The organism is Inquilinus ginsengisoli (assembly GCF_031453975.1).
GTDB lineage: Bacteria > Pseudomonadota > Alphaproteobacteria > DSM-16000 > Inquilinaceae > Inquilinus > Inquilinus ginsengisoli_A.
On the sequence record NZ_JAVDPW010000015.1, the window covers coordinates 57672 to 113405 of the forward strand.

53 protein-coding genes (2 of these 53 running past the window's edge) are annotated in these 55734 nt (G+C 70.7%); 15 read left to right on the plus strand and 38 right to left on the minus strand.

The features are described from left to right. The 6 genes in view from fabF to E9232_RS32455 are tightly spaced (at most 50 nt apart) and all read right to left on the minus strand, a layout consistent with a single transcriptional unit that may run on beyond the window. On the minus strand, positions 1–709 hold the 5' portion of the coding sequence (gene fabF / locus E9232_RS32430) for a beta-ketoacyl-ACP synthase II (protein ID WP_309801399.1). Its footprint begins 560 nt before the window's first position; the window shows 709 of its 1269 coding nt (coding positions 1–709); it begins with the start codon at positions 707–709; the stop codon falls past the left edge of the window. Positions 710–720: 11 nt separating this feature from the next. Beyond that, positions 721–1242, minus strand: coding sequence for a winged helix-turn-helix transcriptional regulator (locus tag E9232_RS32435; protein ID WP_309801400.1), 522 nt, complete (start codon positions 1240–1242; stop codon positions 721–723). Positions 1243–1292: 50 nt separating this feature from the next. Continuing rightward, positions 1293–1853 (minus strand): DUF2889 domain-containing protein, encoded by a 561-nt coding sequence (locus E9232_RS32440; protein WP_309801401.1) that lies wholly within the window; start codon positions 1851–1853, stop codon positions 1293–1295. Position 1854: 1 nt separating this feature from the next. Continuing rightward, positions 1855–3141 (minus strand): HlyC/CorC family transporter, encoded by a 1287-nt coding sequence (locus tag E9232_RS32445; protein WP_309801402.1) that lies wholly within the window; start codon positions 3139–3141, stop codon positions 1855–1857. Positions 3142–3171: 30 nt separating this feature from the next. Next, positions 3172–4278, minus strand: a complete 1107-nt coding sequence (gene aroB, locus E9232_RS32450) for a 3-dehydroquinate synthase (RefSeq protein ID WP_309801403.1) — start codon at positions 4276–4278, stop codon at positions 3172–3174. A 9-nt stretch (positions 4279–4287) separates the two neighbouring features. Continuing rightward, on the minus strand, positions 4288–4929 hold the full coding sequence (locus E9232_RS32455; protein WP_309801404.1) for a shikimate kinase: 642 nt from the start codon (positions 4927–4929) through the stop codon (positions 4288–4290). Between the two features lie 384 nt (positions 4930–5313). Here E9232_RS32455 and E9232_RS32460 point away from each other — a divergent pair, with 384 nt between their 5' ends. Further along, the gene (locus tag E9232_RS32460) at positions 5314–6321 is read left to right on the plus strand and encodes a site-specific tyrosine recombinase XerD (RefSeq protein ID WP_309801405.1); all 1008 of its coding nucleotides are present in this window, start codon (positions 5314–5316) and stop codon (positions 6319–6321) included. 15 nt (positions 6322–6336) lie between these two features. On the opposite strand, the gene E9232_RS32465 is transcribed toward E9232_RS32460, so the two are convergent. The 9 genes from E9232_RS32465 to E9232_RS32505 form a co-directional block, all read right to left on the minus strand. Further along, positions 6337–7389: an S-adenosylmethionine:tRNA ribosyltransferase-isomerase gene (locus E9232_RS32465; protein ID WP_309801406.1), complete on the minus strand. Its 1053-nt coding sequence runs from the start codon at positions 7387–7389 to the stop codon at positions 6337–6339. After that, positions 7386–8123, minus strand: a complete 738-nt coding sequence (locus tag E9232_RS32470; RefSeq protein WP_309801407.1) for an SDR family NAD(P)-dependent oxidoreductase — start codon at positions 8121–8123, stop codon at positions 7386–7388. Before E9232_RS32470 ends, E9232_RS32465 begins: the two co-directional genes overlap by 4 nt. A 220-nt stretch (positions 8124–8343) precedes the next feature. Continuing rightward, positions 8344–9444 carry a 5-methyltetrahydropteroyltriglutamate--homocysteine S-methyltransferase gene (locus E9232_RS32475; protein WP_309801408.1) on the minus strand — a complete coding sequence of 367 codons (1101 nt, stop codon included), beginning with the start codon at positions 9442–9444 and terminating at the stop codon, positions 8344–8346. A gap of 135 nt (positions 9445–9579) precedes the next feature. Then, the gene (locus E9232_RS32480) at positions 9580–10308 is read right to left on the minus strand and encodes an ABC transporter ATP-binding protein (protein ID WP_309801409.1); all 729 of its coding nucleotides are present in this window, start codon (positions 10306–10308) and stop codon (positions 9580–9582) included. Further along, positions 10301–11053 (minus strand): ABC transporter ATP-binding protein, encoded by a 753-nt coding sequence (locus E9232_RS32485; protein ID WP_309801410.1) that lies wholly within the window; start codon positions 11051–11053, stop codon positions 10301–10303. The genes E9232_RS32480 and E9232_RS32485 overlap by 8 nt, the downstream gene beginning before the upstream one ends. Continuing rightward, the gene (locus E9232_RS32490) at positions 11050–12075 is read right to left on the minus strand and encodes a branched-chain amino acid ABC transporter permease (protein WP_309801411.1); all 1026 of its coding nucleotides are present in this window, start codon (positions 12073–12075) and stop codon (positions 11050–11052) included. Before E9232_RS32490 ends, E9232_RS32485 begins: the two co-directional genes overlap by 4 nt. After that, positions 12072–12932 carry a branched-chain amino acid ABC transporter permease gene (locus E9232_RS32495; protein ID WP_309801412.1) on the minus strand — a complete coding sequence of 287 codons (861 nt, stop codon included), beginning with the start codon at positions 12930–12932 and terminating at the stop codon, positions 12072–12074. The genes E9232_RS32490 and E9232_RS32495 overlap by 4 nt, the downstream gene beginning before the upstream one ends. Positions 12933–12939: 7 nt before the next feature. Continuing rightward, positions 12940–14109: an ABC transporter substrate-binding protein gene (locus tag E9232_RS32500; RefSeq protein ID WP_309801413.1), complete on the minus strand. Its 1170-nt coding sequence runs from the start codon at positions 14107–14109 to the stop codon at positions 12940–12942. Between the two features lie 48 nt (positions 14110–14157). After that, the gene (locus tag E9232_RS32505) at positions 14158–15489 is read right to left on the minus strand and encodes an MFS family transporter (protein ID WP_309801414.1); all 1332 of its coding nucleotides are present in this window, start codon (positions 15487–15489) and stop codon (positions 14158–14160) included. Between the two features lie 256 nt (positions 15490–15745). Between E9232_RS32505 and E9232_RS32510 the strand changes: the two genes are divergently transcribed. Further along, on the plus strand, positions 15746–16492 hold the full coding sequence (locus tag E9232_RS32510; RefSeq protein WP_309801415.1) for an IclR family transcriptional regulator domain-containing protein: 747 nt from the start codon (positions 15746–15748) through the stop codon (positions 16490–16492). Here the strand turns inward: E9232_RS32510 and E9232_RS32515 are convergent. The 4 genes from E9232_RS32515 to E9232_RS32530 form a co-directional block, all read right to left on the minus strand. Then, a complete protein-coding gene (locus tag E9232_RS32515) occupies positions 16489–17262 on the minus strand; it encodes a coniferyl-alcohol dehydrogenase (protein ID WP_309801416.1) in 774 nt (257 codons plus the stop codon). The two genes, E9232_RS32510 and E9232_RS32515, sit on opposite strands and share 4 nt — an antisense overlap. 54 nt (positions 17263–17316) lie before the next feature. Next, entirely contained in the window at positions 17317–17709 is a 393-nt protein-coding gene (locus E9232_RS32520) for a Rieske (2Fe-2S) protein (protein WP_309801417.1), read from the minus strand. Continuing rightward, the gene (gene hppD, locus E9232_RS32525) at positions 17706–18827 is read right to left on the minus strand and encodes a 4-hydroxyphenylpyruvate dioxygenase (RefSeq protein ID WP_309801418.1); all 1122 of its coding nucleotides are present in this window, start codon (positions 18825–18827) and stop codon (positions 17706–17708) included. Before hppD ends, E9232_RS32520 begins: the two co-directional genes overlap by 4 nt. 365 nt (positions 18828–19192) lie before the next feature. Beyond that, positions 19193–19966 (minus strand): ferredoxin--NADP reductase, encoded by a 774-nt coding sequence (locus tag E9232_RS32530; protein ID WP_309801419.1) that lies wholly within the window; start codon positions 19964–19966, stop codon positions 19193–19195. A 261-nt stretch (positions 19967–20227) separates the two neighbouring features. Between E9232_RS32530 and E9232_RS32535 the strand changes: the two genes are divergently transcribed. Next, the gene (locus E9232_RS32535) at positions 20228–21427 is read left to right on the plus strand and encodes an amidohydrolase family protein (RefSeq protein ID WP_309801420.1); all 1200 of its coding nucleotides are present in this window, start codon (positions 20228–20230) and stop codon (positions 21425–21427) included. Positions 21428–21436: 9 nt separating this feature from the next. Here E9232_RS32535 and E9232_RS32540 read toward each other — a convergent pair whose 3' ends face one another. Next, positions 21437–23188, minus strand: a complete 1752-nt coding sequence (locus E9232_RS32540) for a calcium-binding protein (RefSeq protein ID WP_309801421.1) — start codon at positions 23186–23188, stop codon at positions 21437–21439. A gap of 132 nt (positions 23189–23320) precedes the next feature. After that, positions 23321–23503, minus strand: coding sequence for a hypothetical protein (locus E9232_RS32545; RefSeq protein ID WP_309801422.1), 183 nt, complete (start codon positions 23501–23503; stop codon positions 23321–23323). Here E9232_RS32545 and E9232_RS32550 point away from each other — a divergent pair. Continuing rightward, the gene (locus E9232_RS32550) at positions 23490–23900 is read left to right on the plus strand and encodes a (R)-mandelonitrile lyase (protein ID WP_309801423.1); all 411 of its coding nucleotides are present in this window, start codon (positions 23490–23492) and stop codon (positions 23898–23900) included. The genes E9232_RS32545 and E9232_RS32550 overlap by 14 nt on opposite strands. Positions 23901–24041: 141 nt before the next feature. Here E9232_RS32550 and E9232_RS32555 read toward each other — a convergent pair whose 3' ends face one another. The 12 genes from E9232_RS32555 to E9232_RS32610 all read right to left on the minus strand — a co-directional run bounded on the left by E9232_RS32555 (position 24042) and on the right by E9232_RS32610 (position 37654). Further along, positions 24042–24512 (minus strand): MarR family winged helix-turn-helix transcriptional regulator, encoded by a 471-nt coding sequence (locus E9232_RS32555; protein WP_309801424.1) that lies wholly within the window; start codon positions 24510–24512, stop codon positions 24042–24044. A 12-nt stretch (positions 24513–24524) separates the two neighbouring features. Next, on the minus strand, positions 24525–25226 hold the full coding sequence (locus tag E9232_RS32560; protein ID WP_309801484.1) for an ABC transporter ATP-binding protein: 702 nt from the start codon (positions 25224–25226) through the stop codon (positions 24525–24527). Then, positions 25226–26020: an ABC transporter ATP-binding protein gene (locus E9232_RS32565; RefSeq protein ID WP_309801425.1), complete on the minus strand. Its 795-nt coding sequence runs from the start codon at positions 26018–26020 to the stop codon at positions 25226–25228. The genes E9232_RS32560 and E9232_RS32565 overlap by 1 nt, the downstream gene beginning before the upstream one ends. Further along, positions 26017–27903, minus strand: coding sequence for an ABC transporter permease (locus E9232_RS32570; RefSeq protein WP_309801426.1), 1887 nt, complete (start codon positions 27901–27903; stop codon positions 26017–26019). Before E9232_RS32570 ends, E9232_RS32565 begins: the two co-directional genes overlap by 4 nt. Before the next feature lie 193 nt (positions 27904–28096). Then, positions 28097–29299: an ABC transporter substrate-binding protein gene (locus tag E9232_RS32575; RefSeq protein WP_309801427.1), complete on the minus strand. Its 1203-nt coding sequence runs from the start codon at positions 29297–29299 to the stop codon at positions 28097–28099. A 52-nt stretch (positions 29300–29351) separates the two neighbouring features. Next, positions 29352–29936, minus strand: a complete 585-nt coding sequence (locus tag E9232_RS32580; protein ID WP_309801428.1) for an amino acid synthesis family protein — start codon at positions 29934–29936, stop codon at positions 29352–29354. Then, a complete protein-coding gene (locus E9232_RS32585; protein WP_309801429.1) occupies positions 29933–30517 on the minus strand; it encodes an amino acid synthesis family protein in 585 nt (194 codons plus the stop codon). The genes E9232_RS32580 and E9232_RS32585 overlap by 4 nt, the downstream gene beginning before the upstream one ends. 3 nt (positions 30518–30520) lie before the next feature. Next, positions 30521–31582 (minus strand): UPF0280 family protein, encoded by a 1062-nt coding sequence (locus E9232_RS32590; protein ID WP_309801430.1) that lies wholly within the window; start codon positions 31580–31582, stop codon positions 30521–30523. Between the two features lie 8 nt (positions 31583–31590). Next, the gene (locus tag E9232_RS32595) at positions 31591–33096 is read right to left on the minus strand and encodes a 6-hydroxynicotinate reductase (RefSeq protein ID WP_309801431.1); all 1506 of its coding nucleotides are present in this window, start codon (positions 33094–33096) and stop codon (positions 31591–31593) included. Positions 33097–33375: 279 nt separating this feature from the next. Then, positions 33376–35718, minus strand: coding sequence for a penicillin acylase family protein (locus E9232_RS32600; protein ID WP_309801432.1), 2343 nt, complete (start codon positions 35716–35718; stop codon positions 33376–33378). Positions 35719–35738: 20 nt separating this feature from the next. Next, a complete protein-coding gene (locus E9232_RS32605; RefSeq protein WP_309801433.1) occupies positions 35739–36857 on the minus strand; it encodes an NADH:flavin oxidoreductase/NADH oxidase in 1119 nt (372 codons plus the stop codon). 119 nt (positions 36858–36976) lie between these two features. Beyond that, positions 36977–37654: a TetR/AcrR family transcriptional regulator C-terminal domain-containing protein gene (locus E9232_RS32610; protein ID WP_309801434.1), complete on the minus strand. Its 678-nt coding sequence runs from the start codon at positions 37652–37654 to the stop codon at positions 36977–36979. A gap of 166 nt (positions 37655–37820) precedes the next feature. Here E9232_RS32610 and E9232_RS32615 point away from each other — a divergent pair, with 166 nt between their 5' ends. Beyond that, positions 37821–39023: a multidrug effflux MFS transporter gene (locus tag E9232_RS32615; protein WP_309801435.1), complete on the plus strand. Its 1203-nt coding sequence runs from the start codon at positions 37821–37823 to the stop codon at positions 39021–39023. Between the two features lie 47 nt (positions 39024–39070). On the opposite strand, the gene E9232_RS32620 is transcribed toward E9232_RS32615, so the two are convergent. Further along, on the minus strand, positions 39071–39811 hold the full coding sequence (locus E9232_RS32620; protein ID WP_309801436.1) for an SDR family NAD(P)-dependent oxidoreductase: 741 nt from the start codon (positions 39809–39811) through the stop codon (positions 39071–39073). 103 nt (positions 39812–39914) lie between these two features. Here E9232_RS32620 and E9232_RS32625 point away from each other — a divergent pair, with 103 nt between their 5' ends. From E9232_RS32625 to E9232_RS32655, 7 genes are all read left to right on the plus strand, one after another. Continuing rightward, positions 39915–40526, plus strand: a complete 612-nt coding sequence (locus E9232_RS32625; RefSeq protein ID WP_309801437.1) for a TetR/AcrR family transcriptional regulator — start codon at positions 39915–39917, stop codon at positions 40524–40526. A gap of 186 nt (positions 40527–40712) precedes the next feature. Beyond that, the gene (locus E9232_RS32630) at positions 40713–41273 is read left to right on the plus strand and encodes a winged helix DNA-binding protein (RefSeq protein WP_309801438.1); all 561 of its coding nucleotides are present in this window, start codon (positions 40713–40715) and stop codon (positions 41271–41273) included. Continuing rightward, positions 41270–43150: an ABC transporter ATP-binding protein gene (locus tag E9232_RS32635; RefSeq protein ID WP_309801439.1), complete on the plus strand. Its 1881-nt coding sequence runs from the start codon at positions 41270–41272 to the stop codon at positions 43148–43150. The genes E9232_RS32630 and E9232_RS32635 overlap by 4 nt, the downstream gene beginning before the upstream one ends. Before the next feature lie 35 nt (positions 43151–43185). Further along, entirely contained in the window at positions 43186–44715 is a 1530-nt protein-coding gene (locus E9232_RS32640) for an ABC transporter substrate-binding protein (RefSeq protein WP_309801440.1), read from the plus strand. A 235-nt stretch (positions 44716–44950) separates the two neighbouring features. After that, positions 44951–45880 (plus strand): ABC transporter permease, encoded by a 930-nt coding sequence (locus E9232_RS32645; RefSeq protein WP_309801441.1) that lies wholly within the window; start codon positions 44951–44953, stop codon positions 45878–45880. Further along, positions 45880–46731: an ABC transporter permease gene (locus tag E9232_RS32650; protein ID WP_309801442.1), complete on the plus strand. Its 852-nt coding sequence runs from the start codon at positions 45880–45882 to the stop codon at positions 46729–46731. Before E9232_RS32645 ends, E9232_RS32650 begins: the two co-directional genes overlap by 1 nt. 2 nt (positions 46732–46733) lie before the next feature. Continuing rightward, on the plus strand, positions 46734–48476 hold the full coding sequence (locus E9232_RS32655; RefSeq protein ID WP_309801443.1) for a M14 family zinc carboxypeptidase: 1743 nt from the start codon (positions 46734–46736) through the stop codon (positions 48474–48476). Positions 48477–48622: 146 nt separating this feature from the next. On the opposite strand, the gene E9232_RS32660 is transcribed toward E9232_RS32655, so the two are convergent. Continuing rightward, complete coding sequence (locus E9232_RS32660) at positions 48623–49387, minus strand: SDR family oxidoreductase (RefSeq protein ID WP_309801444.1); 765 nt, start codon at positions 49385–49387, stop codon at positions 48623–48625. A 244-nt stretch (positions 49388–49631) separates the two neighbouring features. Here E9232_RS32660 and E9232_RS32665 point away from each other — a divergent pair, with 244 nt between their 5' ends. Both E9232_RS32665 and E9232_RS32670 read left to right on the plus strand, forming a co-directional pair. After that, positions 49632–50216, plus strand: coding sequence for a glutathione binding-like protein (locus E9232_RS32665; protein ID WP_309801445.1), 585 nt, complete (start codon positions 49632–49634; stop codon positions 50214–50216). Positions 50217–50298: 82 nt separating this feature from the next. Then, positions 50299–50790: a hypothetical protein gene (locus E9232_RS32670; RefSeq protein ID WP_309801446.1), complete on the plus strand. Its 492-nt coding sequence runs from the start codon at positions 50299–50301 to the stop codon at positions 50788–50790. A 33-nt stretch (positions 50791–50823) separates the two neighbouring features. Here E9232_RS32670 and E9232_RS32675 read toward each other — a convergent pair whose 3' ends face one another. Further along, a complete protein-coding gene (locus E9232_RS32675) occupies positions 50824–51687 on the minus strand; it encodes an SDR family NAD(P)-dependent oxidoreductase (protein WP_309801447.1) in 864 nt (287 codons plus the stop codon). Between the two features lie 104 nt (positions 51688–51791). On the opposite strand from E9232_RS32675, the gene E9232_RS32680 reads away from it, so the two are divergent. Next, on the plus strand, positions 51792–52703 hold the full coding sequence (locus E9232_RS32680) for a LysR family transcriptional regulator (protein ID WP_309801448.1): 912 nt from the start codon (positions 51792–51794) through the stop codon (positions 52701–52703). A 19-nt stretch (positions 52704–52722) separates the two neighbouring features. Here the strand turns inward: E9232_RS32680 and E9232_RS32685 are convergent, their stop codons facing one another. Both E9232_RS32685 and E9232_RS32690 read right to left on the minus strand, forming a co-directional pair. Next, complete coding sequence (locus tag E9232_RS32685) at positions 52723–54264, minus strand: serine hydrolase (RefSeq protein WP_309801449.1); 1542 nt, start codon at positions 54262–54264, stop codon at positions 52723–52725. A gap of 127 nt (positions 54265–54391) precedes the next feature. Further along, on the minus strand, positions 54392–55734 hold the 3' portion of the coding sequence (locus E9232_RS32690; protein WP_309801450.1) for a family 20 glycosylhydrolase. Its footprint extends 1147 nt past the window's final position; only the last 1343 of its 2490 coding nucleotides appear in the window; the start codon falls outside the window, past its right edge; it ends in the stop codon at positions 54392–54394.

The following is a 55734-nucleotide window of genomic DNA, read 5'->3' on the forward strand; positions in this document are numbered from 1 at the left end:
CGTCGCGGGCGGCGTCGAAGGGGCGGGAGGCGCGCTCCGGCGTCTCGGTGAAGCCGGTCGACAGGGCGCGGGCCGCCGCGAAGCCGCCCAGGCTGACCCGGTCGATGCAGGCTTCGGTGCCGCCGCACAGCGCCACGTCGGCCTCGCCGGCGCGGATGATCCGGGCGGCGTCGCCGATCGCCTGGACTCCGGCGGCGCAGGCGGTGACGGGTGCGCCCAGCGGGCCCTTGTAGCCATGGCGGATCGAGACCTGGCCGGCCGCCATGTTGACCAGGAAGGCCGGCACGGTGAAGGGCGACAGCCGCCGCACGCCGCGCTGGTCGGTGATGCGCACCGCCTCGACGATGTTGGGAAAGCCGCCGACGCCGGAGGCGATGATGGTGGCGGTGCGCTCCTGCGCCCGCGCCTCGGTCGGCCGCCAGTTGGCCTGGGCGATCGCCTCTTCCGCCGCCGCCATGGCGAACAGGATGAAGCGGTCCATCTTCTTCTGGTCCTTGACCGGCACCGTGAGGTCCGGGTCGAAGCCGGCCTCCGGATCCTCGGCGATGGACGGCACCACGCCGGCGACCTTGGCGCCGAGATCCGCGACGATCTCCTCCGGCAGGCGGCGCAGTCCCGAGCGGCCGGCCAGCAGGCGGGCCCAGCTCGGCTCGACGCCATTGGCCAAGGGCGAGACGGCACCCATCCCGGTCACCACGATGCGGCGCATGTCAGATCTCCTCAAGCCGAAACAGTCTCGTTGGCCGCCCCGGCCCGGCGGGCCAGGATCCGGGCGGCGCGGGCGCGGCCCTCGGCCCCGGCATCGGGGCCGAGGCGGAATTCCGCGGTCTCGGGCGTGATCGGCGCGCCGCTGCGGCGGTCGATCAGCACCGGGTCAAGCGTGGCGCCATCGGCACGGCCGGTCAGCTGGACCAGCACCTTGCCGCCGGTGGCGTGGCGGCCGCCCCAGGCGCCCAGCATGGCCAGCACCGGGAAGGCGTCGCGCCCGGCCGCGGTCAGCCGGTATTCGTGGCGCAGCGGCCGCTGCGAATAGGGGTGCCGCTCCAGCAGCCCGGCATCGACCAGGCGCTTCAGTCGCCGGGTCAGCATGTTCGGGGCGATGCCCAGGCTGGCCTGGAAGCCGTCGAAACGGGTCACGCCCAGGAAGGCGTCGCGCAGGATCAGCAGGCTCCACCACTCCCCCAGCGCGTCGAGCGCGCGGGCGATCGGGCAGTCCATCGCGGCGAAGCTGGTCCGTTGCATGGGCAGGTGATTTAGGCCCGACGCTTGCATAATGCAAGTGAGGGGGCGCCTCAGCCCTGCTCCGGCCCGGTGTAGAAGGCCGGCCATTTGCGCCGGGCGTGGTCGCCGTCGGCGGCGAAGACGTGGCAGCTGTCCAGCAGGATCGGCCGCTTGGCCGGGTCGGCCTCCCCCTGGCGTTCGCGCGACAGCACCGGGAACACGGTCTGGAACGCCGTCGTCGCCATCGGGCCCAGCAGCTCGACCAGATGGGTGCAGCCCTTGGGCCCGCCCAGCCGCTCCTTGACCGCGCGGGTGAAGCCGGGGCCGATGCGCAGGCCGACCAGAGCCTGGAAATTCGGCGTGATCTCCGGGCACAGGGCGTAGGGGCCGTGCTCGGTCACCGCCTCGACCGCGACGATCGCCAGCCCGTCATCGACGGTCAGCCGCATCCGCATCTGGTGCAGGGGGTCGCCCGGGGTGATGGCGCCGCGGAACTCGTTGCGGAACTCATAGGCCTTCACGTCGGTCAGGTGGCCTTCGACGTCCCACAGCCCGTCCTCGCGGCGGAAGCCTTCGCAGGTGACGCGGCGGGTGTGGATGGGGGCGCGCGGGGCGGGGGCGGACAGGGGCATGTCACCCCTCCTCGGGGTCGTCGACGGGCGGGGTCAGGCGCACCGCGGTGATCTGGTTGCGCTGGCGCCGCAGGATCTCGAAGCGGAAGCCATGGAAGGTGAAGGCCTGGCCGACCTCGGGCAGGCGCTGCGCCTCGTGCAGCACCAGCCCGGCGACGGTCGAGGCCTCGCTGTCCGGCAGCCGCCATTCGAAGCGGCGGTTCAGGTCGCGGATGGTCACGGTGCCGTCGACCAGGTAGCTGCCGTTGGGCTGTGGCCGCACGCCGGCCACCGGCAAATCGTGCTCGTCGACGATGTCGCCGACGATCTCCTCCAGGATGTCCTCCAGCGTCACCACGCCCTTCAGGTCGCCATACTCGTCGACCACGATGGCGAAATGCTCGCGCCGGACGCGGAAGGCGTGCAGCTGGTCCAGCAGGCTGGTGGTGTCGGGGATGAACCAGGGCTTGGTCGCGATCCGGCGGATGTCCAGCCGGTCGGGGTCGCCGCCCGCCGCCTGCAGCGCCCGCAGCACATCCTTGGCATGCAGCACGCCGATGATGTTCTCCAGCCCGCCCTGGCACAGCGGCATGCGGGTGTAGGGGCTGTTCAGCATCGCCCCCACCACCTCCTGCAGCGGCAGCTCGGCGTCGATCGCCTCGACGGTGCGGCGATGGGTCATGATCTCCGAGACATAGACGTCGCCGAGGTCGAGGATCGAGCGCAGCATCTGGCGCTCCTGCGCCACCTCGGCCTCGCTGCCGCGGTGCAGCTCGATGGCGCCGCGCAGCTCGTCGACATAGTCGGCCAGGCCGACCCGGTGCGGGTCGGCGCCGAACAGGCGCAGCACGCCGCGCACCAGCCAGTTCACCAGCCGGACGATCGGGCCCAGCACCCAGACCACGCTGCGGACCAGCGGCGCGATCGACAGCGCCGCCCGGTCGGCATGGGTGATGGCATAGGTCTTGGGCAGCACCTCGGCGAAGATCAGGATCAGCGCGGTCATCACCACCGTCGCGATCGGCACCGCCGAGGCGCCGACCATGGTGCTCAGCAGGCTGGTGGCGACCGCCGAGGCCAGGATGTTGACCAGGGTGTTGCCCAGCAGCAGGGCGCCGATCAGCCGGTCCTTCTGCTCGCGCAGCCGGTTGACGATGCCGGCCCGCTTCAGCCCGTGGCTTTCCAGCTGGTGCATCCGCGCCCGGCTGGCCGCGGTCAGCGCCGTCTCGGAGCCGGCGAAGAACGCCGAGATCACCAGCAGGATGACGATGCCGGCGACGCTGAGCAGCAGGGCGAGGTCGTCGGACATAGGCGTCTTCGGGCGTCCTTGTTGAAGGTGTCAGGCGGCGATGGCGTCCGCCAGCACCGCGGCGACCGGCTCCGCCGGCACCTCGTTGGTGACGAAGGCCTGGCCGATGCCGCGCACCAGGATGAAGGTCAGGCGGCCGTCCCGCACCTTCTTGTCGCGGGTCATGTGGTGCAGCAGGGCATCGACCGACCAGCTGCGGCTGCGGTCGGGGCGGGTCGGCAGCCCGACCGCGTCGAGGTGCCGGACCAGCCGGTCGCGGTCGGCCGCCGGGCACAGGCCCAGCCGGACCGACAGGTCGAAGGCCATGACCATGCCGATCGCCACCGCCTCGCCATGCAGCAGGGCGTCGCCGTAGCCGGTCTCCGCCTCCAGCGCATGGCCGAAGGTGTGGCCGAGATTCAGCAGGGCGCGCTGCGCCGCCTCGCGCTCGTCCTGGCCGACGATCTCGGCCTTCATCTCGCAGCTGCGCTTCACCGCCTGGATGGTGGCGGCGCCGTCGCCGGCCAGCAGCTTCGGCCCGTTGTCCTGCAGCCAGTCGAAGAAGCCGGCATCGCCCAGCGCGCCGTACTTCACCACCTCGGCATAACCGGCGCGCAGCTCCCGCGCCGGCAGGGTGGCCAGCAGGGCGGTGTCGGCCAGCACCAGCAGCGGCTGGTGGAAAGCGCCGATCAGGTTCTTGCCGTGCTGGCTGTTGACCCCGGTCTTGCCGCCGACCGAGCTGTCGACCTGGGCCAGCAGCGTGGTCGGGATCTGCACGAAGTCCAGGCCGCGCAGCGCCACCGCCGCGGCGAAGCCGGCGAGGTCGCCGACCACGCCGCCGCCCAGCGCGACGAGCAGGGTGCCGCGCTCGATGCCCAGGCCCAGGATGCGGTCCAGCAGGCCGGCCAACACCGTCATCGACTTGGTCGCCTCGCCCGGCGGCACGGTCAGGGTCTCGACCGCGATCCCGGCCTTGGCCAGCGCCGCATCCAGGGCGGTGCCGTGCAGCGCGGCGACCCGGGCATCGGCGATCACGATCACCCGCTTGCCGCGGCCCAGGGCCGCGATCCGGTCCCCGGCCTCGGCCAGGGCGCCGGGGCCGATCACGATGTCGTAGCTGCGCGGGCCCAGCCCGACGCGGATGGTTTCGCGTGTCATGTCAGGGATTCAATCCGTTGGGTCCGGGGCCGCCGGGCCCGCGGTCAGAGGGTCGGGGGCCGGGTGGTCCGGAGTTGTCTGGCCGGGATCGGTTTCGCTCGCGGGGGTCTCGGCGGCCAGGCGGGCGTCGATCGCCGCCAGCACCCGCTCCACCGTCTCCTCGACCGGCCCGTCGCGGCTGTCGACGGTCAGGTCGGCCAGGGCGTAGATCGGGTGGCGGCGCTCCATCAGCCCGGCCAGCACCGCCTTGGGGTCGCCCTGGCGCAGCAGCGGGCGGTTGTGGCGCTTGGCGGTGCGCGTTGCCAGCACCTCCAGCTCCGCCTTCAGCCACAGCGACAGGCCGCGTTCGGCGACGGTGGCCCGGGTCTGCGCATCCATGAAGGCGCCGCCGCCGGTCGACAGCACCTGCACCGGCTCGTGCATCAGCCGGGCGATGACGCGGCGCTCCAGGTCGCGGAAGGCCGGCTCGCCATAGCGCTCGAAGATGTCGGGGATGCTGCAGCCCGCCGCCTCCTCGATCGCATGGTCGGCATCGGTGAAGCCCAGCCCCAGCCGGGCGGCCACGCGCTTGCCCACCGCCGTCTTGCCGGCGCCCATCAGGCCGACGAGCACGAGGGTGCGGGGCAAGGGGCGGTGCAGCGCGGTGATCATCGATCCTGTTCCGGGCCCGGCAGGGCTTGGTTGAAAGGGGATGGCGGTTTGCCGCCGCCGTCCCGACCGCCTAAGATAGGGTTGCGCCGCCCCTGCCGCATCTGCTTTCTCCGGCAGGTGCCGGCCGCGGCCGGCGCATTGGTCCTGATCCGCAGCAGTCACGGGGTCCGTCTTGGCTCGTCGTCGTTCGAAAAACCGATTCTCCCCGAGCTCCAGCAGCGGCGGGGGAGGGGGCGGCGGCCTCGGCCGGATCCTGGCGATCGCCGTGGTGCTGGTGATCGTGGGCGGTGGCGTCGCGCTCGCCGTGATCGATTTCCGGCCGCCCAGCCAAACCGTGGAGAAGGTCATCTCGAACGACCACTTCAAATGAGAGCCTGACCGAGGGTGACTGAGGCAGCAGCCCCCGGACCCAAGCGCCGGCGCGGCCGTCCGCCCGCGCCGCGGCTGCTGCCGCCGCCTTCGGTCGACGCGTTCCTCGACATGCTGGTGGCGGAGCGCGGGGCCGCCGCCAACACTCGTGAGGCCTATGGCCGCGACCTGCTCGACCTGAACCGCTTCCTCGAATCCGGCGGGGGGGCCATCGACAGCGCCGTGACCGAGGATCTGCGCGCCTATCTCGGCGACCTCTCCCGCCGGGAAGGGGCCAAGGGCGGGCGCACCGGCGCGCGCACGGCGGCGCGGCGCCTGTCGGCGATGCGCCAGTACTACCGCTTCCTGGTCTCGGAAGGGCGGCGCCAGGACGATCCTTCGGCCGCGCTCGATTCCCCTGCGCTCGGCCGGTCCCTGCCGAAGCTCCTGTCCGAAGCCGAGGTCGAAGGGCTGATCGGCGCCATCGCCGGCCTGTTCGCCGATCCGGAGCGGCTGGCGGAAGGTCTGCGCCTGCTGGCCCTGCTCGAGATCCTCTATGGCGGCGGCCTGCGCGTCTCCGAACTGGTCGGGCTGCCGCTGTCGGCCCTGGGGCGCGACGGGCGGGCCCTGATCGTCCGCGGCAAGGGCGACAAGGAGCGGCTGGTGCCGCTGTCCGAGCCCGCGCGGGACGCCATCGCGGCCTATCTCCCGCATCGCGGCGTGTTCTTCGTCAAAGGCCGCGACCGTGGCTTCCTGTTTCCATCGCGCATCGCACGGGCCGGCAGCCTGACCCGGCAGCGCTTCGGCCAGCTGCTGAAGGACCTGGCGATCGAGGCGGGGATCGAGCCCAGCCGGGTCAGCCCGCATGTGCTGCGCCACGCCTTCGCCACCCATCTGCTGTCGCATGGCGCCGACCTGCGCTCGGTCCAGACCATGCTGGGCCATGCCGACATCGCCACCACCCAGATCTACACCCATGTGCTGGGGGACCGGCTGCAGAGCCTGGTGGCCTCGGCCCATCCCTTGGCCAAGACCCGGTCGTAGGGCGGACCCTCCGGCCTAGGACGCCAGCCGGCCGCTTTCGAAAGCGCGCCGCCGCTCCAGCATCAGGCAGTCGCCGAACTCATGGGCGCGATAGCCCTGCGCCGCCACGGTCTCGAGGGCACGGTCCAGCACCGCGTCATCGGCGAAGGCGCGCAGCAGCTCGAAATGGCTTTCGCCGGGCTGATGCACGCCGGTCAGGATCGCATCCACCACCCGCAGCCGGGTTTCGGCCGTGATCCGCCCGCGGGCCACGCCGGCGCCGGGCCGCACCCGGCCGTCGGCCTGCGCCGCGGCCTCCAGCGCCCGGACCGCGGTGGTGCCGATGGCGATGACCCGCCCGCCCCCGGATTTCGCCCGGCTGATCGCCGCCGCTGTCGGCTGCGGAATGCGGTAGGGCTCGTCGAAAGGCAGCCGCTGGTCCAGCGCGGGGTCGCCGGTCGAAGAGATCCCGGCGGCGTGGGTCAGCGTGGCGAATCCAACGCCGCGCTTCCGCCAGGCGGCCAGCAGGCCCCAATCGAGGGCGAAGCCGGCCGAAGGCGGCTCGAACGCCACGGGGTCGGCGGCGATGCTGGTCCAGACATCCCACAGCGCCAGCGGCTGCGGCACATGGGCGTACTGGATCGGCCGTCCGTGCCGCGCCAGCCCGGCCAGCACGGCGTCACGGCCGCCCAGGAAGTGCAGCCCGACCAGCCGGGGATGGCCGAGGCGCCGCTCGACCATCGCGGCGAGCGGCCCGAGCGCCAGGTGGTCGCCCGGCGCCAGCGGCGGCGGGGGCGGGCGGTCCTCGGTGCGGGTGCGGTGGTCACCGGCGCCGAAGGCGACGGCCACGAAGCGGGTCGGGTCGCCGGCCGTCACCCAGCCGGCCAGCCGCAGCTCGACCAGGCGGCCGCTGGCAGCGTGCAGCCCGTGCAGGCTCGCGGGCAGGGTCGCGGCGTCGTTGGCGACCACCAGGTCGCCGGGGCGCAGCAGCGCCGCCAGCCCGGCGCGGGGCAAGTGCCGCAGCCTGCCCGTCGGGTCGATGGCGCAGAGCCTTGCGGCGCGCCGGTCGGGAGCGTCGGCGGCGATCATGCTGCGGTCCCGACCGGGAGCTCGGCCGCCGGCCGCTCCGCCCGGCCCGGCAAGACGGCGAGGATGGCCTGCACGATCTCCGCGGCCGAGAGTTCGGGCTGCTTCAGGGTCGCGGGGTCGGCGTCGGGCACCGCCAGTGCGTGCAGTGGCGTGTCCATGTCGCCGGGATCGATCGACAGGAACCGCACCCGCTCCTCCTGCGTCTCCTCGGCCCAGATCGCGGTCAGGTGGCGCAGCGCCGCCTTGCTGGCGCCATAGGCGCCCCAGCCGGGATAGGCACTGACCGCGGCGTCGCTGGAGATGTTGACCACCACGGCGCCGCGCCCGTCGCGGGCCGAGGCGGCGAGGGCGCCGAACAGCGCCCGGGTCAGCCGGAACGGCCCGACCAGGTTGATCGCCAGCGCCTCCTCCAGCTGCTCGCATTCGGTGTCGGCCAGCAGCGCCAGCGGCACCGGGCCGAGGCTGGAGGCGTTGTTGACCAGCACGTCGACCCCGCCGAGCCCGGCGGTGACCTGCAGCGCGATCGGGTGGATGTCCTCCTTGCGCCCGACATCGGCGATGATGCCCTGGGCGCCGGTCTCGCGGGCCAGGCGGGCGACGGCGGGGCCGGTGCGGGCGACGAAGGCGACCCGCGCGCCCATCGCGGTCAGCAGGCGGACCAGGGCCAGCCCCAGGCCGGAGGTGCCGCCGGTGACGGCGACGCGAAGCTGGCTCAGATCGATATCGGTCGGCATGGACAGGATGCTCCTCTCGTCAGGAGCCTCCACCGCTACAAGCTCAAGTGCACTTCAGGTCAAGGGGATATTGCAAGTCATATCTTGATTAATGCTCTTCGCCGCCCTCCCTTTCCCTGTCATTGCCGGGCTTGACCCGGCAATCCAGAAGGTGTCGACGCTCTCTGGATGCCCGGGGCAAGCCCGGGCATGACAATGTGACAAAGGGGGAGCGGTGACCCTACCCCCAGACCTCGCGGGCGATCTCGACGATCATCGCCAGCTTGGCCCACTGCTCGTCCTCGGCCAGGGTGTTGCCCTCCTCGGTGCTGGCGAAGCCGCATTGCGGGCTGAGGGCGAGCTGGTCGAGGTCGACGAACTTCGCCGCCTCGTCGATCCGGCGCCGGATGTCGTCCTTCCGCTCCAGCGTGCCGGTCTTCGAGGTGACCAGGCCCAGCACCACGGTCTTGCCCTTGGGCAGGAAGCGCAGCGGTTCGAACCCGCCGGCGCGCTCGGTGTCCCATTCCATGAAATAGGCGTCGGCGCCGATCTGGTTGAACAGCCGCTCCGCCACCGGCTCGTAGCCGCCCGAGGCGATGAAGGTGGAGCGGAAATTGCCGCGGCAGAGATGCATGCTGATCACCATGTCCGCCGGCCGGTTGGCGATGGCGGCGTTCAGCATGCCGGCATAGATCTCGGGCTGCTTCACCGGGTCGTCGCCGCGCTCGGCCAGCATCCGCCGCTGCTCGGGGTCGCAGAGATAGGCGAAGCTGACATCGTCGAGCTGCAGGTAGCGGCAGCCTTCCGCCGCGAAGGCGGCCACCGCCGTGGCATAGGCCCGGCCGAGATCGGCGTAGAACTCCTCCATGTCGGGGTAGACCGCGGGGTCGATCACCTGCCGGCCGCCGCGATAGTGCAGCATGCTGGGCGACGGGATGGTCATCTTCGGCACGCGGGATGTGTTCGCCTTCAGGAAGCGGAAATGGTCCAGCATCGGGTGGCCGGAAAAGCCCAGCGGGCCTGTGACGCGGATGCCCTTCGGCTTCAGCTGGGCGCCCTGGAACTGCACGCCATGGTCCATCCAGAAGCCCTCGACGCCGTCGAGATGCTCCAGGAAGTCGTAGTGCCAGAAGGCGCGGCGGAACTCGCCGTCGGTCACGGCCTGCAGGCCGATCTCCTCCTGCTTCCGCACCAGCGTGCGGATCTCCTGGTCCTCGACCGCGCGCAGCTCCCCGGCCGAGATCGCGCCGCGCTCATGCTGCTCGCGGGCGGCCTTGAGCGGCGCGGTGCGCAGCAGGCTGCCGACCATGTCGGCGCGGAAGGGTGGGGTCTGGCGCGGCATAGGGGTCTCCTCCTCGGGTGGCACTTACTTTTATTGTCATCCTCGGGCTCGACCCGAGGATCCAGGGGCTTCCCAGAGCAGCTCTCGGTGGCCCCTGGATGCCACGGTCAAGCCGTGGCATGACAATCGGTGAACCTACGGCGCGGCACGGGCCAGCCCCTTGCGGGTGACGCCGAGATGGCGGTCCAGCGCGGCGTCGTCGGCCTTCAGCGCGGCGCTGGGCGCGGCATGGACGATGGCGCCGCGCTCCAGGATCACGGCGTGGTCGGTGACCGACAGGATCTTGCGGGCATGCTGCTCGACCACGATGGCCGCGACGCCCTCGTCACGCAGGATGCGCTTCAGCGCGGCCAGCAGCTCCTCGACGATGATCGGCGCCAGGCCTTCGGTCGGCTCGTCCAGCAGCAGCAGCTTCGGGTTCAGCATCAGGGCGCGGGCGATCGCCAGCATCTGCTGCTCGCCGCCCGATAGTTGGCCACCCAGGTTGCGCCGCCGCTCCTTCAGCCGCGGGAACATCGAATAGGCCCGCTCGGGCGTCCACGGGCCCGGCCGGGCCACCGCGGTCATGTTCTCCTCGACCGTCAGCGACTTGAAGATGTTGCGCTCCTGCGGCACCCAGCCGATGCCGGCCAGCGCCCGGTCCTCCGGCCGCGCCCGGGTCAGGTCGCGGCCGGCCAGGGTGACGGTGCCGCCCATCCGGCGGGTGACGCCGATGATGCTGTTCAGCAGCGTGGTCTTGCCGGTGCCGTTGCGGCCCAGCAGGGCCAGGGCCTCGCCCTCGGCCACGGCCAGCGACACGTCGGTGACGACCACGGCCTCGCCATAGCCGGCGACCAGGTCGCGCACGACCAGCAGTTCAGTCATCCACCGCCTCCCCGAGATAGACGGCGCGCACCTGCGGGTCGGCGGCGATGGCGTCGGGCGTGCCCTCGGTCAGCAGCGTGCCGTTGACCAGGACCGAGATGCGGTCGGCGAAGCTGAACACCAGGTCCATGTCGTGCTCGATCAGCAGCACCGACACATCCTTCGGCAGCTCGGCGATGGTGGCCAGCAGCTCGTGCCGTTCCGCCTCCGGCACGCCGGCCGCCGGCTCGTCCAGCAGCAGCACGCGCGGGCGGCAGGCGAAGGCGGTGGCGATCTCCAGCAGCCGCTGCTTGCCATAGGCCAGGGTGGCGGTGCGCTCGTGCAGCACGTCCGCCAGGCGGAAGCGGTCGGCGATCTCCTGGATCTCATCCGTCACATCGGCCTTGCCGCCGGCGACGCGCCACCAGTCGCCGCCGCTGCCCATGCGCTCGGACACCGCCATGCCGATGGTGTCCAGCGGCGTGATGGTGGCGAACAACTGGTTGATCTGGAAGGTGCGGGCCAGGCCGCGCCGGACCCGCAGATGCGGCTTCAGCCCGGTGATGTCCTCGCCGGTCAGCAGCACCCGGCCGGCGCTGGGCGCCAGCACCCCGGTCAGCAGGTTGACGAAGGTGGTCTTGCCGGCACCGTTCGGGCCGATCAGCGCATGCCGGGCGCCGACCTCGATCCGCAGCGACACGTCGTTGGTGGCGACCAGCCCGCCGAAGCGCTTCTGCAGGCCGATGGTCTCCAGCGCCGCGGTCATCGCTCACCTCCAAGGCGGGGGCCGCCTCCGAAGCGGGACAGCAGTGCCGTGACCGGCCAGCGCAAGCCCTGCACCAGCCGGTCGCGGCCGACCAGCACCAGCAGCACCAGGAACGCGCCCAGCCAGAACGACCAGTATTGCGGCGTGATGCCGGCGATCCAGTCCTGCAGGAAGCGGAACAGCACGGCACCGACCGGCCCGCCATACAGGTATCCGGCGCCGCCGATCACCAGCACCAGCAGCACATCGGCCGAACGGTGGAAGTCGAACACGTCGAGCGAGACGAACTGCGTGGTCTGGGCCAGCAGCGCCCCGGCCACCGCGGCATAGGCGGCCGACAGGGTGTAGATGCCGACCAGCCGCCGCGCCACCGGCACGCCGATCGCCCCGGCGCGCAGCGGGTTGTCGCGGATCGCCCGCAGCGACAGGCCGAAGGGCGAATGCACCAGCCGCCGGGCGGCCAGGAACAGCACGAACAGCACCGCCAGGCTGTAGCCATAGGCGGTCTGGCCGTAGAGATCGAACTCGAACAGGCCGAGCACCGGGCCGACCACCATGCCGTTCAGCCCGTCGGCGCCGCCGGTCAGGCCGGCCGCCTGGTTGGCAATTTCGAACAGCAGCAGCGAGACGCCGAGCGTCACCATCAGCCGGGTGAGGTCCGAGCCGCGCAACACCAGGAAGCTGGTGACGAAGCCCAGCGCCGCGCCCACCACGGCGGCGGCAGCCAAGCCCAGCGCCGGCTCGCCGGCGACATGCACGGCCAGCAGGCCGGCGACATAGGCGCCGGTGCCGAAGAAGGCGGCATGGCCGAGCGAGACGATGCCGGCATAGCCCAGGATCAGGTCGAGCGAGAGCGCGAACAGCGCCAGGATCGCGATCTCATTCAGGATCAGATACTGGTCCGGCAGCCCGAACAGGGCGGCCAGCGCCGCCAGCCAGAACAGGATCTCGGGCCAGCGCCAGCGGGCGCGCGACGCGGCCGGGCGGATCGTTGCCGCAGCGGGCAGGGGCGTATCGGTCATCGCGTGCCACCGCGTGCGAACAGGCCCTGCGGCCGCAGGATCAGCACCACGATCATCACGGTGTAGATGACGAAGGAGCCGAAGGCGGGGACGTAGTATTTGCCGGCGACGTCGGCGATGCCCAGCAGCAGGGCGGCCAGGAACGGCCCGGTCAGGCTGGAGGTGCCGCCGACGGTCACCACGATCAGGAAATAGATCATGTATTTCAGCGGGAAGGTCGGGTCGACGCCCAGGATCTCCGCCCCCAGCGCGCCGCCGAGGCCGGCGAGACCGCTGCCGACGGCGAAGGTGGCGGCGAAGATCATGTCGACCCGGATGCCCAGGCCGCGGGCGGCGCGCGGATCGTCCACCGCGGCGCGCAGCCGGCTGCCGAAGCGGGTGCGGGCCAGCACGGCCTGCAGCGCCAGCACCAGCACGCCGCAGATCACGATGATCAGGGCGCGGTAGATGCCGATGCCGACGCCCAGCACCTCGACCCGGCCGCGGAGATAGCCGGGCAGCTGGATGATCTGCTGCTCCGACCCCATCAGATAGTCGGCGGCGGCGACGGCCATGAACACCAGCCCGATCGAGAACAGCACCTGGTCCAGCGGGCTGCGGCGATACAGCTGCCGGTACAGCGTCCGCTCCAGCACCAGCCCAGCCAGCGCCGCCGCGGCGAAGGCGGCGGGCAGGCACAGGAAGAACGGCACCTGCCAGCGGCTCATCAGGATGGCGGTGACATAGCCGCCCAGCATGGCGAAGGCGCCATGCGCCAGGTTGATGAAGTTCATCAGCCCCAGCGTCACCGACAGGCCGCAGGCCAGCACGAACAGCAGCATGCCGTAGGCGATGCCGTCGAACAGGATGGTCGCCATGGCGGGCCTACTTCGCGGCCTTGACCGGGTCCTTCACCGCCTCGATGGTCGCGAATTCGACATTGTACAGGGCGCCGTCCTTCTGCTCGACCTTGCGGACATAGACGTTCTGGACGATGTCGCGGGTGTCGGGGTCGATCGAGATCGGGCCGCGCACGCTGGTCCAGCTCATGCCCTTCATGGCGTCGAGCAGGCCCTGGCCGTCGGTGGCGCCGCCGGTCTTCTTCAGCGCCTCGTAGATCAGGTGCATGCCGTCATAGCCGCCGACCGCCATGAAGTTCGGCCGCAGCCCGTTGTTGGCGGCCAGGAACGCGGCGACGAAGGCCTTGTTTTCCGGGCTGTCATGGGCGGCGGAATAGTGGTGGGTGGTGATGGTGCCCAGCGCCACGTCGCCGATCCTGTCCAGCTGCTCGTCATCGGTGACGTCGCCGGTCGCGATCAGGCGGATGCCGGACTTGTCCAGCCCGCGCTCGACGAACTGCTTCATGAAGATGGCGCCGAAGCCGGACGGCACGAACACGAACACCGCATCCGGCTTGGCGTCGGCGACGCGCTGCAGGAACGGCGCGAAATCCGGGTTCTTCAGCGGCACCTGCAGCTGCTCGGTCACCGTGCCGCCGGCCTTGCCGAAGCGTTCGGCGAAGGCCTTCTGCGCGTCCAGGCCGGGGCCGTAGTCGCTGACCAGCGTGACCACCGTCTTGATGCCGTTCTGCGCCGCCCAGTCGGCCAGCGGCACCGTCACCTGCGGCAGGGTGAAGCTGGTGCGGACGATGAAGGGCGACGCCTCGGTGGTCGCCGCGGTGGCGGCGGCCATGATCACCTGCGGCACCTTGGCCTGGGTCGAGATCGGCGCCACGGCGGCGGCCAGCGGGGTCAGGCCGAAGCCGGCCAGCACCGCCACCTTGTCCTTCACCACCAGCTCCTGCGCCAGGCGCTTGGTGACGTCGGCGACACCGGTGTCGTCCTTGACGATCAGCTCGATGGTCTTGCCGGCGACGGTGGCGCCGTTCTGCTGCATGTACAGCCGGGCCGCGGCCTCGATCTCCCGCCCGGTGGAGGCGGAGGGGCCGGTCATCGGCAGGATCAGGCCGATCCTGACCGTCTCCTGCGCCAGCGCCGGCAGCGGGGCCAGCAGGATCGCGGCCAGGGCCGCGGCGGTGAGATGGCGTCGACGCATCATGGTCCTCCCTGTTCTGGTGTGTGGCGGGTTTCTCCCGCCGCTGGATCAGTTGTCTTCGATCATGCTCTTGCTGCGGCTGTCCGGCATCAGGATGGCGACGATGAAGGCGATGGCGCACAGGGCGGTGACGTACCAGGCGAACCAGCCCTCGATCCCGGCATCCTTCAGCCACAGCGCCACATACTCGGCGCTGCCCCCGAAGACGGCGTTGGCGATGGCGTAGGACAGGCCGACGCCCAGGGCGCGGCAGCTCATCGGGAACATCTCGGCCTTCACCAGCCCGCTGATCGCCGTGTAGAAGCTGACCGCGGCCAGCCCGCACAGGATCAGCCCGAAGGCGGCGAAGGGGTTGGTCACCGTGCCGATGGCGCCCAGCAGCGGCACCGTGCTCAGCGTGGTCAGCAGGCCGAAGGCCAGCATGTTGTTGCGCCGGCCGATGCGGTCGGACAGGGCGCCGAACAGCGGCTGCACCACCATGTAGACGAACAGCACCGCGGTCATCACCAGGCTCACCGTGCTGGTGGCCATATGGGCGGTGTTGACCAGGTATTTCTGCATGTAGGTGGTGTAGGTGTAGAAGATCAGCGACCCGCCGGCGGTGAAGCCCAGCACCGTCATGAAGGCCCGCGGGTGCTGCAGCAGGGCCCGGATGGTGCCGGCATCCTTGGACTTGCGGACGTCCTCCGAACTGGTCTCGATCAGCGACCGGCGCAGATACAGCGCGACGACGGCGGCGACCGCCCCGATCACGAAGGGAACGCGCCAGCCCCAGGCCCGGATCTCGTCGCCGGACAGGGTCAGTTCCAGCACCACCACGACCAGGCTTGCCAGCAGCTGGCCGCCGATCAGCGTGACGTATTGGAAGGAGGCGAGGAAGCCGCGGTTTCCGCGCGCCGCCACCTCGCTCATATAGGTGGCGCTGGTGCCGTATTCGCCGCCGACCGACAGCCCCTGCACCAGGCGGGCCAGCAGCAGCAGGACCCCCGCCGCGGTGCCGATGGTGTCGTAGGTCGGCAGCACCGCGATCGCCAGCGACCCGGCGCACATCATCAGCACCGACAGCACCATCGAGGTGCGGCGGCCGTGCCGGTCGGCGATGCGGCCGAACACCCAGCTGCCGATCGGCCGCATCAGGAAGCCGACGGCGAAGATGCCCGCGGTGGCCAGCAGCTGGCTGGTGCGGTCGCCCTTGGGGAAGAAGGCGCCGGCGAAATAGATCGAGGTGAAGGCGTAGGTGTAGAAGTCGTACCACTCGACCAGGTTGCCGGACGAGCTGCCGACGATGGCGAAGATCCGGCCGCGGGTGCTGAGCGCGGCGACGGCGGCATTCTGGATCGGTGCCGTCAGCGGCCGGTCTTCGGGGATGGATGCGACCATGCGGGTGTCCTTCGCCTCGTCACGCCATTGCGGGTCGGGGCAAGCGCGGGGCCGGGCCATGGCCCGCCGCGGCACAGGTCGCCGGAAGGGTGACGGTCTTCGCCATCCCGGACGCTTCCCCCATCTTTCCTGCGTTTTTTCTACCCTGCTGTCTTGTGCCGGGGCGTGGATCGGGTCAAGGATCGGTTCGCAGAACGGATGCCTTGTTCGCAAAACGAACAAATGGGGAGGAGCCACTCTGCAGCGAACCGAGCAGGTGCTGTCGTTCCGCAAGGGGCTGGACGTGATCCGCAGCTTCGGCGCGGGGCACCGTCGCCAGACCATCACCGAGGCGGCTTCCCGCACCGGCCTGACCCGGGCGGCCGCCCGGCGCTTCCTGCTGACCCTGTGCGAGGCCGGCTATGCCCGCAGCGACGGCAAGCATTTCGAGCTGACCCCAGCGATCCTGACCATTGGCCACAGCTTCCTGTCGGGGATGGGCGAGCTGGAGCGGGTGCGCGACGCGCTGCTGGAGCTGACGCGTCGCCTCGGCGAATCCTCCTCCGCCGCCATGCTTGACGGCACAGCCATCACCTATGTTGCGCGGTCGCCGGCGCCGCACCGGATCATGACGGTCGGGCTGGGCGTCGGCACCCGCCTGCCGGCGCATGCCACCTCGATGGGCCAGGCGCTGCTGGCGACGCTGCATCCGCGTGAGCTGGAACGCTATTTCGAGGCGGCGGTGCTGGAGCGGTTCACCGCGCACACGTTGACGAGCCGGACCGAACTGGCCGCCCGGCTTGCCGAGATCCGCACCCGCGGCTACGCGCTGGTGTCGGAGGAGCTGGAGGCGGGGCTGTGTTCGATCGCGGTGGCGGTGCCCGGCGGCATCTCGGCCGGCAGCCTGGCGATCAACCTCAGCGCCCCGGCGTCGCGGGTGGGGGCGGTGGAGATGCAGGCCCGCTTCCTGCCGGCGCTGCAGGAGGCGGCGCGCGCCATCGTCCTGGCAGTGCCTCGGAGCTAAAGCCTGTGCCGGCGGTCCAGCACATGGGCGTAGAGGCCGCCATCGGCCGGAATGTTGGCACCGCGGATCCAGGCCGAGGCATCGGACAGCAGGAAGCCGACCACGGGGGCGATGTCCTCCGGCCGGCCGGCCCGGTCCATCACCGCCATGTCCTGTTCGGCCCGGGCACCCAGCGTCGCCACGAAATCCTTCAGAATCGGCGTGTCGACCGGGCCGGGGCTGACGGCGTTCATGCGGATGCCGCGGTCGCGCCAGGTCCAGCGGTGCCGCAGGGTCCAGGCGATCAGCGCTTCCTTGGAGAAGAAATAGCTGCGGGCGCCGGCGATGCCGTGGTCCCGGCAGAACGCCTCCACGTCTTCGAACGCAAGGTCTTGGCTGGCGCGCACGGCCGGCAGCGCCTCGGCCCAGTCCAGCCCGGCCAGCGAGGCCAGGTTCACGATGGCGGCGCCGTCGGCCAGATTCGGCACCAGTCGGGTGGTCAGGTGCTTCAGCCCGACGAAGTTGACCCGCAGCACCTCCGCCGCCGGCCGGGTCGGCGGCAGGCCGGCGATGTTGGCCAGGCCATGGGCGCCGGCGGGCAGCGCCGCGACCAGGGCGTCGATCGACGCGCGGTCGGACAGGTCGGCCGCGAAGAACGCGTCGACCGGGTCGGCGGGTTGGTGGCGGTCGACCGCGATCACCCGGCCGCCCCAGGCCTGCACCAGCCGGGCCGTCGCGGCGCCGATGCCGGAGGCAGCACCCGTGACGATGATGGTCTTGCCGGTCAGCATGCTCGGGGCCCCGTCGCGATCAAGGCCCTTCCATAGCACTCGCGGCCGTCGACCTCACCCCATCACGATGGCGCCGTTCTCGACCCGGACCGGGATGGCGTCGAGGCCGCAATCGGCGGGGCCGGAGACGGGGCGGCCGTCATCGGCGTCGAACTCGGCGAAGTGGTTGGAGCAGACCAGGCGGGCACCGTCCTCGCTCAGCAGGCTGCCGCCGCGCCAGCTCAGCGGCAGCCAGTTGTGCGGGCAGGCGTCGAGGAAGGCGCGCACCGCGTCGCCGTGGCGGACCAGCAGCATCGAGAACACGCGCCGTCCGCTTCCGAAGGACAGCACGCGGACGCCGGGATCCTCGATCTCGTCCACCCGCCCCAGCGCGGTGCCGGGCGCCGGGGCCTGCGGGTGCCGGCGCCAGGCCGGCCCCGCCTCCGGCGCGAAGGGGTTGCCGTTCACGCCGCGTCGCTGTCGGCCGACAGCACGCCGCGCCGGATCTGGTCCTCCTCGATGCTCTCGAACAGGGCGCGGAAATTGCCCTCGCCGAAGCCGTCATCGCCCTTGCGCTGGATGAACTCGAAGAAGATCGGGCCGATCACGGTCTGCGAGAAGATCTGCAGCAGGGTCTTGGTGTAGCCGCCCTCGACCACGCCTTCACCGTCGATCAGGATGCCCAGGTCGCGCAGCTTTTCCACCGGCTCGCCATGCTTGGGCAGCCGGTCGGCGATCTTCTCGTAATAGGTGTCGGGCGGGGCCGGCATGAAGGCCAGGCCGTTGTCGGCCAGCTGGCTGACCGAGGCATAGATGTCGCGGCTGCCCATGGCGACATGCTGGATGCCCTCGCCTTTGTATGCCCGCAGATATTCCTCGATCTGGCTCTTCTCATCCGCGCTTTCGTTGATCGGGATGCGGATCTTGCCGTCCGGGCTGGTCAGGGCGCGCGAGAACAGCCCGGTCATCTTGCCGTTGATGTCGAAGTAGCGGATCTGCCGGAAGTTGAAGAGCCTGGTGTAGAAGCCGGTCCAGACATCCATCTGGCCGCGATGGACGTTGTGGGTCAGGTGGTCGAGATAGTAGAGGCCGGCGGCCTCCGGGTGCGGCTCGGCCTCGCCGGTCCACTCGAAGTCGACATCGTAGATCGAGCCCTTGGCGCCATAGCGGTCGACGAAATACAGCAGCGACCCGCCGATGCCCTCGATCGCCGGGATCTGCAGTTCGCCGGCATTGACCCGGCTCTCGACCGGCTTGGCACCCAGCGCCACCGCGCGCCGGAAGGCGTGCCCGGCATCGGCGACGCGGAAGGCCATGGCGCAGGCGCAGGGGCCGTGCTTGCGGGCGAAGTCGCTGGCGAAGCTGTCGGGCTCGGCATTGACGATGAAGTTGATGTCGCCCTGGCGGTACAGCGTCACCCGCTTGGACTTGTGCCGCGCCACCGGGGCGAAGCCCATGGTCTCGAACAGCGCGCCCAGCTTCTCCGGCTCGGCGGAGGCGTATTCGACGAATTCGAAGCCGTCCGTGCCCATCGGGTTGGCCTCGGTGATCTCGGCCGGCGGCGCGTCGTGCGGATAGGGGCCCATCGGGTGCTCCTGGCGTGGCGGATCTTCCAGGATGATACCAGCGCCGACGTGGGCGTTCCGTGCGAAAGCGGGTCGCGCGGCAGGTTGTCCTGCTCGGTTTGCGCATGGATGGGCAGGTTTTTGCAGGAAGATGGCACAGATGACGAAGCCATCCTTCCCTTATTGTCATTGCCCGGCTTGACCGGGCAATCCAGGGGCTTTCGAGAGCGCTGCCTGCCGGCCCCTGGATGCCACCCCTCGGACTTGATCCGGGGCAAGCCGTGGCATGACAATTGAGGGAGGCGGCCCCAAAAAGCATCAGGGGCCGCCGGATCGCTCCGGCAGCCCCTTGGCATTCCATCGCCGGCGGCAGCGCCGCCCTGCGCTTACTTCTCGACGAAGGCCTTCTCGATGACGTAGTGGCCGGGCTCGCCGTGGTTGCCCTCGCTGAAGCCGCTGCCCTCGAGCATGATCTTGAGGTCGGCCAGCATCTGCGGGCTGCCGCACAGCATCACCCGGTCGTGCTCGGCTTCCAGCGCCGGCAGGCCGATGTCGGTGAAAAGCTGGCCCGAGGTGATCAGGTCGGTGATCCGGCCGCGGTTGCGGAACGGCTCGCGCGTCACGGTCGGGTAGTAGATCAGCTTGCTGCTGATCTCCTCGCCCAGGAACTCGTCCTGCGGCAGGTCCTTGGTGATCAGCTCGCCATAGGCCAGCTCGCTGACCTGGCGGCAGCCATGCAGCAGCACGACCTTCTCGAAGCGCTCATAGGTCTCGGGGTCGCGGATCAGGCTCATGAACGGCGCCAGGCCGGTGCCGGTGCCCATCAGGTACAGGTTGCGGCCGGGCAGCAGGTTGTCCAGCACCAGGGTGCCGGTGGCCTTGCGGCCGACGATGACCGGGTCGCCTTCCTTCAGATGCTGCAGGCGCGAGGTCAGCGGCCCGTTCTGCACCTTGATCGAGAAGAACTCGAGGCCGTCCTCGTAGTTCGGGCTGACCACGCTATAGGCGCGCAGCAGCGGCTTGCCCTCGACCTGGATCCCGATCATCGTGAACTGGCCGTTCTTGAACCGGAAGGTCGGGTCGCGCGTGGTCTTGAAGCTGAACAGCGTGTCGGTCCAATGGTGGACGCTCAGGACCCGCTCTTCGTAGAAATTGCTCACCGCTCGTGCTCCCTGACGCTCGTGCCCACGCGCAAGGCGCGGACTATGGCCCCGCGCGCGAAGCGCGGAATGTGACCGACGACCTCGTTCATGTCGATGCCGATACGACTTTTCGGCTGCGACGAATTCGCAAGGCACCCTTGCTTGGGTGATTTATTGTTTGTATACAAACAATAAATACGGGCGATCGGCCGTAATGTCAATCGCTCACGACAGGTGAAGGCAGCCCGGCACGGGCGCAGCGATCAAAAGGAACGTCCCATGGCGCATGACGAGCCGCAGAAGCCGGCCGGCCCGGCCAAGCTGGTGATCCGCAACATCGGCCTGCTGCTGAGCGGCAAGCTGGAGGCGCCGATCCTCGACGCCGACACCGTGGTCGCGATCGACGGCCGCATCGCCGCCATCGGGCGCGAGAAGGATGTCGACACCGAAGGCGCCACCACCGTGATCGACGCCCATGGCACCACGCTGGCGCCCGGCCTGATCGACAGCCACGTCCACCCTGTCATCGGCGACTGGACGCCGCGGCAGAACCAGATCGGCTGGATCGACAGCAGCCTGCATGGCGGCGTCACCACCATGATCTCGGCCGGCGAGGTGCATCTGCCCGGCCGGCCGCGCGACATCGTCGGGCTGAAGGCGCTGGCGATCACGGCGCAGCGCAGCTTCTCCGCCTTCCGCCCCTCCGGCGTGAAGCTCCATGCCGGCGCGCCGGTGATCGAGCACGAGATGGAGGAGCAGGACTTCAAGGATTTGGCCGATGCCGGCGTCACCCTCTTGGGCGAGATCGGCCTGGGCGGGGTCAAGGACGGCCCGACCGCCAACCGCATGGTCGGCTGGGCCCGCAAATACGGGATCCAGAGCACGATCCACACCGGCGGCCCCTCGATCCCCGGTTCCGGCCTGATCGACAAGGACGTGGTGCTGGAGACCGACGCCGACGTCGTCGGCCACATCAATGGCGGCCACACCGCCCTGCCGGACGGCCAGATCCGCTGCATCTGCGAGGGCTGCAAGCGCGGGCTGGAACTGGTGCATAACGGCAATGAGCGGGCGGCGCTGTTCACCATGCGCACGGCCAAGGAGATGGGGCAGCTCGACCGCGTCATCCTCGGCACCGACGCGCCGGCCGGCTCCGGCGTGCAGCCCCTGGGCATCCTGCGCATGGTGTCGATGCTGTCGTCGCTGGGCGGGGTGGCGGCCGAAACCGCCTTCTGCTTCGCCACCGGCAACACCGCGCGGATGCGCAAGCTCGACGCCGGCATCATCGAAACCGGCTGGTCGGCCGATTTCGTGTTCCTGGATACGGCGCAGCATTCCGCCGGCACGTCGATGCTGGAAAGCGTGCAGCTGGGCGACCTGCCGGGCGTCGGCATGACCGTGATCGACGGCGTGGTGCGCAGCCAGCGCAGCCGCAACACCCCGCCGGCGACCCGGGTGCCCGTGGTCGTTAAGGGGTAGGGACCCCTCTTACAGCACGAAGTCGGCGGCGGTCAGCGCCGGAAAGGCGAAGACGTGGGCCAGGAAGTCGGCGCGCTGGTCGCCGTCCACATCCAGCCGGATCTGGACGTGGCCCCCGCCGCCGACCGGCACGATCAGCAGCTCGGCCCCGGCGCCGGTGAACCCGCCGGTGACGATGGTGAAGGCGGTGTCGCCATTGGCGGCATTGCCATCCGCGTCGATGGCGCCGAGGTCGATGATGTCGCCCTCGGCGGCTGAGAAGCCCGAAATCATGTCGCGGTTGCCGTTCGGCTCGGTGGGGACCGCATCGGTGACGGCGGTGAAGACATAGCGGTCCGCGCCCGCGCCGCCTTCCATGAAATCCTGGCCGGCGCCGCCGACCACGATGTCCGCGCCTTCATAGCCATAGAGATAGTCGTTGCCGCCGTTGCCGCGCAGCGTGTCGTCGCCGGCGCCGCCCGACAGGATGTCGAGATTCTGCGCCCCTTCCAGGATGTCGTCCCCACCCTCGCCGCTGAAGCTGTTCAACCCGCCCAGGCCGCGGAAGTGGTTGGCGTCGCCGTCGCCGCGCATCGAACAGCCCGCGATCCGGCTGCCCTCGATGATCTCGATGCCGCTGAGGTACTGGTCGCCCCGGGCGTCGCCGAAGGCGCGGCCCGGCTCGGTCAGGTCGACCGTCACGCCGGTCACGCTGCTGGCATAGCTGACGATGTCGATACCGTCGCCGCCGATGAAGCTGTCGGCACCGGCGCCGCCCTCCAGCACGTCGTCGCCGCCGCCGCCGTCCAGCAGGTCGGCGCCGCCCGCCCCGAACAGGGTGTCGCCATGGGCGCCGCCGGCCAGGCTGTCGGCGAAGCGGCTGCCGCGGATGATCTCGATGGCATCGCCGAAGCTGTCGCCCTCGGCGTCGCCGCCATGGTTCGCGCCGGTGCCGAGATCGACGGCGATGCCGGCCTGGCTGTGGGCATAGTCGACCGTGTCGGTGCCGATCCCGCCGGTGAAGACATCGGCGCCGGCGCCGCCCTGCAGGACATCGTCCCCGCCACCGCCCTGAAGGTCGTCGTCGCCGTCCAGCCCGTTCAGGCTGTCATCCGCGTCGCCGCCGGTCAGGCTGTCGCCGAACAGGCTGCCGTCCAGGATCTCGACCCGGTCGAAGAAGCGGTCGCCCTCGGCGAAGCCGCCATGGGCGGTGCCCGCGGCCAGATCGATGACCACCCCGGCGTCGCTGATGGCGTAGCTGACCCCGTCCTGGCCGGCGCCGCCGAGGAAGCTGTCGCCGCCCTGGCCGCCGCGCAGCAGGTCGTCGCCGCTGCCGCCGTCGAGATAATCCGCGCCGCTGCCGCCGTCGAGGATGTCGTCGCCGTCGAGGCCGCGCAGCGTGTCGTCTCCCGCCAGGCCGCGCAGGGCATTGGCGTTGCCGTCGCCGACGAGGCTGTCGTCGAACAGGCTGCCGCGCACGATCTCGAAGCTGTCGAGGGTGATGTCGCCCTCGGCGCCGCCATGGTTGAGGCCGGTGGTCAGGTTGACCGAGACCCCGCTGGCGCTGTCGCCGTAGTTCAGGATGTCGATGCCGTCGCCGCCGATGAAGGTGTCGGCCCCGAGCCCGCCATAGAGGTTGTCGTCGCCGGCCCCGCCTTCGAGCCAGTCGTCCCCGCCCAGCCCGCGCAGCAGGTCGTTGCCGCCGAGGCCGTAGAGGTTGTCGTTGCCAGTGTCGTCGCCGAACAGGCGGTCGTCGCCTTCGGTGCCCGGAATCGTCGTCATCTCTCCCCCTGTCGAGATCCGTGGTCGGTCCCGGCGTTCGCCCCGGGACATGCGTTGGCGGTCTGAATGCGAGGACCGCTGCTGATTTGAAATGCCGGTCGAAATCTTCTTACGGAGATCAGTCTAAAGATTTCAATCCAGCGAAGTCCATGAAATCTTGATGAAGCCCGGCGCAGCGGCAGGCTTGCGACGTTTGCCCGCGCAGTGGCGATCGCGGCCCATCGCCGGCGGCAACTGGCCTATCATATCCCTCATCCGGCGCCCCATGGCGGCGGTCGAACCGATCAGGCGGAGAGAAGCGATGAAGGTGATCAAGGCTGCGGCGCGGACCAGCAAGCCGGCGCCGGCCGACTATTTCACCGGCGCGGTGTGGATGAACGAGGTCGTGGTCGCCGACGGGCCCTCGCGGCTGAACGCGTCGCTTGTGACCTTCAGCCCGGGGGCCCGGACCAACTGGCACACCCATCCGATCGGCCAGCTGCTGTATGTCACCACGGGCATCGGCCAGGTGCAGAAGCGCGGCGAGCCGCCGATCCTGCTGCAGCCGGGCGACACCGTGGTGATCCCGCCGGATGTCGAGCATTGGCACGGCGCAGTGCCCAACCACGTCTTCGCCCACCTGGCGATGTGGGAGACCGAAGGCGCCGGCACGGTCTGGCTCGACCGGGTGTCCGACCTCGAGGCGGCGACCGTGCAGGCGATCCCGGCTTAGGCCGGCTCACTGTCGCTACGCCTCTCACTTGTCATGCCACGGTCAAGCCGGGCAATGACAATGAAAACCTAGCTCATTCCTGTGGAATCGCTCAGCCGGGCCGGGGAATGACGGCGGGGAAGCAGCCCGCTGCCGACCGCCTCAGCTCAGCTTGCGCAGCAGCGCGATCAGCTGGTTCCGCTCGGCATCGTCCAGCGGGGCCAGCGTCTCCTCGGTGATGCGCAGGGCGTTGGGCGCGGTGCGTTCGGCCAAGGCGTGGCCGGCGGGGCTCAGCGCCACCTCCAGCCGGCGGCCGTCTTCCGGGTCGGGGCGGGTCTCGATCAGCCCGCGCTTGCCCAGCCGGTCGACGACGCCCTTGATCGTCGCCGCATCCATCGCGGTGCGGCGGCCCAGCCGGTTCTGCGAGCAGGGGCCGCGCTCCTGCAGCTTGGCCAGCACCGCCCATTGCGTGGCGGTCAGGTCGTCGCCGATGCCGGCGGCGAACAGTGCGGCATGGCGCTGGCTGACCTGGCGCAGGATGAAGCCGATCTGGTCATCGAGATGGTAGGGGCCCTCGGGGGCCTTGCGCCGGCGGGTTGTCGAAGCATCAGGCCGGGGTGCGGAGACGGTCATCGCGGCTTCCTATCACACCGCGAGATAGGCGTCGCGGATCTCCGGCTGCGCCTCCAGCTCCGCCATGGTGCCGCCGAAGCGGATGCGGCCGCTCTCGATGATGTAGGCGCGGTCGCTGATCAGCCGGGCGAAATGCAGGTTCTGCTCGGACAGCAGGACGCTCAAGCCCTCGCGCTTCATCGCCAGGATGGCGTCGGCCATCTGCTCGACGATCTTCGGCGCCAGCCCCTCCGACGGCTCGTCCAGCAGCACCAGCGACGGGTTGCCCATCAGGGTGCGGGCGATGGTCAGCATCTGCTGCTCGCCGCCGCTCATCCGCCCGCCCAGCCGGCCGCGCATCTCGGCCAGGTTGGGGAACAGGGCGTACAGCCGCTCCGGCGTCCAGTCCGGCACGCCCGGCCGCGACGGCTGGCGGCCGACGGCCAGGTTCTCCTCCACCGTCAGGTCGGTGAAGATGCGCCGGTCCTCGGGCACATAGCCCAGCCCGGCACGGGCGATCTCATAGGTCGCGCGGGTCGAGATCTCGGCGCCGCCGAACTGGATGCGGCCCTCGCGCCGCGGCACCAGCCCGACCAGCGAGCGGAAGGTGGTGGATTTGCCGGCGCCGTTGCGGCCGAGGAAGGCGACCACCTCGCCGGCGCCGACCTCGAAGCCGACATCGAACAGGATGTGCGCCGGGCCGTAATGGGCGTTGAGGCCGGAGACGGTCAACATCACGCAGTCACCTCTTCCCGGTGCCGGGCGTCGTAGACCAGGCCGTCGCCGAGATAGACGGCGCGGACCTGCGGGTCGCGGCGCACCGTGTCGGGCGGGCCCTCGGCGATCAGCGCGCCGCGGTTCAGCACCATGATCCGGTCGGCATGCTCGAACACCACATCCATGTCGTGCTCGGTGAACAGCACGCCGATCCGGCGCTCCCGCGCGATGGTCGCGGTCAGGCGCATCAGCTCGACCCGCTCCTTCGGCGCCATGCCGGCGGTCGGCTCGTCCATCAGCAGCAGCTTCGGGTCGTTGGCCAGGGCGATCGACAGCTCCAGCCGCTTGACATCGCCATAGGCCAGCTCGCCGCAGGCCCGCCCGGCCGCGTCGCCCAGCCCGACGAGGTCGAGCAGCGCGTCGGCCTCGCCGCGATGGGCCCGGCCGGCAAAGCCGAAGCCGGCCAAACTCGTCGTGGATATGGGGCGGTGCGACAGCAGCGCGGTCTGCACATTCTCGCGCACCGTCATCGAGGCGAAGGTGGCGGCGATCTGGAAGGTGCGGCCGACGCCCAGGCGCCACACCCGGCGCGGGGCCAGCCCGGTGGTGTCGAGCCCCATCAGCCGGATGCGGCCGCCATCGGGCCGGATCTGGCCGTTCAGCATGTTGAAGCAGGTGCTCTTGCCGGCGCCGTTCGGGCCGATCAGGGCCAGGATCTCGCCGGCCTGCAGCGTGAAACCGACGCCGCGCACCGCCTGCACCCCGGCATAGGATTTGGCCAGGCCCTCGACCTGCAGCAGCGGCGGGCTCATTCCGCGGCCTCCATGGGGGATGCGGCGGCCGAAACCGAGGCGGCCCCCTTCCGCCGCCTTCCGCGGACCTCCTCGACGAAGCCGACCAGGCCCTTGGGGAAGGCCACGACCAGCAGCACGATGATGCCGCCCAGGATCAGCTTCGACAGGTCGGTCTGGCTGACCAGCCAGATCGCCAGCGCCTTGTAGACGATGGCGCCGACCACGGCGCCGGAGACGGTCTCGATGCCGCCCAGCAGCACCATCACCAGCCCGTCGATCGACACCGGGATGCCGAGATTGTCGGGGAAGACGCTGCCCTTGAGGAAGGCGAACATCGCCCCGGCCAGCCCGGCCATGGTGCCGGCGACCAGGAAGGCGACCCATTGCACCTTGGGCCGGCCGATGCCGATCGCCTCGGCCCGCTGGGGCGAATCCCGCACCCCGCGCAGGGCGTAGCCGAAGGGCGAGAAGGTCAGGATGCGCAGGGCGGCGATGCCGGCGGCGGCGACCGCCAGCGCCAGCCAGTAGAAGCCGGCGGGGCTGGAGGCCCAGGCGGACGGCCAGATCCCCAGCATGCCGTTGTCGCCGCCGGTGACCTCGACCCATTGGGTGGCGACCGACCAGGCGATCTGGGCGAAGGCGAGGGTCAGCATGGCGAAGTAGACGCCGGACAGCCGCACGCAGAAGGCGCCGAACAGGGCGGCGCCGAGCAGCCCGAACAGCGGGCCGGCCAGCAGCGCCGCCTCCATCGGCAGCCCCAGCGCCTTGACCGCGAAGGCCGCGCCATAGGTGCCGAGGCCGAAATAGGCGGCATGGCCGAAGGAGGCGAGGCCGCCGGTGGTCATCAGGAACTGCAGGCTGGCGGCGAACAGCGCGAAGATCGCGATCTCGGTGGCGACGGTCAGGGCATAGGCGCCGGCCACGGTCGGCAGCAGGGCTGCAGCCGCGACCACCACCAGCAGGACGATGCGCTCGGTCTTGCCGAAGGGCCGCCAGGGCCGCAGGCCGATGCCGACGGTGGGCCGCGCCGCCGCCTCCGGCTTGCCCAGCAGGCCCCAGGGCCGCACCACCAGCACGCAGGCCATCACCAGGAACACCAGCACCAGCGAGATGGTGGGGAAGACCAGGATGCCGAAGGCGTTCAGCTCCGACACCAGCACCGCGGCGATGAAGGCGCCGGGCACGCTGCCCAGGCCGCCGATCACCACCACGACGAAGACCTCGACGATGATGCGCAAATCCATGCCGTGGCTGACCGCGTCGCGCGGGATCTGCAGGGCGCCGCCCAGCCCGGCCAGGAAGACGCCGAGCGCGAAGACGCTGGTGAACAGCCATTTCTGGTTCACGCCCAGGGCGGCGACCATGTCGCGGTCCTGGGTCGCGGCGCGCACCAGCACGCCCCAGCGGGTGCGCCGGAACAAGAGCCACAGCAGGCCCAGCACCACGGGCCCGAGGATGATCAGGAACAAATCGTACAGCGGCAGCGGCTGGCCGAAGACCTGCACCGCGCCCTTCAGCCCCGGCGCCCGCCGGCCGACCAGATCCTCCGGCCCCCAGATCAGGACCACGAGGTCCTCGACCATCAGGGTGACGCCGAAGGTGGCCAGCAGCTGGAACAGCTCCGGCGCGCGGTAGATCCGGCGCAGCAGCACGATCTCCAAGAGCGCGCCCAGCACCGCGACAACCAGCGCGGCCAGCACCAGCGCGGCCCAGAAGCCGACGGCGCCCGACAGCCGCTCGGTCAGGGTGTAGGCGAGGTAGGCGCCCAGCATGTAGAAGGCGCCATGCGCGAAGTTCACGATCCGCGTCACGCCGAAGATGATCGACAGGCCGGACGCCACCAGGAACAGCGAAGCGGCGCTGGCCAGGCCGGTCAGGAACTGGGCGACGAGGAAATCCACCAAGCCTCTCCCGTTACTTGTTCTAGTCCCCCCTCCCCCTGCGGGAGGGGGTAGGGGGAGGGGGTTGCCGATGCGGGACTCCGGCGTTGCCGGTTTTAAATTGCTCTCGAGGTCGGACCATCCGAACGGTTCTCGCGGGCCCGAACCCCCTCCCCCTAGCCCCCTCCCGCGAGGGGAGGGGGGACAAGGAGGGCTATTCCGCTGGCCGCAGCTTGGCGACCTCGGCGTCGCTCGGCAGGTAGGCGGCGCCGTCGCGGTACTGGAAGTCGGTCATCACGCCCTTGCCGTCCTCGACCGCGGTCTTGCCGACGAAGGCGCCCAGGGTCGACTGGTGGTCGGATTTGCGGAAGGTGATCGGGCCGAACGGGCTGTCCAGGCCGATGCCCTCGGCCGCCGCGATCAGCTTGTCGGTGTCGGTCGACCCGGCCTTGGCCAGGATCGCCGCCGCCGCCTTCATCGTGGTGTAGCCGACGATCGAGCCCAGGCGCGGATAGTCGTTGTACTTGGCCTGGTACGCCTTCAGGAACGCGTCATGCTCCGGGGTGTGCAGCGCGTACCAGGGATAGCCGGTGACGATCCAGCCGGCCGGGGTCTCGTCCTTCAGCGGGTCGAGGTATTCCGGCTCGCCGGTCAGGAAGCTCACCACCGACCGGCCGTCGAACAGGCCGCGGGTGTTGCCCTCGCGCACGAACTTCACCAAATCGGCGCCGAAGGTGACGTTCAGGATGGCCTCGGGCTGGGCCGCGGCCAGGGCCTGGGTCACGGCGCCGGCGTCGATCTTGCCCTGCGGCGGCCACTGCTCGTTCACCCATTCGATGTCCGGGCGCTTGGCCGACAGCAGCTGCTTGAACACTGCCACGGCCGACTGGCCGTATTCGTAGTTCGGCGCCACCGTGGCCCAGCGCTTGGCCGGCAGCTTCGCTGCCTCCTCCGCCAGCATCGCCGCCTGCATGTAGTTCGACGGGCGCAGGCGGAAGGTGTAGCGGTTGCCGTTGGCCCAGGTAACGGCGTCGGTCAGCGGTTCGGCGGCCAGGAAGAAGACCTTCTTCTGCTTGGCGAAATCCGACACGGCGAGGCCGATGTTGGAGAAGAAGGTGCCGGCCAGCATGGTGACGCCTTCGCTCGACACCAGCTCATTGGCGGCGGTCACGGCGTCGGCTGGCTTGCCGCCATCGTCCTTGGAGACGACGACCAGCTTCTGCCCGTTCACGCCGCCGGCGGCGTTGATCTCCTCGATCGCCAGCTGCCAGCCCTTGCGGTAGGGCTCGGTGAAGGCCGGCAAGGCCGAATAGCTGTTGATCTCGCCGATCTTGATCTCCTGCGCCCCGGCGGCGGCCGGGGTGCCGAGGGCGGCGATCAGCGCCAGCGCCGCCGCCACGTGAAACCTTGCCTTCATCCCTGTCTCCTTCGTGTCCCTGTCGGTTGGGCTGCCTTGTGGTTTGCCCGATTCAGCGCAGGCCGTCTTCGCCCTTGATCTCGCTCGTCTTCAGGCCGCCGACCCGGGGCAGGGGGCGGCCGCTGTCGGTGACCGCCACCGCGACCACGATCTCGCCGGCGCGCGGCGCATCGGCGATGCGCACCTCCATGCCGTCGAAATGGCTGCGGACATAGGCCGCGTCCTTGTGGCCCAGCGGGATGTCCAGCGCCACGCCGGGACCGCCGCGTTTCTTCGAGGACGGGATCAGCGCCGCACCCTTGCCCAGCACCTTGCGGACAGGGGTGCCCAGCTTCGGGTGCAGGATGGCGGCGGCGTGCTCCAGCTCGCCATTCTCGCCCACCGCCGCGGCCTTGCCGTAGCTTTCGGCGCGGGATCCCTCGATGCCCAGCGCCGCCACGGCTTTCGCGGCCAGCAGCGCGCCCAGCTCCTCGCCGATCTCGAACAGCTCGGTCAGGTCGTCGACATAGCGGCCGGCGAAGGGATTCTCGATCACCGCCACCGCGGCGGCGCGGCGGGTCGGCGGGGTCACCGGCCGGCCCATCTCGGTCACCGTTTCCTCGACGACCGTCACGATTTTTCTGATCTTGGCGCTCATCGCAGCCCGTCCTCGCCCTTGATCTCGCTGGCCTTCAGCCCGCCGACGCGGGCGTGGATGCGGGCGCCGGTGGTCATCACCAGCACCAGCGCGATCTCGTCCGCCTTCGGCCCGTCGGGCACCCCGACCTCCATCGCGTCGAAATGGCTGCGGACATAGGAGGCGTCGATGTGGGTCACCGGCACGTCCAGCCGGGTGCCGGGGCCGCCGACCTTCTTGGCCGAGGCGACGATCGCCTTGGCGCCGCCCAGCGCCTCGCGCATGGCGTAGCCGCCGGGGACATGCCACAGCGCGCCGTGCTCCAGCTCGCCGGCGGCGCCGACGATGGCGCCCTTGCCGTAGCCCTGGATCGCCTTCGGGTCGCCGCCCAGCGCCGCGATCAGCCGCTGCGCCATGGCCAGGCCCAGCGGCTTCAGGTCGTCCATGAAGCCCGCGATCTCCTCGACATAGCGGCCGGCGAAGGGGTTGCGGATCACGGCGATGATCGCCCCCCGGCGCAGCGGCGTCGCGGCCGGCGGCCCGCCCTCGTGGAAGATCTCCTCGATGGTGACCAGGCGCTTGCGGATCTCGACCTCGGGCATGGATCAGGCTCCGTGTTTGCGGGGAAGTTTGATTTTGTCCTCCCTCCCCTCGCGGGAGGGGGGTAGGGGGAGGGGGTTCGTGACGTAAGAACGGTCCATCGTGATGGAGTCGGATTGCCGGACGGTTTCGGAATCATCCCGTCGGCGCTCTTCGATCGACAACCCCCTCCCCCTAGCCCCCTCCCGCGAGGGGAGGGGGGACTCGGTGGGGTGCGTTTCCGATCCCAGCCCGACCGTCCGGGTCTCGCCGGCCAGGTGCAGGGCGGCGGCGCGGATCAGGCCGCGGGCGACCAGGTCCTCGGCCACGGCCGCGCCGGCCTCAAGGGCGGCGTCGATCTCGGCGGGGTGCAGCGGGCCGACGCCGCGGGTCACCGGGCGGTCGCCCAGGTCGCTGTCGGGCTGCAGGTCGCGGGCCGGCTGACGCAGGATGGCGGGATGGCCGGGCAGGTCGACGGCATTGGCGATCACCGTGGCCGCGGCATCGGCATCGGCGGCACCGACCGCCAGCACCGTCACCGCATCGGCGATGCCGAGCGAAAAGCTGCGGCCGCGCCAGCCGCTGGTGGCGATGCCGTGCAGCGCATCCTCGGCCGCCAGCGCCGTGGTGCCGAACAGGCCGGGCTTATCGGGCCGGTCGACCAGGCCGATGGTGAAGTGTTCGCCCGGCGCCAAGTGCAGGGCGATGTCGCCGCCATTGTTGACATAGGCGCGGTCCAACGGTGCCGCCGCGACCATCGCCGCCAGCACGGCTTCGGCCACCGCACCGGCCACCGCGGCCATCGGGGTGATGAAGGTTTCGGCGGCGTAGGGGGCCACCGCGTCATGCATGCGGCGCGCGATCGGGCCCTGCAGCGGGGAGCGGCCGGGCCGGGCCGGCGCCCGCAGCGCCGGCAGCTCGTCGCACAGCTGGTCCAGCAGGCCGGTGAAGCGCCGCGCCGCCGCGGCGTAGGCGGCCTGCACCGCCGCTTCCGCCCCGGTCGCCTCGACGACCAGGTCGATCGGCCCGTCCTGCAGATGCAGGCGCCGCCCGTCGGACAGCAGCGCGATCTGCGGGATTCGGGCCATTGGCGGCCTCAGCCGTGCGACCGCTTCGCGCCCTGCGGCGCGAAGGGCCAGGGGTTGTCGCGATGGCCCGGCACCTGCCGTCGCGCCATGTCGACCCCGAGCGAGGAGATCGGGCGGACATGATCCATATGCCCCTCCAGCGCCTCATAGTCGGACAGGCGCAGGGTGAACTCGATCGGCGCCACCAGGGCCGGGGTGGGGACATAGCCGAAGGCGTTCTCCGGCACCCGGGTCACATCGACCATGAAGGTGATGCCGCCGCCCGGCCAGACATAGACCGGGGCGCCGCCGCAGGTGACATAGGTCAGCGCTTCCTTGACCGACCGGGTCAGCCGCACCGGGTTCTCGGTGACGCCGGACCGCAGCGACCCGCCGGCCCCACCCATGAACAGCACGGTGCACAGCGCCGGCTCGCAATTCTCCTCGATCCGCTCGATCGACTGCCGCAGCAGCGGCGGCAGCTCCTGCTGCACCGGCCGCAGCTCGTCGTCCAGCTTGTAATAGGCGAAATGCTCGCCGGTGGTGCTGACCATCAGCATGGTCAGGCCGGCCCGGGCCGTCTTGGGGTTGAACGGCCCCAGGATCGACAGCGGGTCGGAGATGTCGGTGCCGCCCCAGCCGGTGCCGGGCTGGGCCACCTGGAAATAGCGGCCGGGGGTGGAGCGCCGGCCCTTCATATTGATGCCGGTCTCGGCGATGCCCAGCAGCTTGCCGGCCTGGTGCTCCGACAGCACGCCGGTGATGTGGTCGTCGACCACCACCACCTCGTCGACCTTGCCCTGCCACTGCTTGGCGAACATGCCGATGGTGGCCGAGCCGCAGCCGACCCGCATCCGCTCTTCCGCCGCGCCGTTGACGATCGGCGGCCGGCCGGCCTGCACGATCACGGTGGCGCCGTCGTCGATGGTCAGCTCGACCGCGCGGCCGTTGCTCAGCTCCAGCAGCGTGTCGCAGGTGACGCGGCCTTCCTTCTTGCTGCCGCCGGTCAGGTGATGCACGCCGCCCAGCGACAGCATCTGCGACCCGTATTCGCCCGTGGTGACATGGCCGACCGGCTCGCCCTGCGCCCGCACCAAGCTGCGCTCCGGCCCCAGATGGCGGTCGGTGTCGATCTTCACCTTGACGCCGCAATAGCTGAAGATGCCCTCGGTCACCACGGTGACCATGTCGACGCCGTCGACCTCGGCCGAGACGATGAAGGGCGCCGGCTTGTAGTCGGGATAGGTGGTGCCGGCGCCGATCGCGGTGACGAAGGTTTCCGGCCCGCGCACCAGCTTGCCGTCCCAGTCGCTGGTGCGGGTGAACGGCACCACGCTGCCGCCCTGCGCCAGGGTGCGGTCCAGCACCACATGCGGGTCGACCCGGACCAGCGTGCCGTCATGGTTGGCATAGCGGTCGCAGGCCCCGGCGGCGCCGGGCTTGATGTAGCACATCACCGGGCAGGCATCGCAGCGGATGCGGCCGTCGGCAGTCTTGTCTGGGGCAGTCTTGTCCGGGGCGGTCGGCTGGGACATGTCAGTCTCGATTCTGCTGTGCGGCCGCGGCGGCGCGCCCGGCGCCGAAGGGCGCGGCGCGGCTGGTCGCCCATGGTCCGCTGGGCCGGAGCTGCCCTGTCCGGAGATGCATGAAGGGATCTCCCTGGCCTGATCCTGTTCCGAAGAGCCCGTCGTTACCCGGCCGGCATTTCATTCGTATACAAACGATCTTCATCCGCTCAAGCGGACCTGTCAAGGCGGGAACGGCGTCCTATGGGGGAGGTCGGAATGTTGGGTTCGCGGAATCGCGAACCCAACCTACGGCTGCGGCACCAGCGCGATGCGGGTCTCGGCCGCGTCTTCCACGGCTGTGCGGCTGTACAGCAGCGGCACCTGCTCGCCGCGGGCCCACAGGGGCGCGAGGTCGCGGTAATGCGGCGAGCGCGGGTCGCCGGACTGGCCGGGGGTGTTGATGCAGGTGCTGCGGTCCCAGTCGCCGACATCCATGACAATGCGGACCGAGGCGCCGTTGGTGACCTGGAAGCTGTCCGGGCGATAGGCGGCGTGCATGACGGTGGAGGCGCCGCCGCCCTTGGCCAGCGGGCCGACATCCAGCTCGGCCTTCCGGTCCGGCGCCACGGTGCTGGCCGGATGCCCGAAATAGCCGTGATGCAGGTCGCCCCAGCGCCAGGCGGCGGGATCCGGCCCCAGCCGCCGCGCCGCATCCGCCCAGGCCGCGGCCAGGGTCTCCAGCAGCAGCGCGTCGCGCACCGCAGCGGGGTCGGCGCCGAAGCGCCCGTCCGGTTCCTCCAGCGCCGCCAGGATGCCGGCGACGTCGCCCGGCGCCAGCAGTTTGCGGATGGCGGGGTCGGGCACCACCAGGGCGAACAGCGCCGGCTTCAGGTGCTTGGTCCACCACAGCTCGAACAGAGCGGCGGCAGCGGAATCCGCCTCCAGCCGCGCGTCCCAGCCGCGCAGCAGGGCCAGGGCCGCGTCCCCCGACTCCAGCGGCGCCAGCAGCCGCAGCATCCGCCGCGCCGGCACCGACAGGGTGTCGGCCTGCAGGTCCTGCGCATCCGCCAGGCTGTGACGGTCCTGCCCGCCCAGCACCTCGCGGATGCGCACGGCGCGGCTGGCCTCCAGCCATTCGAAGCCGACCGGGCGCTGGTCATGCGGCCAGTCGGCCGGCAGGTTCAGCTCGTTGGCGGTGGCGACGAAGCCCTCGGGCGGGTCGATCCGCACCGGCATCAGCGCCGGGTCCATCATGCCGTCCCATTCATGGCTGCCGTCGCCCGGCACCGGCGCCAGGCCGTGCCAGTTCGGCCGCCGCGGCACATGGCCGGCCGGCAGCCAGGCGATGGTGCCCGAAATGTCGGCATAGACCTGGTTGACCGACGGCGTGCCCCAGCGCCGCATCGCCGCGCGGAAGCCGTCGATGTCCTGGGCGCGCATGCCGCTCAGGCTGGCGAGATAGGCGGCCGATCCGGGCTCGAACCACACCGACCGCACCGCCACGGCGCTGCGCCTGTTGGTATCGGCATGGACCACCGGCCCGTGCCGGGTGAAGCGCAGGGTCCGCGCCTGCTCCGCCGCACCCTTGACGGCAAAGCGTTCCTCGACCGCCCGCATCCGCTCCCAGCCCGCACCGTAGCGGTAGGAGTCGGGATCGTCCGGCCGGGTCTCGTAGAGATACACATCCTCCTGGTCGGCGCCGAAGATGGTCAGGCTGAAGGCGGCGGTGCCGTTGTGCCCCATCATGATGCCGGGCACGCAGGGTTCGCCGGCGCCGATCGCGTCGAAGCCCGGCGCGGTCAGGTGGACGAGGTAGCGCAGCGACGGCACGGCATGGGCACGGTGCGGGTCGGTGGCCAGCACCGGCCGGCCGGTGCTGGTGCGGCTGCCATGCACGGCCCAGTTGTTCGACCCGTCGGAGGATCCTTCCGCTTCGGGTGCCCGGAGCACCTCGCCCAGATCGGTGACCTCGCGCCACCGCCCGGCCTCATCCAGCGTCGCCGCCAGCCGTTCGGGCGGGAAGGTCACCGGCGCCATGGCCAGCCGGAACAGCTGCAGCGCGTCCGGCGGCACCGCCACGGGGTCGAAGCCGGGCACCGGCCCGACCGCCACCGGCGGCTCGATCGATTTGCGCAGCCGGTCGGTCGCGGCGTCGGCGCCGGCCAGCACATGGGCGCGGGCCAGCTCCGACAGCGCGTTGCGGGTCAGGCCGTGGCTGCGGATGCGGACGACATCCTCCGCCCGCCAGCGCGCCGGCTTTGTGCCGAAGATCCGGAACTCCTCCGGCAGCCGGTCCGGCTCGCGTTCGGTCAGGGCGACATAGGCGTTGATGCCGGCGGCGAAGCGGGTGCAGATCGCCTCCGCATCCTCGGCATAGGCGGCCCATTCCGCGACCATGTCGCCGCGGTAGAGGAAATGCCGGCAGGCGATGTCCTGGGCGAGGTAGCCGGGGCCGAAATCCGCCGCCAGCAGGCCCAGGCCGCGCTTGCGCCACAGGTCGATCTGCCACAGCCGGTCGCGGGCGGCGTTGAAGCCCTGCAGGAAGAACAGGTCGTCCAGGCTGGCCGCGGTCAGGTGCGGGATGCCCCAGCGGTCGACCAGGATTTCGGCCGGGGCGGCGAGGCCCGGGACGGTGATCGGATCAGTCATTCGTCCCGGGCTCCCCTCGACTACTCAGCGGCTTCCAGCAGCTTGCGGCCGGGCCAGGTGGCGGCTGCGGCCCGGCGGTACTGCGGCGGCAGGGTCAGCTCGGCGCCCAGCGCCTCGGCGGCATGCCAGCCCCAGCGCGGATCGTCCAGCACGGCGCGGGCCAGCGCTACCTGGTCGGCGTCGCCGCGGGCAATGATGTCCTCGGCCTGCTGCGCGTCGACGATCAGCCCGACCGCGCGGGTCACCAGGCCGCTCTTCTGCCGGATTTCGCGTGCGAACGGCACCTGGTAGCCGGGAGCGACCGGGATGCGGGCATGCGAGGCATTGCCGCCCGACGAGGCGCAGATGAAGTCGAAACCAAGGGCCTTCAACTCGACCGCCAGCACCGCGGCATCCCCGACCTCGAAGCCGCCCTCGACCCATTCCGAGGCGCTGACGCGGACGCCCAGAGCGATGCCTGCGGGGACCGCATCGCGAACCGCACGCGCCACCGCCAGCGGGAAGGCGCGTCGGCGTTCGGCATCGCCGCCCCAGCGATCATCACGCCGGTTCGACAGCGGCGACAGGAAGCTGTGCAGCAGATAGCCATGCGCCATGTGCAGCTCGATGGCGTCGAAGCCCAGCCGCACGGCGCGGCGGGCGGCGGCGACGAAGGCGGCGGTGACCCGCTCCAGCCCGGCCTCGTCCAGCGCCTCCGGCGTGTGCCAGCCTTCGCTGAAGGGCAGGGCGGAGGGGCCGACGGTCGGCCAGGGATCCTCGGCGGGGCCCAGGGCGCGGCCGCCCTCCCAGGGGCGCTGCGACGACGCCTTGCGCCCGGCATGGCCGAGCTGGATGCCGAAGCGGGTGCCGGGCAGGGCGACGCCGCGGGCGGCGGCCAGGCCGCGGGCGATGGCGCGTTCGTTGGCATCGGAATAGAGGCCGAGGCAGCCATGGGTGATGCGGCCCCGGCGCTCGACGCCGGTCGCCTCCAACACCACCAGCGCGGCGCCGGACATGGCGAGAGTCATCCAATGCTGCAGGTGCCAGTCGGTGGCGCTGCCGTCATCGGCGGAATACTGGCACATCGGCGCCACCACGATCCGGTTGGGCAGCGGCACCGGGCCGAGGGCGAGCGGGGAGAACAGCGCGGAGGCGGTCATGAGGGGCGCTCGATCGGTTGCGGACGGGATGCGGTGACCTTCGGCGGCGTCACCGGATGATATGTCAGATCTTTATGTCCGCACCTGTTACGGATGCAATGCAGGTCCGACCGGACCGCTCAGTTGGGCATTGCCTGCAAGGCCGGGCCCTGCGGGCCGAAGGCGCGCAGGAAGGTGCGCACGGCGTTGGCGACGCCGACGTCGATCTCGGCATCCGCCGGCTTGGTCCCGAGCATGTGGGAGATGTGGAAATCGGCATGGATCAGGGCCAGGAACTGGCGCGCCGCCAGGTCCGGGTCCTCGACCTGCAGGTGGCCGGCATGGGCCAGCTTGGCGAAGCGGGCGGCGAGCGCGGCCCAGGCGGTGCCCGGCCCGTGCTCGCGCCAGGCCGTGAACAGCGCCGGATAGCGCTCGCCTTCGCCCTGGATCAGCTTGCGCAATGCCGCGCCGTCGCGGTTGTACAGGCAGTCGCGCACCATCCGCCCGGCGAAGGCGGTCAGCTCCGCCCCGAGCTCCCGGGGCTGGTCGGGAAAGGTGGTGAGGGTGGCGAACAGGCCGGCGTTGCAGCGCTCGGTCATCTCCCGCACCACGGCGACGAACAGCGCTTCCTTGTCGCCGTGATGGTTGTAGACGGTCTGGCGCGACACTCCGGCCTCGGACGCGATCACGTCGATGCTGGCGCCGGTGAAGCCGTCGCGGCAGAACACCATGGCCGCCGCGTCCAGCACCGAATTGTGCTTGGCGTACTGGCCGCGCCGGGGGGACGCCGGCCGCTCGATGTCATCCGCGATCCGCATGTCCCCAAGATAGGGGGTCTTGACGAATTGGACAATACTGTCCAATCTTTTGGACAGAGAGTCGCAACGGCCGCTCGCAGAGGCGGCTTGCGCTCCCCATATGGTCATCCTCCCGCCCGGGAAGAAGCTCCCTCCGCCGGCAACCCGATTTCCGGAAGCGTCCGCCATGCCCTCCAAGTTGCTTCGCAACGCGATCGTCCTCGGCCTGCTGACGGCCATGGGCCCGTTCGCGATCGACATGTACCTGCCGGCGCTGCCCGAGATCGGGCGCAGCCTGTCGGCCGACACCAGCATGGTGCAGGCCAGCCTGATGGCGTTCTTCATCTCGCTCGGCGCCGGCCAGCTGATCTACGGGCCGCTGTCCGACATGCTCGGCCGCAAGCTGCCGCTGTATTTCGGCCTGGCCGTGTTCCTGGTTGGCAGCATCGGCTGCGCCTTCGCGCCGGACATCGACACGCTGATCGCCTTCCGCTTCCTGCAGGGCCTGGGCGCCTGCGCCGGCATGGTGATCCCGCGCGCCGTGGTGCGCGACCTGCACACCGGTACCGAGGCGGCGCGGCTGATGTCGCTGCTGATGCTGGTGTTCAGCGTGTCGCCGATCCTGGCGCCGCTGGCCGGCAGCTTCGTGATCGAGGCGGCGGGCTGGCGCGGCGTGTTCTGGGTGGTGACCGTGCTGGCGGCGCTCGGCATCCTGCTGATGGCGCTGTTCCTGGGCGAGACCCGGCCGCGCGAGCACCGGGTGGACAGCAGCATCGGCGGCGCGCTGTCGGCCTACGGCGCCCTGCTGACCGATTGGAAGTTCCTCGGCCTGACCTTCATCGGCGCCTTCGGCATCGCCAGCTTCTTCGCCTACCTCGCCAACTCCTCCTTCGTGCTGATCGAGCATTACGGCCTGTCGCCGCGGCTCTACAGCGTGTTCTTCTCGATCAACGCGGTGTCGTTCATCGGCGTGTCGCAGACCACCGGCTGGCTGGCCTCGCGCTTCGGCCTCGACCGCATCGTCCGGGTCGCGGTCAGCGGCTATGCCTTCGCCATGGCGGTGCTGCTGATCGTCACCCTTGCCGGGGTCGACCGGCTGGACGTGCTGGCCGCGCTGCTGTTCGTCGGCTACGGCTTCCTCGGCCTGGTGATCCCGACCACCGCGGTGCTGTCGATGGAGGAGCACGGCGCCATCGCCGGCACCGCCTCGGCCCTGATGGGCACGCTGCAATTCGTCACCGGCGCCCTGGTCATCGCCGCGGTCGGCCCGTTCTTCGACGGCACCTCGCTGCCGATGGTGGTGGGCATCGCCGGCTGCGCCGTCATCGCCTTCGTCCTGACCCAGATGACCCTGGGCCGGAGTCGCCCGGTCGAAGTCCCGGCGGAGTAACCGGCTTCTGCACCTGCGCCCCGGCTTCGAGCCGGGGCGCAGCCGCGTCAGGCGTTGGTGCCGCCGTCGACCGCGATCGACGCACCGGTGATCCAGCGCCCGCCCTCGCCGGCGAGATGGGCGACCATGGCGGCGATGTCGGACGACTCGCCGTAATGGCCCAGCGCGATGCCCTGGCGCTGGCTCTCGGCGCCGGGGCCGTCGGCCGGGTTCATGTCGGTGTCGGTCGGCCCCGGATGGATCACATTGGCGGTGATGCCACGCGGGCCCAGGTCGCGCGCCAGGCCGCGGGTCAGGCCGGTCACCGCCGCCTTGGTCATGATGTAGAGCGTCATGTTCGCCTCGCCGGCATAGTCGGCGAGGCAGGAGCCGATCGAGATGATCCGCCCGCCCTTGCCCAGGTGCCGCGCCGCCGCCTGCGACGCCAGGAAGACCGACCGGACATGGATCGCCAGGGTGCGGTCCAGCTCCGCCTCGCTGACCTCCTCGATCGGGCCATAGGGGAAGACGCCGGCATTGTTGACCAGGATGTCGATGCGGCCGAACTCCGCCACCGTCCGCTCCACCGCCGCCTGCACCGCCTTGCCGTCGCTGGCGTCGGCCGCGATCGCCAGGGCGCGCCGGCCCCCTGCCTCGATCCGCCCGGCCACGGCCTGCGCCTTGTCGGGCGAGGCGCTGTAGGTCAGCACCACATCGGCGCCGTCCTGGGCCAGCCGCTCCGCGATCGCGGCGCCCATGCCGCGGCTGCCGCCGGTGACCAGGGCGACCTTTCCGCCAAGTCCGGACATCGGGGATCTCCATTTATGTGTTGAATGATACATAAATCGATAACCCGCTTGCCGCCGGCTGTCCAGCCAATTATGTATTGGTTGACACAGAAAGGAACCGACGATGGCCGAACGGGGCCGTCCCCGCCGCTTCGATCGGACCGCCGCCCTGCGCCGGGCGATGGAGGTGTTCTGGGCGCGCGGCTATGAGGGCACGGCAATGACCGACCTGACCGCGGCGATGGGCATCGCTTCGCCCAGCCTCTACGCCGCCTTCGGGTGCAAGGAGGCGCTGTTCCGCGAGGCGCTCGAGCTGTACGAGGCCGGCGAGGGCGGGGTGGCGGCGCGGGCGCTGGAGACCGAGCCGACGGCGCGCCGGGCGGTCGAGGCGATGCTGCGCGACAACGCCACCGCCTACACGGCACCGGGCAAGCCGCCGGGCTGCATGATCGTGCTGGCCTCGGCCGTCGGCGTCCCGGCCAGCCCGGAGATCCGCGACTATCTCCAGGAATCCGGGCGGCAATCGGTGGTGCGGCTGAAGGCGCGGCTAGACCGCGGCATCGCCGAGGGCGACGTGCCGGCCGGGGCCGACACCCTGGCCGTCGCCAATTTCTACGCCACCGTGCTGAACGGCCTGACCATCCAGGCCCGCAACGGCGCCGATTGCCCGGCGCTGCACGCCGTGGTCGACAGCGCCATGGCCGGCTGGACCGCGCTGGTGACGCCGCGGGGGTAGGGGCGCGCGGCTTCTTTCAATCGCGATTGGGAGAAGGCGAAGCCGACGAAGCAATCCATGGCGCCGCCTGGCATGGATTGCTTCGCTGCGCTCGCAATGACGGAGATAGGACGCGCATCCCCGGTTGACAGCATATCGACATTATGTCGACAATTTGTATCTAACAAATCTCCGGACAGGGGCGGCATGGCGCGAAACGGAACGACGGGGCGTGGCCCCGCCGGCACTGCGGGCAAGCCGCGCGGCGTCGGCGCCGTCGTGTCCTCCGCCCATCTCGCCGCGGGTGCGTCCCCGGCGCTGTCCGAGCTGGAATTCGGGCTGATCCTGGCGTCCCACGCCTTCTCGCGCTGGCTGGTGCGCTGCATGGCGGCGGCCGGAGTGCCCGGCCTGTCCGCGATCGAGGTCATGATCCTGCATTCGGTGCGGCATCGCGACCGGGCCAAGACCCTGGCCGATCTCTGCCTCGTGCTCGACATCCAGGACACCCATGTCGCCACCTACGCCATCCGCAAGCTGGCGGCCGCCGGGCTGGTCGCCACCGGCCGCGCCGGCAAGGAGAAGCTGATCCGGATCACCGAGGCCGGCCGCGCCGCCTGCGACCGCTACGCCGAGATCCGCGAGCGGCTGCTGGTGAACGCGACCGTCTCGACCGGCCCGGCGGAGGAGCTGCTGTCGCAGATGGGAGCCCAGCTGCGCGCCCTGTCCGGCTATTACGAGCAGGCCGCGCGCGCGGCGACCACGCTGTGACCGGCCTGGCCGGGACCCTCGACGTGCCGCAGGCTAATGCTGGTGCCGACGGCGCCTTGTTGTCGGTGCGCGACCTCACCGTCAGCTTCGAGACCGGGCAGGGGCCGTTCACCGCGGTGCGGTCGCTCGGCTTCGACCTGGCGCCCGGCCGCACGCTGGCCATCGTCGGCGAATCGGGGTCGGGCAAGTCGGTGACCGCGCTGTCGATCATGCGGCTGGTCGAAAGCGTCAACGGCCGGATCGAAGGCGGGTCGATCCGGTTCCGGCCGGACGATGGCGTCCCGATCGACCTGGCGCGGGCCTCCGACGCCCGGCTGCGGCAGATCCGCGGCAACGACATCGCCATGATCTTCCAGGAGCCGATGACGTCGCTGAACCCGGTGTTCACCGTCGGCAACCAGATCGCCGAGGCGCTGATCCTGCACCAGGGCCTGAGCGTCCGCGAGGCGCGGCGGGCGGCGGAGGCGCTGCTGCGCCGGGTGCGGCTGCCGGACGCCGCGGCGATGCTGGACCGCTATCCGCACCAGCTGTCGGGCGGCATGCGCCAGCGGGTGATGATCGCCATGGCGCTGTGCTGCCGTCCGAAGCTGCTGATCGCCGACGAGCCGACCACGGCGCTGGATGTCACCATCCAGGCCCAGATCCTGACCCTGATCCGCGAGCTGCAGCAGGATCTCGGCATGTCCGTGCTGTTCATCACCCACGACATGGGGGTGGTGGCGGAGATGGCGGACGAGGTGCTGGTGATGTGGCAGGGGCGCAAGGTCGAGCAGGCCCCGGTGCGCGAGATCTTCCGGGCGCCGCAGCACCCCTACACCCGCGCCCTGCTGTCGGCGGTGCCGCGGCTGGGCAGCATGACCGGCGAAGCCCTGCCCCGGCGCGTGCCGCTGATCGTGATGGAGGGCGACGCCCCCCGCGGCGTCGGCGAGGCGCGGGTCCAGGACACCGCCGACTATGCGACGCCGCTGCTGTCGGTCGACCGGCTGTCGACCTGGTTCGATCTGAAGAAGAACCTGTTCGGCCGGCCCACCCATCGCTGCCACGCGGTGCAGCAGGTCAGCTTCGAGGTCTATCCCGGCGAGACGCTGGCGCTGGTCGGCGAATCCGGCAGCGGCAAGTCGACCATCGGCAAGACCCTGCAGCAGCTGGTGGCGCCGACCAGCGGGTCCATCCGCTTCGAAGGCCAGGACATCCTGGCGATGGGGGCGGCGGACCGGCGCCGGCTGCGCCAGAAGATCCAGTACGTGTTCCAGGACCCCTTCGCCGCGCTCGATCCGCGCAAACGGGTCGGGTTCTCGATCGCCGAGCCGATCGTCACCCATGGGCTGGCGACGGACCGCGCGGCGGTGACCCGGCGGGTGCACGAGCTGATGGAGCGGGTCGGGCTGCCGGCGGCGCGGGCCGGGCGCTACCCGCACGAGTTCTCCGGCGGCCAGCGCCAGCGCATCTGCATCGCCCGGGCGCTCGCCAGCGACCCCCGGCTGATCATCGCCGACGAATCGGTCTCGGCCCTCGACGTCTCGATCCAGGCCCAGATCGTCGACCTGCTGATGGAGCTGCAGGCGCAGCAGCGCCTGTCCTACCTGTTCATCACCCACGACATGGCGGTGGTGGAGAAGATCAGCCACCGCGTCGCAGTGCTGTATCTCGGCCAGATCGTCGAGATCGGGCCGCGCCGGGCGGTGTTCGAGACGCCGCGGCACCCCTACACCAAGCGGCTGCTGGCGGCGGTGCCGGTGGCCGACCCCGAACGGACGGCGCCGCGCGCGGTGCCGGAGGGCGAAATCCCCAGCTCGACCCGCGCGGTCGGCGACGAGCCGCCGGTCCTGCGGCTGCGGCCGGTCGGCCCGGACCATTTCGCGGCGATCGAAGCTTGAGCCGCAAACACAACAAGCAGACAGGGAAGGCGAACATGCGCAACGGATCCATCGGAAGACATGCCCTCGGATTGGCGCTCGCGGCGGCGCTGCTGCCGGCCGCGGCGTCCCAGGCCCAGGCGGCGGGAACGCTGACCGTCTCCCTGCGGCAGGACCCCGGCAGCTGGGACCCGATCGACACCTTCCTGGTGGCCTGGGGGTCGGTCGGCAGCCAGATCTTCGACGGGCTGGTGATGCGCGGGCCGGACCTCAAGCTGGTGCCCGGCCTGGCGACGAGCTGGGAGTTCCTGGACAATTCCAGCCGCATCCGCTTCCACCTACGCCAGGGCGTGACCTTCCAGAACGGCGAGGTCTTCGACGCGGCGGCGGTGAAGTTCACCTTCGACCGGCTGCTCGGGCCTGAGGGCGCCAAAGGGCCGCAGCAGTCGAACTACAACTCGATCGACCATGTCGCGGTGGTCGATGCCGCGACCGTCGACTTCGTGATGAAGCGGCCGGACCCGGTGCTGCTGACCAAGCTGGCCGGCTACGGCGCCATGATCGTGCCGCCGAAATACATCGCGGAGAAGGGTGACGACGTCTTCAACGCCAGCCCGATCGGCACCGGCCCATTCAAGGTCGTGGCCTATGAGCCGAAGGTCAGCCTGACCCTGGAGGCCAACCCCGCCTACTGGGGCGGCGCGCCGAAGCTCGACAAGCTGGTCTATCGCTTCATCACCGAATCCTCGACCCAGATCGCCGAGCTGCAGGCCGGCCGCATCGACATCGCCATGCGGGTCGAGGTCTCGCAGGTGCCGGTGGTCGAGCAGGATGCGAAGCTGCGGATCGAAAGCGTGCCGGGCCCGACCGTCTTCGCCATGCGCTTCAACACCAAATCCGGCCCGACGGCGCAGGAGGCGGTGCGCAAGGCCATCATCATGGCGGTCGACCGCGACACCATCGTCAAGACCGTGCTGGCCGGCCAGGCCGAGCCGATCGTCAGCTTCCAGAGCCGGCTGTCCTTCGGCTATCCCCCGGACCTCAAGCCGCTGCCCTTCGACCCGGCGGGGGCCAAGGCGCTGCTGGCCCAGGCGGGGGTGCGGCCGGGCACGCCGCTGCAGCTGGACTTCCCGGGCAACAACGCCACCCAGCGCGAGGTGCTGCAGGCGGTGGCCGGCTACCTCCAGATCGTCGGCTTCAAGGCCACGCTGAAGCCGTACGAGGTCAACGTCTTCCTCAACGACATCGTGCCGGGCGGCAAGACCGGGGACCTGTTCCAGGAAGGCTGGGGCGGCTGGACCTTCGACTACGACAACACCGCCTACCTGATGTACCACACCGGCGAGAAGTGGAATCCCTACGACAGCATCCCGGAGCTCGACGCGATGCTGGAGGCGCAGCGCAAGACCTACGACCCGGCCGAGCGCGAGAAGACGCTGCAGCAGGTCGCGGGCTACGTCGCCGACAAGGCGATGGAGCTGCCGCTCTACAACCTCAACACCATCTACGGCGTCAACCGCCGGGTGCAGAACGTGCAGCTGCCCTCCGACGAGCGCCTGCGCTTCGTCGACGCGACCGTCGAATGACCGGCGGGGCCGTTATTTCTCTAGTCCCCCCTCCCCTTGCGGGAGGGGGGCAGGGGGAGGGGGTTGTCGATGACAAGCACCCAAGCCAACCAATCCCTGACCGATCGATCGGTCAATTCTTATCCCTCGCCGGTTTCGGCGACGCGAACCCCCTCCCCCTAACCCCCTCCCGCGAGGGGAGGGGGGACTCAGGTCCATCGGGCTGGCCCATCCCTTCTCACGAAGGCCGCCGTCCATGATCGTCTTCATCGCCCGGCGGGTGGCGCTCGCCGTCTTCGTCGTGCTGGTGGTCACCCTGCTGGTGTCCTGGGCGATCCGGCTGACCGGCGACCCCGCCATCATGCTGGCCCAGGGCGCCGGCAGCGTCACCGAGGAGGACCTGCAGCGCATCCGCATCGCCCTCGGCCTCGACCGGCCGTTCCTGGTGCAGTATCTCGGCTTCCTCAAGGGCCTGGTGACCGGCGATTTCGGCCGCAGCTTCCTCGGCGGCACGCCGGTGTCGCTGCTGGTCGGCCGGGCCCTGCCGGCGACGCTGCTGCTGGCCTTCGTCTCGCTGGCGGCCTCGATCCTGGTGTCGATCCCGCTCGGCATCCACGCCGCCGTGCACAGGGGCAAAGCGGTGGACCAGCTGATCCGGATCCTGTCGCTGGTCGGGCTGTCCTTCCCCAATTTCTGGCTGGCGATCATGATGGTGCTGGTGTTCTCCATCGGCCTCGGCTGGCTGCCGCCGAGCGGGATGGAGGACGCGTCCAGCCTGGTGATGCCGGCCGCGACCATGGCGGTGATCCTGACCGCGACCAATGTCCGGCTGGTGCGCACCGCGATGCTGGAGACGCTGTCGGCGCAGTACATCATGGTGGCCCGCAGCAAGGGCCTGCGCGAACGGGTGGTGCTGTACAAGCATGCGCTGCGCAACTGCGCCATCCCGCTGATCACCTATATCGGGCTGCAATTCGGCGGGCTGGTCGGCGGCATCGTGGTGGTCGAACAGGTCTTCGCCTGGCCCGGCATGGGGTCGCTGGCCTTCGACGCCATCGCCGCCCGCGACTATCCGGTGCTGCAGGCGGTGATCACCGTGCTGGCGATCCTGATCGTCGTGATCAATCTCGCGGTCGACATCGCCTACGGGCTGGTCGACCCGCGCATCCGCGCCGGGGTGTCGTGATGGCGGTGATCGAGGACCGCCGCCCCTGGTCGCGGCGGCTGCGCAACCTGGAGTTCATCCTCGGCGCCGCGCTGACCGGGGTGATGGTGCTGGCGGTGCTGTGCGCCGGCCTCTTGTTCCCCGACGGCGGCGAGGGCTTCGACCTGACCGCCCGCCTGCTGCCGCCGTTCCACAGCTGGGCCCATCCCCTGGGCACCGACCCGGTCGGCCGCGACGTGCTGGCCCGGGTGGTGACGGGCGGCGGCATCTCGCTGACCGTCGGCTTCCTCTCGGTGGCCGGCGCGGTGGTGATCGGCACCATCGTCGGCCTCGTCGCCGGCTACTACCGCGGCGTCTGGGACCTGATCCTGATGCGCTGCGCCGACGTCCAGCTGGCGCTGCCCTTCATCCTGATCGCCATCACCTTCATCGCCATCCTCGGCAGCGGCCTGGGCAACCTGATCTTCTTCATGGTGATCTCGCAATGGGTGCAGTACGCCCGGGTCGTCCGGGGCTCGGTGCTGTCGCTGCGCGACCGCGAATTCGTGCAGGCGGCGACGGCGATCGGCGTGCGCGACCACCGCATCATCCTCGACCACCTGCTGCCCAATGTGCTGGGGCCGATCGTCATTCTGATGACGCTGAACGTGGCCAACAACATCCTGCTGGAAAGCAGCCTGACCTTCCTCGGCCTCGGCGTCGACCCGCTGATCCCCAGCTGGGGCGGCATGCTGGCCGACGGCCGCACCTATCTGCAGACCGCCTGGTGGATCAGCGTGTTCCCCGGGCTCGCCATCATGCTCACCGTGCTGGGCCTCAACCTGCTGGGCGACTGGCTGCGCGACGTGCTCGACCCGACCGGAAAGATCTGACCATGACCGTCCTGCTCGACCGTGCCGTGCCGCGGAGCCTCGATGCCATCGTCCGCGATCTCTCCCAGGATCACCGCGGCGCCCTGGTCGAGGCTTGGCTGTTCGAGGGCGAGGCGGCGCGCCGCGAGGCCGAGACCGCCCTGGCCGCTGCCGGCGTCTCGGCCCGGCTGCGCAGCGCCTACAAGCCGCTGCTGCATGCCTTCCTGGAGGAGATCGACACCTCGGGCCTGGCGGCGGTGACCATCCGCCACCCGGTGCATCCCGCGGCCGCGCCCCACCGCTTCACGCTGGAGGCCTATCCGCTGGCGCCGCTGCTGGAGGGCGTCGACCTGCGCTTCGAGCCTGGCGATGCCGAGCTGTCCTACCGCGCGACGCTGTCCTACCGCGACGGCCGCACCTTGGAGACAGCGATCTTCGCGCCCAACCACCTGGCGATGGACCATCTCGACACCGCCACGCTGTCGCCGACCGGCTGGCTGCGCGTCACCGGCCGGCCCGGCGGCCTGCCGGACCTCGACCAGCGCATCGAGACCGAGGTCGAGGCGCTGTTCCGGGCGGTGGTCGACATGGTCCGGGCCCATCCCTGGGGGGCGCAGGAGCCCTATTTCGAGCGCCTGTCGATCGTGGTCGAGACGCCGGCGCTCGAACGCGAACTGCCCTTCCATGAGGAGGCGGTCAGCCTGCACGAGGCGCTGCACGAGGACCTCTACTTCTCGCTGCTCGAGCTGTTCCAGCGCCAGTCCGGCCGCCCGGTCGGCGACCGCGGCCTGCAGCCCGGCCAGATCGTGCCGGAGATCCGGGCGGCGGCCGGGGAGCCGCGGGTGCGGGTCGAGGCCGTGCCCTTCGGCGATCTCGCCGATGAGGCCGGGGCCTGGGCGCCGCAGCCGCTGGACGGCGCGGCGGCGCCGATCTCGATCGAGCAGGCGCATCGCGAGCTGGCGGCGCTGGGCGGCGAGCCGATCCTGGCCCGGTCGCGCCAGGGGCGGGCGGTGCCGGGGATCATCCGCCCGGGGTCCCGCCCGGCGGTGCTGGTCACCGGCGGCCAGCACGCCAACGAGACCACCGGCCCGGTCGGCGCCCTGCGCGCCGCGCAGCGGCTGCTGCAGGAACCGGCGGTACATCTGGCGCTGATCCCGCTGGAGAATCCCGACGGCTACGCCCTGCATGAACGGCTGTGCCGGGACAATCCGCGGCACATGCACCATGCCGCGCGCTACACCGCGATGGGCGACGATCTGGAGTACCGCACCGGCGAGGGGCTGTACGAGCGCGCGGCGCGGCAGGAGGCGGTGGAGCGGACGGGTGCGCAACTGCACGTCAACCTGCACGGCTATCCCGCACATGAATGGACCCGGCCCTTCACCGGCTACCTGCCGCGTGGCTTCGCGATGTGGACCATCCCGAAGGGCTTCTTCCTGATCCTGCGCCACCATCCGGACTGGGCGGAGCCGGGCATGGCGCTGATCCAGGCGGTGACCCGCCGGCTGGCGCGGATCGCGCCGCTCTTGGAGCTGAACCGGATGCAGCTGGCCGCCTACGGCGCCCATGCCGGGGCGGGGCCGTTCACCGTGGTCAACGGCATCCCCTGCATGATCGGGCCGGACGAGCGCAGCCGGGTGCCGTTGACCCTGATCACCGAATACCCCGACGAAACCATCTACGGCGACCGCTTCGCCCTCGGCCACACCGTGCAGATGGAGACGGTGCTGGCGGCGGTGGAGCACCATGCGGGGCTCATCGCCTGAGGCAAGTTGCATGGCCTCTCCCGCCCCCTCAATCGTCATTGCGAGGAGGCGAAGCCGACGAAGCAATCCATGGCGCCGCCTGGCATGGATTGCTTCGCTGCGCTCGCAATGACGATGGGGGAAGAGGCCGCGCCAGGAGGCAGGCCTCAGCTCCGGCTGATCGACACCCCGCCATCGACCAGCAGCGCCGTCCCGGTGGTGAAGCTGGAGGCGTCGGAGGCGAGGTACAGCACCGACCGCGCCATCTCCTCCGGGCTGGCGATGCGCTTCATCGGGTAGAGGCCCTTGATGAAGTCGCGCGCCTCCTGCGTGCCTGCGAAGACCTCGTACATCGGGGTCTCGGTCGCGCCCGGCAGCAGCGCGTTGACGCGGATGCCCTGGGCGCCGAATTCCACCGCCAGCGCCTGGGTCAGGCCGATCAGCCCGGACTTGCTGGCGGCATAGGCGGCCACGCCGGGAAAGCCCACGGTGTGGCCGACGAAGCTGGAGGTGAAGATCACCGACCCGCCGCCGCGCCGCAGCATCGCCGGGATCTGGTGGCGGACGGCCAGGAAGGCGCTGGTCAGGTTGGTCTCGACCGTCTCGCGCCATGCCTCCGGCGTCACCTCCGGGGTCGGCGCCATCGGCCCGACCATCCCGGCGTTGTTGAAGGCGATGTCGAGGCCGCCGAAGCGGGTCTCGGCCGTCTCCACCAGCCCCTGGGCGAAGCCTTCGTCGGTGACGTCCCCGGCCAGGGCGACCGCCTGGCCGCCGGCCGCGGCGATCTCCCCGACCAGGGTGTCAAGCGGTTCGCGGCGGCGGGCGCCGAGCACCAGGCTGGCGCCCTCGCGGGCGAACAGCAGCGCGGTGGCGCGCCCGATGCCGGAGCTGGCCCCGGCGATGATGGCGATCTTCCCGGCCAATGCGGTCATGTCGCGGTCCCTTCATGATACGATTCCATGCCGTCCTGCGGCATCGGTCGGGATGGAGACTGAAGGGGTTTCGCGGCGGCGGAACCTCGGTCCTTGCCGCGCAATCCGGGTCGGCAGGGCTGCTCCTTGGTAGTGAGCTTCCCTCCCAAGGGATGGTGTTCTGGCCTGCAACTGGTTGCAGATTGCTATCATCCGCCGGATTTGGCAGGATGGTCCCAACCAGACCCTGTGGAGGAGCGACGCCATGAAGCTGTACCTCACCCCAAACGCGTGCAGCCTTGCCGACCACATCGCGCTGCATGAGGCCGGCTTTGACTTCGACCGCATCCGCGTCGACATCCCGACCCGGCGGACCGAGAGCGGCGACGACTTCACCCAGATCAACCCCAAGGGCTATGTCCCGGCCCTGGTGCTCGACGACGGCGCGGTGCTGACCGAGAACGTGGCGATCCTGAGCTGGATCGCGGACCGTGCGCCGCAGCTGGCGCCGGGCGGCGAGCTGGGCCGCATCCGGCTGGTCGAGACCCTCGCCTTCATCGGCAGCGAGCTGCACAAGCTGCTGATCCGGTCGATCTTTCCGACCAGCGACGCCGAGAAGGCGGCAGTCGACGAGGTGATCGCGCTGCGGCTCGGCGTCATCGCCGGCCAGATGCAGGGCGACTACCTGTTCGGCGACCAGGCCGGCGTCGCCGACGCCTATCTCTACGTGATGCTGCGCTGGGCCGGGGCGCTGGGGCTGCCGGTGCCGGAGCCGCTGCCGGCCTTCGTCGAACGGATGGCGGCGCGGCCGGCGGTGCAGCAGGCGCTGCGCCATGAGGGCCTGGCCTGACCGGATCCGAAGCGCTTACGCCACACAAGGAGGACGCTGCGGTCCGTGCTACGCTGCCGCTGGAAATTTCAGCGAGGCGTGGATGAAATGGACCGGGCTCGTCTGCCTGGGCGTCGTGGCCCTGAGCCCCCTGGCCGGGTTCGCCCAGCCCTATGAGACGGCCGACGATGTCGGCGAGATCGTCAAGGACCCCGGGGGGCAATCCGTGACGCTGGCGATCAGCGGGCGCGACGGCGACAAGGATTCTGTCAGCTTCCGCTGCAGCTTGGCCGACCAGTCGGTCACCGTGGTGTTCGGCTTCGGTCGCAGCGACAGCGACGGCGACGACGTCGTGGCGCCCGTCGGATACCTCACCATCAACCAGAACCGCGAACGCATCACCCTGACCAAGGGTGATGCCCCCAACTCCGTCATCCTGCCCGCCCGGCAATCCGCGAAGCTGTTCGACTCGGCGAAGCTCGGCCGGCCCTTCCGGCTGGAGCGCTATGACGGGGCGGTCCAGGAATACCAGCTGGACGCCTTCGCCCAGGCCTTCGCCGATCTCGACACCCAGTGCAAGGGCCCGGCGAACTGATGGGTGGCGGCAGCCCTGCGGGGGCCGCCGGACCTATGGCAGGTCGCCGCCGTCGACCCCCAGGACCTGCCCGTTGACATAGGATCCGCCGTCGCCGGCCAGGAACAGCACCACGGCGGCGACCTCCGCCGGCGTGCCGGTCCGCCGCATCGGGTAGGGGGCGACGAGCTGTTCCGTCGTCACCTTCCAGTCGCGCCGCACCCGCTCCAGCATCGGGCTTTCGATCGGCCCCGGGGCGATCGCGTTGATGCGGACGTCGCGGCCGTATTCCTGCGCCGCGGCGCGGGTCATGTGGATGACCGCGGCCTTCGAGGCGCCATAAGCGAGGATGTTGGGGAACGCATGGCGGCCGCCGATCGAGGCCATGTTGATCATCACCCCCTTCGCCCGCGCCAGATGCGGCAGCTCGTACTTCATCGACAGGAACACGCCGCGCAGATTGGTCGCGATCTGGTCGTCGAAGCCGTCGATGCCGGTGTCGGCGATCGGGGCCGGCGGCAGGTCGATGCCGGCATTGTTGAAGGCGATGTCGAGCCGGCCGTGGCGTTCGACCACCGCCGCGACGAAGCGCTCCATCTGGGCGGCGTCGCGCACGTCGGACCGGAGATAGACGACCTCTCCGCCGGCGGCGCGGGCGGCGGCTTCGACCTGCTGCCCCAGCGCCTCGCGGCGGCCGTTGAAGGCCACCGCAGCGCCGGCTGCGGCGAGGGCCGCCACAGTGGCCGCGCCGATGCCCGAGGTGCCGCCGGTGACGATCGCGACCTTGCCGGTGAGAGCGCCCGGGGCCTGCGCCCCCGCCGGCACCGCGGCAAGCCCGCCCGCCGCGGCCATCGCGCCGAGCAGCAATCCGCGACGGGGCAGGGGGGTGGCTTCGCCATGCGTGCTGGTGTCGGTCATGGTCGTCTCCCTTGTTGGAACATGACGAACATTACCGGGCGCAACTGCCTGCAAAAATTGGATGTGGCTTTCAGGATTTAAAAGGAAACCTTTATAATCGTGAGATGGGCTCCACTGCCGATCCATTCTTCGGTCTCTCCACCTTCCTCGCCGTGGCGGAGGCGGAGGGCTTTACCGCGGCGGCGGCCCGGCTCGGCGTTTCTCCGGCCGCCGTGGGCCAGACGGTGAAGGCGCTGGAGGCCCGGCTCGGCGCGCCACTGTTCATCCGCACCACCCGGCGCGTGCGCCTGACCGAGGCCGGCGCGGCGCTGCTGGCGCGGATCCGGCCGGCGGCGGCGGAGATCGCGACGGCGGTCGATGCGGTCGGCGCGGCGGGCCAGGAGCCCACCGGCCTTCTGCGTCTGACGGCGCCGCGCATGGCAGTGCCGCTGGTGATCGATCCGGTCGTCCCGGCCTTGCGGCGCGCCTGCCCCAAGCTGTCGGTCGAGGTCGCCGTCGAGGATGCGGCGGTGGATCTGCTCGAACGCGGCTTCGACGCCGGCATCCGCATCGGCGAGTACATCGAACGCGACATGGTGGCGGTGCGCCTGACCCGCGACATCGCCTGGGCCCTCGTGGGCAGCCCTGCCTATCTGGCCGCGCATGGTCGGCCGGAGAGTCTCGAGGACCTCGCCCGCCACGACGCCATCCGCTACCGATTCCCGACCTCGGGCGCGATCTATCGCTGGGAGTTCGAGCGCGAAGGCCGCAGCGTCTCGGTCGATCCTCCCGGCGGCGTCATCGTCAATGACGGCGCGCTCCTGGTCTCCTTCGCCTGCGCCGGGCTCGGCCTCAGCTATGTCGCCGATATTGCGGTCGACGCCGAACTGCGCGCCGGCCTGCTCGAACGGGTGCTGGCTCCGCTTCTGCCGAAGGGGCCGGGGCTGTTCCTGTACTTCCCGCAGCGGGCCCAGGCGCAGCCCAAGCTGCGGGCGCTGATCGATGTCGCCAAACGGGTGCTGCGGCCGGTCCGCTAGGCCCGGCCTTCAGCCGCCATCACGGCGCCGCGCGCGTCAGCACGCCGAGGCCGAGGTCGTCGAGATCCTCGATCGTCACCTGGTCCGCGACCTGGTCCGGGCCGATCCGGAAGGTCACGGCGGCCAGGAGGTCCGGCGTCTCCGCGGACGGCGCATAGACGAACAGGTCCCGGTCGAAATGCCGGAGCGGGAATTCGGCCTGCTGCCGCGGGCCGAGGGTGAGCCACAGGGTGCCCTGGCGCTCGACCACGGCGGCGGTGCCGAGATAGGCGTTGGCATAACGGCCGGCATAGGCCGCGGCGGGCAGGGCGGGGGATGGCGAGGCCGGCGGGGTGCCATAGCGTGCCTGGGACGCCGCCACCGCCGGGCCGAACAGCCCGTCAAAGATCCGGCCCCATTTCGCGGGCCAGTCCTGGGTCACCCGGCCATCGAAGACCTGGTCGAAGAAGCTGTCGGCGAGGCCTTCGGGCACGCCGGTCGGGAAGGCGTTGGCCAGGATCACGATGCCGATGCCGTCGTCCGGATACAGGCTGACCAGGGTGCGGGCGCCGACGCTAAAGGCACCGGCATGGTCCCATTGCAGGCCGTGGCGGCCATACTCAACGTTCCAGCCCAGGCCGTAGAAGGCGGCGGCGCCGGTGACCGGGTTGGCGCCGCGGGCCATCAGCGGCTGGTGGGTCTGGTCCAGCGCATCGCGGCGGATCAGGTCCTGGCCGGCATACCGCCCCCGGCCCAGTTCCAGCCGCAGCCACTGCGCCATGTCGCGCGCGGTCGAGCTGACGCCGCCGGCGGGGGATTGCGCATCCGGGTCGCGCGTCAGCTTGGCCTGCCAGTCGCCGCCGACGCGGACATGCAGCGCGGCGCGGTCCGGGCGGGACAGGAAATCGGCATGGCGCGAGCTGGTCGAGGCCATGCCCAGCGGGGCATAGACCAGCTGCTGCGCCGCGTCCTCCCAGGCCATCCCCGCCGCCTTCGCCGCCGCGACGGCGCCTTCGGTGATGCCGAAATTGCTGTAGGAATAGCCGGCGCGGAAGCTGCTGGCCGGCGCCACCTGGCGCAGCCGGTGCAGGATCTCGTCGCGGTCGTAGCCCAGCGCCTCCAGCTCGTTGCCGGCCTCGCCGGGCAGGCCGCTGCGATGGGCGAACAGGTCGCGGATGGTCAGCTGCTGGGTCGGATAGGCCTCGGCCAGGGCGAAGCCCGGATCGATGTCGGCGATGCGGGTGTCCCAGGTGACGGTGCCGGCACTCACCAGCGCCGCCACCACGGTCGAGGCGATCGGCTTCGAGCAGGAGGCCAGCTGGAACACGGTGTCGGCATCGACGGCGGCCGGCTGCCCCGCCTCGCGCCGGCCGAAGCCCTTCAGGAACACCACCTCGTCGCGATAGACCACCGCGATCGACAGGCCGGGCACGTCGCCCCGGTCGACCGCCGCCTGCGCCTGCCGTTCCAGCAGCGGCAGCGCCGCCGTCACCGCCTCCGGCGTCACGGTGCCGGCACCTGCGCCGGCCGACGGTGCCAGGGTGACGGCCAGGGCCGCAGCGGACAGGAAACTGAGACGCATGGGCATTCCTGGCCCCCCTTCATTGGACGGCGCCGTCGCGCTTCGCTGCATCATGCCCTGGAGAGAGGGCGGCGGACAGCGCCGGCTGCGCCTCTCCGCCGATTGGATGGCGACGGGCCGGTTCCGCTCAGGCGACCACTGTCCCCACCCGGCTGCGCCGGCCGTCGGGGGTGAAGGCGGCGACGCGGAAGCGGGCGCCGGGCGCGGCCGGGACCGGCCCCTCATAGAGCGGCGACTGCGGCGTCGGGTCGGCCTGGCCGGGCTCGTAGCGCAGGGCGAGGCCCGGCATCTCGGTGCTCAGCACCAGCGTGCCGTCGACCACGGCGCCGCCCACCGGCGGGACACGTGGGGCATAGCCCAGGGCGGACAGGCGCCAGAGCTCGCGCTGCCCCAGCCGGTTGGCGAAGTCCGACCATTCCGCATCCATCTGCCGGCGCCGCTCGGCCGGGTCCGCCACCGCGGCCCAGGCGGGGTCGCCGACCCAGGCGCGCTCGGCCACGGCCAGCACGCGGGGCAGGGCGAAATGGTCCAGCCGGTCGCGGCTGGTGATGTGCTCGCTCCACAGCGTGCCCTGCAGGCCGCGGATATGCTCCAGCCCGTTTGCCGTCGGCCGCAGCTTCGCGGCGAGCTGCTCCGGCGTCGCCAGCCGGCCCAGCGGGTCGCCCGCCGGCTCCAGGAACGGGTCGGTCGGGCAGAATTCGAAGGCGGCGCGGGTCGAGATGTAGCCGGCCCATTCCTGCCCCGGCTCGTCCGGGTGCTTGGCATGGGCGAGATCGAGATACAGCCGGTCGGCCGAGCACAGCACCACCGGCACCCCGGCATTGGCCAGGTGGAAGGCGCAGTCCTCGCGGCCGCGGCCCCAGATCGAATCCCAGACATAGATCAGGCAGTCGTCGCGGGCGAAGCCGGGGTCGACCACGATGTCCGGTCCCTGGCCGTGGTCCGGCCCCCGGCCGTGGCCGCGCAGCGCCGCCTCCTGCCACCCGGCCAGGCCCAGGCCGCGCTCGGCCAGGATAGCGCGCAGCCGGCGGAAGAAGTCGGTCTCCAGGGCGTGCAGGTCGGCCAGCCCGTGCTGGTCCATGTGGCGGCGGCAGGCGGGCGACCCGGCCCAGACGCCTGATGGCACCTCGTCGGCGCCGACATGGATGTGGGTCAGGGCGGCACCGGCCTCGGCATACATCGCGGCGATCGAATCCACCACATGGGCGAAGAAGCGGTCGACCGAGGTCATCCCGACGCAGACGACATTGTCGACCCAGCCCTGGATCGAGCGGTAGTCGGACCGGTCGTCCGGGTCGGTCAGCAGGAATTCGCCCGCCGCCTCCGGCTGCCCCGCCGCGGCCAGCCGGTCGTGCCGCACCGCCATGGCCCGGATCGCGGCGCGGGCGTGGCCGGGCAGCTCGATCTCCGGGATCACGGCGATGTGCCGGTCGGTGGCGTGGCGCAGGATCGCCAGGAAATCGGCACGGC

Excerpts from the sequence above, each read along its gene's own strand:
- E9232_RS32435 (WP_309801400.1), bottom strand. The coding sequence starts at position 1,242 with ATGCAACGGACCAGCTTCGCCGCGATGGACTGCCCGATCGCCCGCGCG.
- E9232_RS32440 (WP_309801401.1), bottom strand. The coding sequence starts at position 1,853 with ATGCCCCTGTCCGCCCCCGCCCCGCGCGCCCCCATCCACACCCGCCGC.
- E9232_RS32445 (WP_309801402.1), bottom strand. The coding sequence starts at position 3,141 with ATGTCCGACGACCTCGCCCTGCTGCTCAGCGTCGCCGGCATCGTCATC.
- aroB (WP_309801403.1), bottom strand. The coding sequence starts at position 4,278 with ATGACACGCGAAACCATCCGCGTCGGGCTGGGCCCGCGCAGCTACGAC.
- E9232_RS32455 (WP_309801404.1), bottom strand. The coding sequence starts at position 4,929 with ATGATCACCGCGCTGCACCGCCCCTTGCCCCGCACCCTCGTGCTCGTC.
- E9232_RS32465 (WP_309801406.1), bottom strand. The coding sequence starts at position 7,389 with ATGATCGCCGCCGACGCTCCCGACCGGCGCGCCGCAAGGCTCTGCGCC.
- E9232_RS32470 (WP_309801407.1), bottom strand. The coding sequence starts at position 8,123 with ATGCCGACCGATATCGATCTGAGCCAGCTTCGCGTCGCCGTCACCGGC.
- E9232_RS32475 (WP_309801408.1), bottom strand. The coding sequence starts at position 9,444 with ATGCCGCGCCAGACCCCACCCTTCCGCGCCGACATGGTCGGCAGCCTG.
- E9232_RS32480 (WP_309801409.1), bottom strand. The coding sequence starts at position 10,308 with ATGACTGAACTGCTGGTCGTGCGCGACCTGGTCGCCGGCTATGGCGAG.
- E9232_RS32485 (WP_309801410.1), bottom strand. The coding sequence starts at position 11,053 with ATGACCGCGGCGCTGGAGACCATCGGCCTGCAGAAGCGCTTCGGCGGG.
- E9232_RS32490 (WP_309801411.1), bottom strand. The coding sequence starts at position 12,075 with ATGACCGATACGCCCCTGCCCGCTGCGGCAACGATCCGCCCGGCCGCG.
- E9232_RS32495 (WP_309801412.1), bottom strand. The coding sequence starts at position 12,932 with ATGGCGACCATCCTGTTCGACGGCATCGCCTACGGCATGCTGCTGTTC.
- E9232_RS32500 (WP_309801413.1), bottom strand. The coding sequence starts at position 14,109 with ATGCGTCGACGCCATCTCACCGCCGCGGCCCTGGCCGCGATCCTGCTG.
- E9232_RS32505 (WP_309801414.1), bottom strand. The coding sequence starts at position 15,489 with ATGGTCGCATCCATCCCCGAAGACCGGCCGCTGACGGCACCGATCCAG.
- E9232_RS32515 (WP_309801416.1), bottom strand. The coding sequence starts at position 17,262 with ATGCTGACCGGCAAGACCATCATCGTCACGGGTGCTGCCTCCGGCATC.
- hppD (WP_309801418.1), bottom strand. The coding sequence starts at position 18,827 with ATGGGCCCCTATCCGCACGACGCGCCGCCGGCCGAGATCACCGAGGCC.
- E9232_RS32535 (WP_309801420.1), top strand. The coding sequence starts at position 20,228 with ATGGCGCATGACGAGCCGCAGAAGCCGGCCGGCCCGGCCAAGCTGGTG.
- E9232_RS32540 (WP_309801421.1), bottom strand. The coding sequence starts at position 23,188 with ATGACGACGATTCCGGGCACCGAAGGCGACGACCGCCTGTTCGGCGAC.
- E9232_RS32550 (WP_309801423.1), top strand. The coding sequence starts at position 23,490 with ATGAAGGTGATCAAGGCTGCGGCGCGGACCAGCAAGCCGGCGCCGGCC.
- E9232_RS32555 (WP_309801424.1), bottom strand. The coding sequence starts at position 24,512 with ATGACCGTCTCCGCACCCCGGCCTGATGCTTCGACAACCCGCCGGCGC.
- E9232_RS32560 (WP_309801484.1), bottom strand. The coding sequence starts at position 25,226 with ATGTTGACCGTCTCCGGCCTCAACGCCCATTACGGCCCGGCGCACATC.
- E9232_RS32565 (WP_309801425.1), bottom strand. The coding sequence starts at position 26,020 with ATGAGCCCGCCGCTGCTGCAGGTCGAGGGCCTGGCCAAATCCTATGCC.
- E9232_RS32575 (WP_309801427.1), bottom strand. The coding sequence starts at position 29,299 with ATGAAGGCAAGGTTTCACGTGGCGGCGGCGCTGGCGCTGATCGCCGCC.
- E9232_RS32580 (WP_309801428.1), bottom strand. The coding sequence starts at position 29,936 with ATGAGCGCCAAGATCAGAAAAATCGTGACGGTCGTCGAGGAAACGGTG.
- E9232_RS32585 (WP_309801429.1), bottom strand. The coding sequence starts at position 30,517 with ATGCCCGAGGTCGAGATCCGCAAGCGCCTGGTCACCATCGAGGAGATC.
- E9232_RS32590 (WP_309801430.1), bottom strand. The coding sequence starts at position 31,582 with ATGGCCCGAATCCCGCAGATCGCGCTGCTGTCCGACGGGCGGCGCCTG.
- E9232_RS32595 (WP_309801431.1), bottom strand. The coding sequence starts at position 33,096 with ATGTCCCAGCCGACCGCCCCGGACAAGACTGCCCCAGACAAGACTGCC.
- E9232_RS32600 (WP_309801432.1), bottom strand. The coding sequence starts at position 35,718 with ATGACTGATCCGATCACCGTCCCGGGCCTCGCCGCCCCGGCCGAAATC.
- E9232_RS32605 (WP_309801433.1), bottom strand. The coding sequence starts at position 36,857 with ATGACCGCCTCCGCGCTGTTCTCCCCGCTCGCCCTCGGCCCGGTGCCG.
- E9232_RS32610 (WP_309801434.1), bottom strand. The coding sequence starts at position 37,654 with ATGCGGATCGCGGATGACATCGAGCGGCCGGCGTCCCCCCGGCGCGGC.
- E9232_RS32615 (WP_309801435.1), top strand. The coding sequence starts at position 37,821 with ATGCCCTCCAAGTTGCTTCGCAACGCGATCGTCCTCGGCCTGCTGACG.
- E9232_RS32620 (WP_309801436.1), bottom strand. The coding sequence starts at position 39,811 with ATGTCCGGACTTGGCGGAAAGGTCGCCCTGGTCACCGGCGGCAGCCGC.
- E9232_RS32625 (WP_309801437.1), top strand. The coding sequence starts at position 39,915 with ATGGCCGAACGGGGCCGTCCCCGCCGCTTCGATCGGACCGCCGCCCTG.
- E9232_RS32630 (WP_309801438.1), top strand. The coding sequence starts at position 40,713 with ATGGCGCGAAACGGAACGACGGGGCGTGGCCCCGCCGGCACTGCGGGC.
- E9232_RS32640 (WP_309801440.1), top strand. The coding sequence starts at position 43,186 with ATGCGCAACGGATCCATCGGAAGACATGCCCTCGGATTGGCGCTCGCG.
- E9232_RS32645 (WP_309801441.1), top strand. The coding sequence starts at position 44,951 with ATGATCGTCTTCATCGCCCGGCGGGTGGCGCTCGCCGTCTTCGTCGTG.
- E9232_RS32650 (WP_309801442.1), top strand. The coding sequence starts at position 45,880 with ATGGCGGTGATCGAGGACCGCCGCCCCTGGTCGCGGCGGCTGCGCAAC.
- E9232_RS32655 (WP_309801443.1), top strand. The coding sequence starts at position 46,734 with ATGACCGTCCTGCTCGACCGTGCCGTGCCGCGGAGCCTCGATGCCATC.
- E9232_RS32660 (WP_309801444.1), bottom strand. The coding sequence starts at position 49,387 with ATGACCGCATTGGCCGGGAAGATCGCCATCATCGCCGGGGCCAGCTCC.
- E9232_RS32665 (WP_309801445.1), top strand. The coding sequence starts at position 49,632 with ATGAAGCTGTACCTCACCCCAAACGCGTGCAGCCTTGCCGACCACATC.
- E9232_RS32670 (WP_309801446.1), top strand. The coding sequence starts at position 50,299 with ATGAAATGGACCGGGCTCGTCTGCCTGGGCGTCGTGGCCCTGAGCCCC.
- E9232_RS32675 (WP_309801447.1), bottom strand. The coding sequence starts at position 51,687 with ATGACCGACACCAGCACGCATGGCGAAGCCACCCCCCTGCCCCGTCGC.
- E9232_RS32680 (WP_309801448.1), top strand. The coding sequence starts at position 51,792 with ATGGGCTCCACTGCCGATCCATTCTTCGGTCTCTCCACCTTCCTCGCC.
- E9232_RS32685 (WP_309801449.1), bottom strand. The coding sequence starts at position 54,264 with ATGCGTCTCAGTTTCCTGTCCGCTGCGGCCCTGGCCGTCACCCTGGCA.